The 57671-nt window shown below is 37.0% G+C and carries 60 protein-coding genes and 1 tRNA gene (1 of these 61 running past the window's edge); 19 read left to right on the top strand and 42 right to left on the bottom strand.

The annotated features are described in order from the left end of the window. Together ACFSQJ_RS18030 and ACFSQJ_RS18025 are read right to left on the bottom strand one after the other, a co-directional pair. Window positions 1-52: the 5' portion of a hypothetical protein gene (locus tag ACFSQJ_RS18030; protein WP_377768293.1), read on the bottom strand. The gene continues 416 nt to the left of window position 1, outside the view; 52 of the gene's 468 nt are visible here — the first part of the coding sequence; the start codon lies at window positions 50-52; its stop codon lies beyond the left edge, outside the window. A gap of 60 nt (window positions 53-112) precedes the next feature. Next, window positions 113-186: transfer RNA gene (locus tag ACFSQJ_RS18025), tRNA-Ala, on the bottom strand. Between the two features lie 371 nt (window positions 187-557). Here ACFSQJ_RS18025 and ACFSQJ_RS18020 point away from each other — a divergent pair. Continuing rightward, entirely contained in the window at window positions 558-1490 is a 933-nt protein-coding gene (locus ACFSQJ_RS18020; protein ID WP_377768292.1) for an IS1595 family transposase, read from the top strand. A gap of 3 nt (window positions 1491-1493) precedes the next feature. Here the strand turns inward: ACFSQJ_RS18020 and ACFSQJ_RS18015 are convergent, their stop codons facing one another. Together ACFSQJ_RS18015 and ACFSQJ_RS18010 are read right to left on the bottom strand one after the other, a co-directional pair. Beyond that, a complete protein-coding gene (locus ACFSQJ_RS18015; RefSeq protein ID WP_377768291.1) occupies window positions 1494-1889 on the bottom strand; it encodes a hypothetical protein in 396 nt (131 codons plus the stop codon). Window positions 1890-1895: 6 nt separating this feature from the next. Beyond that, on the bottom strand, window positions 1896-2747 hold the full coding sequence (locus tag ACFSQJ_RS18010; RefSeq protein WP_377768290.1) for a hypothetical protein: 852 nt from the start codon (window positions 2745-2747) through the stop codon (window positions 1896-1898). 127 nt (window positions 2748-2874) lie between these two features. Here ACFSQJ_RS18010 and ACFSQJ_RS18005 point away from each other — a divergent pair, with 127 nt between their 5' ends. The 3 genes from ACFSQJ_RS18005 to ACFSQJ_RS17995 all read left to right on the top strand — a co-directional run bounded on the left by ACFSQJ_RS18005 (window position 2875) and on the right by ACFSQJ_RS17995 (window position 4200). Continuing rightward, entirely contained in the window at window positions 2875-3003 is a 129-nt protein-coding gene (locus ACFSQJ_RS18005) for a hypothetical protein (protein ID WP_377768289.1), read from the top strand. Between the two features lie 340 nt (window positions 3004-3343). After that, window positions 3344-3676: a single-stranded DNA-binding protein gene (locus ACFSQJ_RS18000; RefSeq protein WP_377768288.1), complete on the top strand. Its 333-nt coding sequence runs from the start codon at window positions 3344-3346 to the stop codon at window positions 3674-3676. Window positions 3677-3807: 131 nt separating this feature from the next. Beyond that, window positions 3808-4200: a hypothetical protein gene (locus tag ACFSQJ_RS17995; RefSeq protein WP_377768287.1), complete on the top strand. Its 393-nt coding sequence runs from the start codon at window positions 3808-3810 to the stop codon at window positions 4198-4200. Window positions 4201-4425: 225 nt separating this feature from the next. Here the strand turns inward: ACFSQJ_RS17995 and ACFSQJ_RS17990 are convergent, their stop codons facing one another. The 3 genes from ACFSQJ_RS17990 to ACFSQJ_RS17980 form a co-directional block, all read right to left on the bottom strand. Further along, the gene (locus tag ACFSQJ_RS17990; RefSeq protein ID WP_377768286.1) at window positions 4426-4947 is read right to left on the bottom strand and encodes a ferritin; all 522 of its coding nucleotides are present in this window, start codon (window positions 4945-4947) and stop codon (window positions 4426-4428) included. Between the two features lie 93 nt (window positions 4948-5040). Next, entirely contained in the window at window positions 5041-6606 is a 1566-nt protein-coding gene (locus ACFSQJ_RS17985) for a M20/M25/M40 family metallo-hydrolase (protein ID WP_377768285.1), read from the bottom strand. A 54-nt stretch (window positions 6607-6660) separates the two neighbouring features. After that, window positions 6661-7563 (bottom strand): histone deacetylase family protein, encoded by a 903-nt coding sequence (locus ACFSQJ_RS17980; RefSeq protein WP_377768284.1) that lies wholly within the window; start codon window positions 7561-7563, stop codon window positions 6661-6663. A 104-nt stretch (window positions 7564-7667) separates the two neighbouring features. Here ACFSQJ_RS17980 and ACFSQJ_RS17975 point away from each other — a divergent pair, with 104 nt between their 5' ends. Then, on the top strand, window positions 7668-8621 hold the full coding sequence (locus ACFSQJ_RS17975; RefSeq protein WP_377768283.1) for an L-threonylcarbamoyladenylate synthase: 954 nt from the start codon (window positions 7668-7670) through the stop codon (window positions 8619-8621). Here the strand turns inward: ACFSQJ_RS17975 and ACFSQJ_RS17970 are convergent. From ACFSQJ_RS17970 to ACFSQJ_RS17945, 6 genes are all read right to left on the bottom strand, one after another. After that, a complete protein-coding gene (locus tag ACFSQJ_RS17970) occupies window positions 8618-10744 on the bottom strand; it encodes a Tex family protein (RefSeq protein WP_377768282.1) in 2127 nt (708 codons plus the stop codon). The genes ACFSQJ_RS17975 and ACFSQJ_RS17970 overlap by 4 nt on opposite strands. Window positions 10745-10774: 30 nt before the next feature. Continuing rightward, window positions 10775-11596 (bottom strand): hypothetical protein, encoded by an 822-nt coding sequence (locus ACFSQJ_RS17965; protein ID WP_377768281.1) that lies wholly within the window; start codon window positions 11594-11596, stop codon window positions 10775-10777. Between the two features lie 2 nt (window positions 11597-11598). Beyond that, window positions 11599-12486, bottom strand: a complete 888-nt coding sequence (locus ACFSQJ_RS17960) for a DUF488 domain-containing protein (protein WP_377768280.1) — start codon at window positions 12484-12486, stop codon at window positions 11599-11601. A gap of 14 nt (window positions 12487-12500) precedes the next feature. Beyond that, window positions 12501-14573, bottom strand: coding sequence for a methionine--tRNA ligase (gene metG, locus ACFSQJ_RS17955; protein WP_377768279.1), 2073 nt, complete (start codon window positions 14571-14573; stop codon window positions 12501-12503). A gap of 140 nt (window positions 14574-14713) precedes the next feature. Continuing rightward, window positions 14714-16426 (bottom strand): DUF1501 domain-containing protein, encoded by a 1713-nt coding sequence (locus ACFSQJ_RS17950; RefSeq protein ID WP_377768278.1) that lies wholly within the window; start codon window positions 16424-16426, stop codon window positions 14714-14716. 12 nt (window positions 16427-16438) lie between these two features. Next, complete coding sequence (locus ACFSQJ_RS17945) at window positions 16439-17923, bottom strand: DUF1800 domain-containing protein (protein ID WP_377768277.1); 1485 nt, start codon at window positions 17921-17923, stop codon at window positions 16439-16441. A gap of 167 nt (window positions 17924-18090) precedes the next feature. On the opposite strand from ACFSQJ_RS17945, the gene ACFSQJ_RS17940 reads away from it, so the two are divergent. From ACFSQJ_RS17940 to ACFSQJ_RS17910, 7 genes are all read left to right on the top strand, one after another. Next, complete coding sequence (locus ACFSQJ_RS17940; RefSeq protein ID WP_377768276.1) at window positions 18091-18450, top strand: YraN family protein; 360 nt, start codon at window positions 18091-18093, stop codon at window positions 18448-18450. A 55-nt stretch (window positions 18451-18505) separates the two neighbouring features. After that, complete coding sequence (locus tag ACFSQJ_RS17935; RefSeq protein WP_377768275.1) at window positions 18506-19165, top strand: aspartate kinase; 660 nt, start codon at window positions 18506-18508, stop codon at window positions 19163-19165. Window positions 19166-19215: 50 nt separating this feature from the next. After that, on the top strand, window positions 19216-21192 hold the full coding sequence (locus ACFSQJ_RS17930; RefSeq protein ID WP_377768274.1) for a DUF3352 domain-containing protein: 1977 nt from the start codon (window positions 19216-19218) through the stop codon (window positions 21190-21192). A 155-nt stretch (window positions 21193-21347) separates the two neighbouring features. After that, on the top strand, window positions 21348-22376 hold the full coding sequence (locus ACFSQJ_RS17925; protein WP_377768273.1) for a hypothetical protein: 1029 nt from the start codon (window positions 21348-21350) through the stop codon (window positions 22374-22376). A 47-nt stretch (window positions 22377-22423) separates the two neighbouring features. After that, window positions 22424-23230, top strand: a complete 807-nt coding sequence (locus ACFSQJ_RS17920) for a helix-turn-helix domain-containing protein (protein WP_377768272.1) — start codon at window positions 22424-22426, stop codon at window positions 23228-23230. A 108-nt stretch (window positions 23231-23338) separates the two neighbouring features. Then, complete coding sequence (locus tag ACFSQJ_RS17915) at window positions 23339-24175, top strand: hypothetical protein (RefSeq protein WP_377768271.1); 837 nt, start codon at window positions 23339-23341, stop codon at window positions 24173-24175. Between the two features lie 53 nt (window positions 24176-24228). Beyond that, window positions 24229-24843: a flavin reductase family protein gene (locus tag ACFSQJ_RS17910; protein ID WP_377768270.1), complete on the top strand. Its 615-nt coding sequence runs from the start codon at window positions 24229-24231 to the stop codon at window positions 24841-24843. Window positions 24844-24898: 55 nt separating this feature from the next. Here ACFSQJ_RS17910 and ACFSQJ_RS17905 read toward each other — a convergent pair whose 3' ends face one another. From ACFSQJ_RS17905 to ACFSQJ_RS17870, 8 genes are all read right to left on the bottom strand, one after another. Then, window positions 24899-25966, bottom strand: coding sequence for a hypothetical protein (locus ACFSQJ_RS17905; protein ID WP_377768269.1), 1068 nt, complete (start codon window positions 25964-25966; stop codon window positions 24899-24901). Between the two features lie 53 nt (window positions 25967-26019). Further along, the gene (gene mfd / locus ACFSQJ_RS17900; RefSeq protein ID WP_377768268.1) at window positions 26020-29505 is read right to left on the bottom strand and encodes a transcription-repair coupling factor; all 3486 of its coding nucleotides are present in this window, start codon (window positions 29503-29505) and stop codon (window positions 26020-26022) included. Between the two features lie 56 nt (window positions 29506-29561). Next, window positions 29562-30362, bottom strand: a complete 801-nt coding sequence (locus ACFSQJ_RS17895; RefSeq protein ID WP_377768267.1) for a tryptophan-rich sensory protein — start codon at window positions 30360-30362, stop codon at window positions 29562-29564. 52 nt (window positions 30363-30414) lie between these two features. Beyond that, a complete protein-coding gene (pdeM, locus tag ACFSQJ_RS17890) occupies window positions 30415-31047 on the bottom strand; it encodes a ligase-associated DNA damage response endonuclease PdeM (protein ID WP_377768266.1) in 633 nt (210 codons plus the stop codon). A gap of 99 nt (window positions 31048-31146) precedes the next feature. Beyond that, on the bottom strand, window positions 31147-31497 hold the full coding sequence (locus ACFSQJ_RS17885) for an endonuclease domain-containing protein (RefSeq protein WP_377768265.1): 351 nt from the start codon (window positions 31495-31497) through the stop codon (window positions 31147-31149). 65 nt (window positions 31498-31562) lie between these two features. Beyond that, entirely contained in the window at window positions 31563-34025 is a 2463-nt protein-coding gene (locus ACFSQJ_RS17880; RefSeq protein WP_377768264.1) for a ligase-associated DNA damage response DEXH box helicase, read from the bottom strand. A gap of 5 nt (window positions 34026-34030) precedes the next feature. Continuing rightward, window positions 34031-35665, bottom strand: coding sequence for an ATP-dependent DNA ligase (locus ACFSQJ_RS17875; RefSeq protein WP_377768263.1), 1635 nt, complete (start codon window positions 35663-35665; stop codon window positions 34031-34033). Then, entirely contained in the window at window positions 35665-36690 is a 1026-nt protein-coding gene (locus tag ACFSQJ_RS17870) for a ligase-associated DNA damage response exonuclease (RefSeq protein ID WP_377768262.1), read from the bottom strand. The genes ACFSQJ_RS17875 and ACFSQJ_RS17870 overlap by 1 nt, the downstream gene beginning before the upstream one ends. A gap of 87 nt (window positions 36691-36777) precedes the next feature. On the opposite strand from ACFSQJ_RS17870, the gene ACFSQJ_RS17865 reads away from it, so the two are divergent. Then, entirely contained in the window at window positions 36778-37200 is a 423-nt protein-coding gene (locus ACFSQJ_RS17865) for a TerB family tellurite resistance protein (RefSeq protein WP_377768261.1), read from the top strand. A gap of 3 nt (window positions 37201-37203) precedes the next feature. Here the strand turns inward: ACFSQJ_RS17865 and fbp are convergent, their stop codons facing one another. Next, complete coding sequence (gene fbp / locus ACFSQJ_RS17860) at window positions 37204-38211, bottom strand: class 1 fructose-bisphosphatase (RefSeq protein WP_377768260.1); 1008 nt, start codon at window positions 38209-38211, stop codon at window positions 37204-37206. 114 nt (window positions 38212-38325) lie between these two features. Between fbp and ACFSQJ_RS17855 the strand changes: the two genes are divergently transcribed. From ACFSQJ_RS17855 to ACFSQJ_RS17840, 4 genes are all read left to right on the top strand, one after another. Beyond that, the gene (locus ACFSQJ_RS17855; protein WP_377768259.1) at window positions 38326-38805 is read left to right on the top strand and encodes a GNAT family N-acetyltransferase; all 480 of its coding nucleotides are present in this window, start codon (window positions 38326-38328) and stop codon (window positions 38803-38805) included. Beyond that, entirely contained in the window at window positions 38802-40052 is a 1251-nt protein-coding gene (locus tag ACFSQJ_RS17850; protein WP_377768258.1) for an aspartate kinase, read from the top strand. Before ACFSQJ_RS17855 ends, ACFSQJ_RS17850 begins: the two co-directional genes overlap by 4 nt. 63 nt (window positions 40053-40115) lie before the next feature. Continuing rightward, complete coding sequence (locus ACFSQJ_RS17845; protein WP_377768257.1) at window positions 40116-41915, top strand: GNAT family N-acyltransferase; 1800 nt, start codon at window positions 40116-40118, stop codon at window positions 41913-41915. Between the two features lie 9 nt (window positions 41916-41924). Continuing rightward, entirely contained in the window at window positions 41925-42920 is a 996-nt protein-coding gene (locus tag ACFSQJ_RS17840; protein WP_377768256.1) for a carboxypeptidase-like regulatory domain-containing protein, read from the top strand. 12 nt (window positions 42921-42932) lie between these two features. Here ACFSQJ_RS17840 and ACFSQJ_RS17835 read toward each other — a convergent pair whose 3' ends face one another. From ACFSQJ_RS17835 to ACFSQJ_RS17755, 17 genes are all read right to left on the bottom strand, one after another. Next, window positions 42933-43553 carry a protein-tyrosine-phosphatase gene (locus tag ACFSQJ_RS17835; protein WP_377768255.1) on the bottom strand — a complete coding sequence of 207 codons (621 nt, stop codon included), beginning with the start codon at window positions 43551-43553 and terminating at the stop codon, window positions 42933-42935. A gap of 18 nt (window positions 43554-43571) precedes the next feature. Then, the gene (locus ACFSQJ_RS17830) at window positions 43572-44063 is read right to left on the bottom strand and encodes a GNAT family N-acetyltransferase (protein WP_377768254.1); all 492 of its coding nucleotides are present in this window, start codon (window positions 44061-44063) and stop codon (window positions 43572-43574) included. Between the two features lie 25 nt (window positions 44064-44088). After that, a complete protein-coding gene (locus tag ACFSQJ_RS17825) occupies window positions 44089-44577 on the bottom strand; it encodes a DUF6428 family protein (RefSeq protein ID WP_377768253.1) in 489 nt (162 codons plus the stop codon). Window positions 44578-44588: 11 nt separating this feature from the next. Next, entirely contained in the window at window positions 44589-44912 is a 324-nt protein-coding gene (locus ACFSQJ_RS17820; RefSeq protein ID WP_377768252.1) for an ArsR/SmtB family transcription factor, read from the bottom strand. A gap of 76 nt (window positions 44913-44988) precedes the next feature. Beyond that, the gene (locus ACFSQJ_RS17815) at window positions 44989-45375 is read right to left on the bottom strand and encodes a TM2 domain-containing protein (RefSeq protein WP_377768251.1); all 387 of its coding nucleotides are present in this window, start codon (window positions 45373-45375) and stop codon (window positions 44989-44991) included. 51 nt (window positions 45376-45426) lie between these two features. Further along, window positions 45427-45813 (bottom strand): VOC family protein, encoded by a 387-nt coding sequence (locus ACFSQJ_RS17810; RefSeq protein ID WP_377768250.1) that lies wholly within the window; start codon window positions 45811-45813, stop codon window positions 45427-45429. Between the two features lie 125 nt (window positions 45814-45938). Further along, complete coding sequence (locus tag ACFSQJ_RS17805) at window positions 45939-46394, bottom strand: DUF1801 domain-containing protein (RefSeq protein WP_377768249.1); 456 nt, start codon at window positions 46392-46394, stop codon at window positions 45939-45941. Window positions 46395-46403: 9 nt separating this feature from the next. Beyond that, on the bottom strand, window positions 46404-46910 hold the full coding sequence (locus ACFSQJ_RS17800; protein WP_377768248.1) for a DUF4199 domain-containing protein: 507 nt from the start codon (window positions 46908-46910) through the stop codon (window positions 46404-46406). Between the two features lie 101 nt (window positions 46911-47011). Then, window positions 47012-47428 (bottom strand): response regulator transcription factor, encoded by a 417-nt coding sequence (locus ACFSQJ_RS17795; RefSeq protein WP_377768247.1) that lies wholly within the window; start codon window positions 47426-47428, stop codon window positions 47012-47014. 8 nt (window positions 47429-47436) lie between these two features. Then, a complete protein-coding gene (locus tag ACFSQJ_RS17790; protein WP_377768246.1) occupies window positions 47437-48369 on the bottom strand; it encodes a 2-hydroxyacid dehydrogenase in 933 nt (310 codons plus the stop codon). 116 nt (window positions 48370-48485) lie between these two features. Next, window positions 48486-48851: a cupin domain-containing protein gene (locus ACFSQJ_RS17785; RefSeq protein WP_377768245.1), complete on the bottom strand. Its 366-nt coding sequence runs from the start codon at window positions 48849-48851 to the stop codon at window positions 48486-48488. A gap of 11 nt (window positions 48852-48862) precedes the next feature. Then, complete coding sequence (mgtE, locus tag ACFSQJ_RS17780) at window positions 48863-50215, bottom strand: magnesium transporter (RefSeq protein ID WP_377768244.1); 1353 nt, start codon at window positions 50213-50215, stop codon at window positions 48863-48865. After that, window positions 50202-51074, bottom strand: coding sequence for a 16S rRNA (adenine(1518)-N(6)/adenine(1519)-N(6))-dimethyltransferase RsmA (gene rsmA, locus ACFSQJ_RS17775; protein WP_377768243.1), 873 nt, complete (start codon window positions 51072-51074; stop codon window positions 50202-50204). Before rsmA ends, mgtE begins: the two co-directional genes overlap by 14 nt. A 48-nt stretch (window positions 51075-51122) precedes the next feature. Continuing rightward, entirely contained in the window at window positions 51123-51446 is a 324-nt protein-coding gene (locus ACFSQJ_RS17770) for a DUF4286 family protein (RefSeq protein ID WP_377768242.1), read from the bottom strand. Window positions 51447-51517: 71 nt separating this feature from the next. After that, window positions 51518-53302, bottom strand: a complete 1785-nt coding sequence (locus tag ACFSQJ_RS17765) for a tetratricopeptide repeat protein (protein ID WP_377768241.1) — start codon at window positions 53300-53302, stop codon at window positions 51518-51520. A 51-nt stretch (window positions 53303-53353) separates the two neighbouring features. Further along, window positions 53354-53545 carry a hypothetical protein gene (locus ACFSQJ_RS17760; RefSeq protein WP_377768240.1) on the bottom strand — a complete coding sequence of 64 codons (192 nt, stop codon included), beginning with the start codon at window positions 53543-53545 and terminating at the stop codon, window positions 53354-53356. Between the two features lie 24 nt (window positions 53546-53569). Further along, window positions 53570-53971 (bottom strand): MerR family DNA-binding protein, encoded by a 402-nt coding sequence (locus ACFSQJ_RS17755; RefSeq protein WP_377768239.1) that lies wholly within the window; start codon window positions 53969-53971, stop codon window positions 53570-53572. Window positions 53972-54060: 89 nt separating this feature from the next. Here ACFSQJ_RS17755 and ACFSQJ_RS17750 point away from each other — a divergent pair, with 89 nt between their 5' ends. Together ACFSQJ_RS17750 and ACFSQJ_RS17745 are read left to right on the top strand one after the other, a co-directional pair. Then, the gene (locus ACFSQJ_RS17750; protein ID WP_377768238.1) at window positions 54061-54399 is read left to right on the top strand and encodes a hypothetical protein; all 339 of its coding nucleotides are present in this window, start codon (window positions 54061-54063) and stop codon (window positions 54397-54399) included. Window positions 54400-54444: 45 nt separating this feature from the next. After that, on the top strand, window positions 54445-55395 hold the full coding sequence (locus tag ACFSQJ_RS17745; RefSeq protein ID WP_377768237.1) for an alpha/beta fold hydrolase: 951 nt from the start codon (window positions 54445-54447) through the stop codon (window positions 55393-55395). 268 nt (window positions 55396-55663) lie between these two features. Here ACFSQJ_RS17745 and ACFSQJ_RS17740 read toward each other — a convergent pair whose 3' ends face one another. The 3 genes from ACFSQJ_RS17740 to ACFSQJ_RS17730 form a co-directional block, all read right to left on the bottom strand. After that, the gene (locus ACFSQJ_RS17740) at window positions 55664-56119 is read right to left on the bottom strand and encodes a hypothetical protein (protein WP_377768236.1); all 456 of its coding nucleotides are present in this window, start codon (window positions 56117-56119) and stop codon (window positions 55664-55666) included. Between the two features lie 159 nt (window positions 56120-56278). Further along, window positions 56279-56785, bottom strand: coding sequence for a DUF416 family protein (locus ACFSQJ_RS17735; RefSeq protein WP_377768235.1), 507 nt, complete (start codon window positions 56783-56785; stop codon window positions 56279-56281). A 6-nt stretch (window positions 56786-56791) separates the two neighbouring features. Further along, complete coding sequence (locus ACFSQJ_RS17730; protein WP_377768234.1) at window positions 56792-57529, bottom strand: hypothetical protein; 738 nt, start codon at window positions 57527-57529, stop codon at window positions 56792-56794. Between the last annotated feature and the right edge of the window lie 142 nt (window positions 57530-57671).

Below are 57671 nucleotides of genomic sequence, written 5' to 3'. Positions count from 1 at the left end.
ACCTGTCTAAGAGAGCTTTTTTATCAGCGAGTAATCGTTTTTTAAGTTCCATAACGTATAATATTAATTTGCAAAATCCGTTATTTTATGGTACTTTTGAACCATAAAATAGAGACGGTGGTGGGACTCAAACCCACAAAAAACAGCTTGCAACACTGACACCTTAACCAGTTCAGACACACCGTCCCTTAATAATTTATTGAAAATCCAAAAGCCTTTTAGTTGTCCAGACGAGAAGGCTTTTTTCATTCTACACTACAAAGATACAAAAAATAATAATACACAAAATTAGAGAATAGAACATAGAAAAATACATAAATCTAAAATGTTCATTTCATCGTATATGGCCTGTTGATTATAGCTATTTAGAAGGTATAATTCCGTAATAACACGTGTTATTACGGAATTATAAATCATTTTTGATATATAAAATGCGATACAAATTGTTAATAACTCATGTTTTATGTTACTTTATGTATCATTTTTTGATGTATTTATTGTAAAATATTAGGTATTTAATGGGACAAGTCGTATCTTTGAGTATCTAAATAAAACCAATGCAATTCAAGTCATTACCTCAATTATTAGATTTCTTCAAGGATGAAGCCACAGGAATAGCTTATTATGAAACTATCCGTTGGGGCGGTGAACCTCATTGTCCTCATTGTGGTTGCGAGAAACCATACAAAACTAATAGAGGTTGGAAGTGTAGGGATAAAGAATGTCATAAGAAATTCACGGTTAGGGTAGGTACTATATTCGAAAACTCTAAAATTCCTTTTCGCATTTGGTTTGCTGCGATATGGTTGGCAACAGAACATAAGAAAGGTATTTCTAGTGTTCAGCTTGCGATTGATTTAGGAATTACACAAAAGACAGCATGGTTTGTTCTTCATAGAATTAGAGAAATGCTAAGAGAAAAAGCACCGCAAATGTTGGGTGAAAATAAAATGGTAGAGATTGATGCGAGTTATGTTGGTGGTAAGGAGTCTAACAAACATTTACGTAAAAGACGCTCTCAGAACGATAAAAACTTAACTAATGAGGGTGAGCCTTATAAAGCTAAGAAAGCCATCATAGGAATCATTGAGCGTGATGGTAAGGTAGCTTTAAAGCACGTATCGGGTGAGACTACCAACATTATGGTAGATTTTGTCAAAACTCACGTGCCTGCCGATAGCACCATCTATTCAGATGAAGCGGCAGCATACAAGCAGTTGAAGAAAACCTATAAGCACGATAACGTTAAGCATTCATTGAATATTTATGTAGAGGGTCAAGTACATACCAATACAATAGAGAACTTTTGGAGTGTTTTAAAGCGTGGTCTTTATGGTGTTTACCACCAAGTAAGTGATAAGCATATTAGCCGTTATTTAGATGAGTATGCAGCGAGATTCAATAATCGTTCTAAAACATCAAACCAAAGGTTTCATCAGTTTTTGGAAGGGTCGGAGAGTGTTTTAAGCTATAAAGGTCTTGTGAAATAAAAGTTAAAGGAAATCAATTATTTTTCCAATAAGTCTAACGCCAAATCTAAGATTGTCAGGAGCTCTTCCAACTCCTAGTTTGGAGATTATTTGATTCATTTGAGATTTAAATTTAGAAAAAACGGAATTATTTAAGCTTAAATAATATATTCTACCTGTGTCAGAGCTATATTTCACTGAAAAAAATTCTGTATTGTAATGCTCTAGCGCATTAAGTCTTTCCATTATAGAGTATTGGAAATCAAAATGAAGCTTGTTCTCCTCATGTTCTACCTCTACTTCGTCAGGTATATCTGATGGAGATAGGCTATCAGCTTGAATAACTATCTTTTGATTTAAATCCTTTGGTCTTGCTAAAGGATTTGGAAAATTTGCTAATTGATTAAGAGTTAACTCCATAATAAATTAATTCTTTAAAGCGATTTCAATATACTTACTAAAAAACACTAACGAATCTTTAACTTGAGAAAAGGCAGTTTTATTGCTGTCGTACATAATTATATGAGAGGTCGTTTGGGGGTCTTTGCCAAATAAAGGAATACCTCCTAGATGCACAGGTGTGCGCCCTAAAATTTTGAGAGCACTGAATTTTTGTATCTTAGATTTATTCATATATTTTTTAACCCGACTCTTATCAGACGCGGAAAGTTGGTTTAAGTTACTAATTTTTTTTAAGTCTATGGTGTTAATATTATCTAATTTAACCCATTCGGTTTGCCTTAGATTGTGTATGTAAACAGCAAAGCTATTCGGTTTAGCATCGCTACTATGAATCTTAAAAACAGTTACCCGATAGTCTTCGTTAGGTATTCCATGTCGTGTTAAAACACTTAAATATCTGACCCATGGTAACGGTGTTCTAGCTAATCTAGTTTTAAGCTTACTACAATCATAATAATATCTAAACCTTATTAGTGTATGCCATAAATAGCCAAAAAAAAGAACAATCCCATATCTGATTTCAAAAACTGTTATTCTATGATTTTTTTTGTCACCATTTAAATGTTGAGTAAAATATCTGCCTAAGAACCCTCTTATTATGTCTCGTTTATTATTTCTTTCCTTTATTGAAACATAATAGTTCCAAATAACAAAAACAAGGAGCGATACAATAATAATATTAGCTTTATTATCGTTCAAAAAACCCTTAAACATACACCAAACGCCAACTTCCTTTTCATCTAAGCACTTTAAATTTAGGTTTTTTAGAATAATTACTAAAGCAGAAATAATTACAGGCGGTATACTCCTTTTCATATTTTGAAAGGGGGAAAGTTTGGTTAGATTTTAGAATTTTTGGCTTAATCCAAACTTTAAATATAATATTTTATCTAAAAAAAAAACAATTAGCGCCTTATAAAGTAAAAATCCCTAGATTTATCTTATGACAAGTAAAGATTACCCCATAAAAAAGAAAAAAGAACGTTCTAAAGAGTACGAAAAGAAGCTCAAAATTGACGGAACGTTAGACGGAGTACTGAAAGCGTCAGTACCCAAGAAAAAGAGTGAATAGTTGCCAATGTTAGAAGAATTGGAAAACGCTTGCAATGCTCATTGAAAAGGGATAAGGTCTTACGCTCTGGTTCTCTGAATTAGCGGAGAATTAACCAAGATTCCCGATTCCCGAAAAAATTACTTCACGGTTTATCCCACAAAAACTATTTAATCCTGTCCCATAATGTATATAGATGCCTATGTGGAGGGAATTATATACTGATACAAACGACTACAAACGTTTACAAACGAAAATAAATGCTTCCAAACCGAATCTTCTTTCTTGCCCGTTTTAGGTTTGCAGTGTCAAGTCAAGGTGGCTTGATAGTATTAACTGTTAAACCATAAAAATTAGAAAGATGAACGCATTAAAGAACAAAGTACAGTTGATTGGTAATCTAGGGCAAGACCCAGAAATTGTAAACATGGAAAATGGTAACAAATTGGCCAAATTCTCTATCGCAACCAGTGAAATCTATAAAAATGCTCAAGGAGAAAAAGTGGAAGATGTGCAGTGGCACAATATAGTTGCTTGGGGTAAAACTGCAGAAATAGTAGAAAATTATTTAGCCAAAGGGAAACAAGTAGCCGTAGAAGGAAAACTAATACACCGTTCTTATGAAACCAAAGAAGGTGAAAAGCGCTATATCACCGAAGTAAGATGCAATGAGCTTTTGATGTTGGGTAAATAAACTCAAGTATATACTATCGAGAAAAGAGGGCATTTTGCCCTCTTTCTTTTTATGGGTTAATTTTTAACAATAAATTAAATAAATCAATGCAACTTAATGGCATGTAGTTCGTCTTAATAAAAAACAATTTTGTGAAACAGTTACAACTCATAGCATTTGCTTTGCTGATACTTCCTTTAGGAGTATTAGGTCAAACAAAGCGTCTTATGAGTACTGAAGCGTTTTACGCTTCACTGGCCGAAAAAGATGCCAAATACGAACTTAGCTATACTTTTTTAAGCGCGGAGGACGAACGTGATTTTTGGAAAGACCAAGAATCTTTTGAAAACGCCTTGGCGGATAAAAATATATTGGCCTATCAGTTTTACTTAAAGCACAAAATAAAATTCTATAAAGACCATCAGGCAGCTTGTTCATTAAAATGTGGGCATAGTACACTTTTCTTGAAACATGCAACTACTTACATTAACCGCTATACGAGTGGTGACTACCTTGAAGGGCTAAGCTTTGTAAAGGATAAATAATTAAGCTACTTTTTTGAGTAAATCATAGCAAGGACATCGCTTACAGCGCTTGTTTTCTCCCTTTTTGAACTTTTTGCAGCATTTGGTTTTGCAATTGCTGGGCACAAGCTCTTTGAGCAGTGCTTTTTTCTTAGCGGATTTCTTTTTCTTTTTGCCCATTTCTAAAACAGAATGGTACAAAAATATGCTATTTTAAATTAATCTAAATAAGCTTAAGTGTTAAAATTATTCCCCCATTGTTTCCGAGGCAGCACTTTCAACTGTCAATTGTTGTATGTCTCGGTCGAAAAGATAGAGGCCTCCCTTATCATCACCAATCAAGTTTATTTTGTCAAGTACAGTTCTTGCTAAAGCTTCTTCTTCTAATTGCTCGGCTACATACCATTGTAGAAAATTATGGGTTGCATAGTCTTTTTCCTCAAGGGTCACATGAACCAATTCATTAATACTTTGCGAAACAAAAACTTCGTGATCATATAATTTCTGTAGCATTTTGGTTAAAGTTCCGAACTCGGTTTCTGGCTCTTTTAAATCAGATATTTTAGCATGACCACCACGTTCGTTAACATACTTCACCAATTTTAGCATATGCATACGTTCTTCATCCGAATGCCCGTACATGAAGCCTGCAACACCCTCAAGACCCTTTACTTCTGCCCAAGATGCCATAGAAAGGTAGGTTTGTGAAGATTCTGCTTCTATTCGTATTTGCTCGTTAAGTGCCTTTTCTAATTTCTTCGATAACATGTGTACTAATTTTTTGTAAAGTTACGAAAACATGTTAGCTAGACGGGGTATTTACCCTTATCTAATTCAAAATTTGAAAAGAGTTTAAATAAGCTAATCTAGCTTTCCGCCATCACGTTGTGGTGAACGTGGGGTAGGCCAAGTGCGCTGTTCTCCCGTTCTTGAATTTAAGGGCAGTACCGATTTTGTTCTTGAGGTTTTCTCGGGAGCTTCGCTCGCCATATACGCCAAAATAGCGGTCAAAATCGCATTGTTTCTAACATCATCAAATACAATTTTATCATAGGTGTCGAGGTTGGTGTGCCAGGTATAGTTCCAATAGCTCCAACTTAACGAGCTCAATGAAAATGCTGGAGCACCGGCCGCTACAAAAGAGGCGTAATCAGAACCGCCACCACCTGGTACTCCAGGGAAGGTAGTTTCAATTTCATCGGTAATTTCTTTCGGTACAGCCTCTAACCATTTGCCCAAATAATCATAAGCATTCAAGAAACCTTGTCCGGAAAGCCTCACCACTCTTCCAGTACCGTTATCTTGATTAAAAAGGGCTTGTACACCTTCAACAATATCGGGGTGGTCTTCCACAAACGCCCTTGACCCGTTTAGGCCTTGTTCTTCGCTTCCCCAAAGGCCAACAAGAATGGTGCGTTTGGGGTTGGGATAAACTTTCTTAAGAATTCGTATGGCTTCCATCATGGTAATTGTACCAGTGCCATTATCGGTTGCTCCAGTGGCTCCGTCCCAAGAATCAAAATGGGCGGATAGAATTACATATTCATTGGGCAGTTCACTACCCTTTATTTCTGCGATGGTATTAAAAGTAGGTACCGTACCCAATTCTTTTGATTCTGCAATAACTTTGATTATTGGTTTGTCACCATTTTCCACCATACGATACAGCATTCCATAATCTTCTAAAGAGAGGTCGATTACCGGTATTTTTTTGGTATTCGCGCTAAAGATTTTGTTTGCGCCAAAAGCTCTGGACCATCGTGACTGCATTATGCCGATGGCGCCTGCTTTTTCAAGAGCTGCATTAATCGTTCTTGAGCTATATCCTGTTTTTCGAATACGTTCGCGCCAAGCCTTGGTATGGGCGTCACGTTCGTTTTTCATTTTTTCGAATGAAGCTTCGGTAGCAAATTCTTCCCAGTTATAGTCTGGTCTACCAGTCAACTGATGCATAGACACCATAACTATCTTGCCCTTGACATTGGGCAGCCATTTTGAAAATGCCAAAGAATCGGCCACATCAGGAATTAGAACCACTTCTGAAGTAATTCCTTTTTTATCGGTACTTGGGCTCCAGGCCAATTGCATACCGCTTAAACTAACTACTCTTGGAGATACTAAATCTACATGGGTGATGCCACGTTCCCATCCCCGCCATTTTCCCCATTCTTCATTTTTGGCCGAAATGCCCCAAGTGTTGTATTTGGCGACTGCCCAATCATTCGCTTTCTTCATTTGCGGAGTACCAACCAGACGGGGGCCGATAACATCCAATAACTCATGGGCAAGATTTTCCAATTGTGAATTTTCATTAGCCTCATTAACAATTTGTGAAGCGATTTCTTTTGCTTTGTCCGATGGTTGGGCAGAAATAGTTAAGCTTATTGCAAAAAAAGGAAGGGCTAGAAGTAGATTTAGTTTTTTCATGATGGTTGATTTGACCAACAAGATAAGGATTTAAGCTAACCTAAATATCGGGTCTTAAAAGAAGATTTCTTGGGCCAAACGAAAGGTATTGGCATGGGCATCGACAATTACTTTAATATCTGGTGAATACCCGCCACCCATACTACATTGAACAGGGATTTTAAGGTCTTTGCAGGTTTGAAGCACAAAACAGTCGCGCTCCAAACAGCCCTCCAAGGTCATACCTAAGGTCCCTAGTTTATCCGAAGCCAAAATATCTACTCCACAGAGGTAAAAAATAAAATCGGGTCGTTCTTTAGCAATTAGCTTAGGCAAGGTATCCTTTAAAATGGTTAGGTAGGTTTTATCATCTGTTCCTTTTTCTAAAGGGATATCCAAATCTGAAACTTCTTTTTTAAAAGGATAGTTAGATGCTCCGTGCATGGAAAAAGTAAAGACCGATGCATCATTGTGAAATATTTCCGCTGTGCCGTTACCTTGATGCACATCCAAATCTACAATCAAGATTTTTTCAGCTAATTTTTTTGACTGAAGATATCGCGCTCCAATGGCTTGATCGTTCAACATACAAAATGCTTCACCACGATTTGTATAGGCATGATGTGTGCCACCGGCAATATTCATGGCAATGCCATTTTCGAGGGCAAATTCACAACATTTTAGGGTTCCATCAGCGATGATACGTTCTCTTGATACGAGTTCTTCAGAAAGTGGAAAACCAATCTTTCTAGCGGCACTTGGTTTAATTGCTAAGCTTAGTAGATTTTCGTAATAAGATGTTGTATGGATTGCTAGAATATGCTCATCTTTAGGAAAAGTTGGCTCAAAAAAATTAGCTTCATCACAAGTGCCTTCATAAAGTAGTTGTTGCGGAAGCAGATCATACTTTATCATCGGAAACCGATGCCCTTCAGGTAAGGGGTGTTTGTAAATAGGATGAAAGGCTATTTTGAGCATATTGAGGACAAAGATCTAGCTTCAAAGTTTCATAACAAAGAGTAGGGCTTATTTTCTAACGTCATACAGATGAAACCATATGGCTGCATTATATTTGCTGCGGAATGAAAAGTGTTATCACAGAAGATATTGCCTATTGCCAAGAGCTGTTAAGAAACAATGAGATTGTTGCCATACCGACCGAAACGGTTTATGGTTTGGCAGGTAATATTTATGAAGAAGAGGCGATAAAAAAGATTTTTGAAATGAAGGGGAGGCCTTTATTCAACCCGCTTATTGTTCACATTCATGATATATCACAAATGGATACTTTGGTCAAGGAAGTGCCTGAAGCTGCAAGAGCCCTAATGAACACTTTTTGGCCCGGACCTTTAACACTTATCTTACCCAAAAAAGAGGGAGTCAGCGATTTGATTACTGCCGGAAAATCTACTGTGGGTATTCGTATGCCAAAGCACCGAGTTACTAGAGCTCTGCTACAAGGTCTTGATTTTCCTTTGGCAGCGCCTAGTGCTAATCCCTTTACCAAAATTAGTTCTACATCTTCCCAACACGTAGCTTCTTATTTTGGCTCCAAAATACCAGCGATTTTGGAAGGTGGGCCTTGCGAAGTTGGCCTTGAGTCAACAATTGTAGGCTTTGAGGCTGGTATACCTACGGTATATCGAAAAGGCGGTATTGCTATTGCAGCGATTAAGGAATGTGTAGGCCAGGTCAAACTATTGACCAAAGAAGAAAAAGCCCCTGTTGCCCCTGGAATGCTACTGAAGCATTATGCGCCAAGTACAAAATTGATGATAAGTGATACTGTTGCTGAAACCATTGAGGAGCATGCTCATCTGAAAATTGGCGTACTTAGTTTTTTCAAGACTAATTATGAAAACTGCACTGTAAAAGTACTTTCAGAACAAAAAAGTTTGGATGAAGCTGCACAACATCTGTTTTCAGCTTTGCATGAGCTAGATCAAATGCATCTTGATGTAATTATCGCAGAACGTTTCCCAGAAGAGGGTCTTGGAATAAGCATTAACGACCGTTTGGAGCGTGCCGCTCACTAATTTTTATGTAGTGCCAATTGTATACGTTTTCTGGGTACATCCACTGACAATACTTTTACAATAATCTGCTGATGCAAATGAACATGTTCGTTTACATCTTTTACAAAAGTATCCGCAAGGTTAGAAACATGTATTAGTCCACTTTCCTTAATGCCGACATCAACAAAACACCCAAAATTGGTGATGTTGTTCACAATTCCAGGAAGCAATTGCCCTTCATTTAGGTCTGTAATGTTCTTAATATTTTGATTAAAAGTAAAAGCCTTGGCTTTTTCACGCGTATCCAAACCTGGTTTTTCCAATTCTTTGGTAATATCCTCTAGTGTTGGCAGCCCGACGGTATCTGTACAATATTCCTCTAGCGGAATGTTTTTTAACACGCTTCCGTTACCTATTAAATCTGAAACAGGTAGTTTTTGGTCCTTCGCCATTTGTTTTACCAAAGCATAGCTTTCAGGGTGGACTGCGGAATTGTCCAAAGGATTGGCTCCATTTTTAATACGTAAAAAAGCTGCTCCTTGCTCAAAAGCCTTACCGCCTAAACGTGGTACTTTTTTTATGGTATTTCTATCAGAAAAAGGGCCATGTTCATTTCTAAAAGAAACAATATTTTCAGCCAATTTTGGGACAATGCCGGATACATAACTTAAGAGCGGAACACTTGCCGTATTGATATTCACACCAACGGCATTTACGCAACTTTCTACCACGGTATCTAAAGAGTTCTGTAGTTTATTTTGGTCAACATCATGTTGATACTGGCCAACACCGATTGATTTAGCATCTATCTTTACCAATTCTGCCAGCGGGTCAGCCAAACGCCTGCCTATAGAAACGGCTCCCCGCACTGTAACATCATAATTCGGAAATTCTTCACGTGCGATTTTAGAGGCAGAGTAGATTGAGGCTCCCGCTTCACTGACCACAAAAACCTCGATGGAATTTTTAAAATGGATTCTTTTCACTAACTGCTCCGTTTCTCTTGATGCCGTTCCGTTGCCGATGGCAATCGCTTCAATTTTATGGGCATCTACCAAAGAACTCAGTTTTTTTATTGCTTCGATACTTTTGTTTTGTGGTGCGTGTGGATATATAGTCTCGTTATGTTTTAAATCGCCTTGGGCATCTAAACAAACTACCTTGCAACCCGTTCTAAAACCCGGGTCTATGGCCAGAATACGTTTTTCGCCCAAAGGCGCACCAAGCAATAGCTGTTTTAGGTTCTTTGAAAAGACTTGAATAGCTTCGGTATCCGCTTTTTCTTTCGCATTTTTGAGCAGTTCGTTGGATAAAGAAGGAAAAAGCAAACGCTTGTAAGCATCTGCAATTGCGAGTTCTATTTGAGCTATACACGAATTATCGGATTTTATGATACGTCGTTCTATATTTTCTAGTGCACGTTCATCATCAAGCTCAATTTTTACTCGTATAAAACCTTCTTTTTCGGCTCTCATTATTGCCAAGAATCGATGTGAAGGGCAACGGTTCAACGCTTCGCTCCAATCAAAATAATCACGGAATTTTTGTGCTTTTTCATTCTCTTTTTTGGTTTTAATAACCTTTGTAGTGAGCAGCGCATGGCGTTCCAATTGATTTCGAAGTTGATTTCGAATATCGGTACGTTCATTGATCCATTCTGCAATAATATGACGCGCACCTTCTAAAGCATCATCTTCGTTTTCAATAGTATCACTTAGATAGCTAGAAGCAATGAATTCTATCTCATCTGACTTTTGGCTCATGATGATTTTTGCTAATGGCTCCAGTCCATTTTTTCGAGCGGTTTCCGCCTTTGTTTTCTTGCTTTTTTTAAAAGGAAGGTAAAGGTCTTCTAGACTTGTGAGGTCTGTGGCGTTTGAAAATTTTAATTTTAATTCTGAAGTTAATAAACCTTGTTCTTCAACGGCTTTAATGATGGCAAGCTTTCGTTTTTCTAACGCCTCAAACTGTTTTTTGTATTTAACTATTTCCCCAATTTGGACCTCGTCCAAATTCCCAGTGCGCTCTTTACGGTAACGTGATATAAAGGGAATGGTGCAGTCTTCGTTTAAAAGTGCAACGGTATTGGCAATACTTTTTTCGGGGAGTTGGGTGTGTTTAAGGATATAGGGGATTAGGGACATTTTGATATATTTACTTAAGAATATATTTAGTTATAAAGCTAGACTTAATTGCTTTTCTTTTTTTGGGTAGAAAACACCTATTATAACAAAAGGGTTTGGAGCTCTTCTTCTATGCCATTGCATTGTCGTCCCTAGAAAAAGATAAATATCATTATGTAGAGAGAATTCGTCTAAATATTTTTTTCTAACTAATTCAACAGCTTTTTTCTCATCTCCATCGGTTATTTTTAAGCAGTTCCAATATAATTGAAAAATCTCCCAATCTTCAATCATCAAAGTGCTATACATTCCTTGATTGTCGACAAAAGTATATGAGAATTTATAAGGAACTTTTGGGATTAGTTTTTCAGGATCACTTTCTATTTTAGCAAAAAGGTCTGTTTGCTTTCTAAGCTCTTTCCATTCATCTTTCCATTCCCTATCATCCGATTCAACTACAAAGTCAGTAATCATAGCTGGCTTAAATGTGGCTAGTGATAAGTTTTTAGGCTTTTTAGAATCTTCTAATAATTTTGCTTTATTGTAATAAATATTATTAAGGCATATTTTTTTTCGTTCTCTCCAGTAATTTTTAGTGTCTAATGGAGAAGAAATGATTTTTATATTGTAATCGATTGGGGAATGACTTTCTGGTCTAAAGTCGTCATTTCTTTCCTTTACATTAATTTCTACCCAAGTGTACTTTTTAAAACCAACATCTTTTTTAATTTGATTTAGCCAACTGAGAGGAACGGGGTAAAGTCTTATCCAAGAGCCATCTTCTAAAAACCCTGCAGTACATACTAACTCATCATAACTTCTAGATGGAAGAGGATAAGTAGTAACAGTTATTAGAATTCTTTTTAATGGCATATTTATAAGTGCTCAATTTCGTAATTAAATTTTTCAAGGTTAGAAATTGCATTGGCTAAATGAGTTCTATGACATTGACATTTGTTCGCTTCAAAACATGTCAAGGCAATCCTCCTATTTTCTTGGAGAAGTTTAAAAATTTGCTCTTGATATTTGGTGGTTTTTGGAATATCTTTAGAAATGTATTCTTTAAATAAAATATCGTAATCTTTCTGTGTATTTAGTTCTTTTCTTTTATCAGGATTTATGCCAACTTCGGGAATGTGAATATATTCTATGCCAACCCCATTACATGCGTTTTCTAATTGCTTTTTACTAAAGCCATATTTCATACTTGCAGCATTTTTACGAACGTCACAAAGCAATTTTATATTATTACGAATTAGTTTATTTAAGTACCTCTCCAAGGAAATTCCTTCATAACCAATAGTAAAAAGGATTATTTCGTTTTCTTGTGATTTGTACGTTTCTAAATTTTTAAGTTCTTTGCTATTTAAGTATTTATGGGCTACTATGCTATTTATCGAGTAGTATGGAAAGTTTTTATATGTGAGTCTTATTAAATCATCACTAGATTTATTTTTATAAATAATTCTAAAGTCTGATACAATTTTCTGATGTTCTTTGTCAAGTTGAATTAAATAGTTGGTTTCGTCCAGTTTTTTCCAAGACTTGTTAGTTTCATCTACGATTCCATATTTTTTTAAAGTATTTAAATCTGCATTGGCTTGGAAAGAAAAGCTTCCAAATTTATATGGTACAAAATCGTAAGTGTTTTTTTTGGTTTTAAATCTGCTTAAAAGGAATAAAAGTTTGTGGACTTGAATTTTTTCAAGTTCATTATTAAAAACTTGTAGTATCGACAATATTACTTTTCTTCTATAATACATTAAAACAAATATAATTAACTTATCCCTTCGCCATTAGCAACACCTGCTTCATCAGGATTTACAAAAACTAGCTTGCCCTCAGCGTTTTCGGTCATTAAAATCATGCCCTCACTTTCCACACCACGTAATTTTCTTGGTGCTAGGTTTACCAAAACAGTAACTTGTTTCCCTACAATATCTTCAGGTGTAAAACTTTCTGCAATACCAGAAACAATGGTTCGCGTATCGATACCTGTATCTACTTTTAATACCAATAATTTATTTGCTTTGGGCATTTTTTCTGCCTCTAGAATAGTGCCTACACGCATATCCAATTTGGTGAAATCATCAAAAGTAATTGTGGCTTTTTGTGGAGCTACTTCCTTGTTCATGTGTTCATTTTGCTTTTTAGTGGCCTCTAATTTTTCTAGTTGGGCCTCAATCTCTTTATCCTCTATTTTACGGAACAATAATTCACTTTTATTGATCGTGTGACCGGTAGGGAGTAGCGTTTCTTTTGTAGCGACATCATTCCACGACATCTCGGCTCCGCTCGATGTGACTGCGAGTATAGAATTTAATTTGTCTGAGGTAAACGGTAAAAACGGCTCGCTTAAAACAGCCAAGGCGGCGGCTATTTGTAAAGCAACATACATTACACTTTTAGTACGTTCTTCATCGGTTTTAATGAGTTTCCAAGGTTCTTCATCTGCTAAATACTTATTACCAAGTCGCGCAAGATTCAAGAGTTCTTGACTAGCCTCCCTAAAACGATAGCGTTCCAACGAATCAATCAGTGTTTTTGGGAAAGCCTGAACAGATTTTAATGTTTCGGTATCAACTTCGTTAAAGGTGCTTGGTTGCGGCACTTGCCCATCATAGTATTTATGTGTAAGTACCGTAACACGATTAATAAAGTTTCCAAAAATGGCTACGAGTTCATTGTTATTTCTCGCTTGAAAATCTTTCCAAGTAAAATCATTGTCCTTGGTCTCGGGGGCATTAGCAGTCAAGGTATAACGAAGTACATCTTGCATATCTGGGAAGTCCACCAAATACTCATGTAACCAAACCGCCCAATTCTTTGAGGTAGATAGTTTATTCCCTTCTAAGTTCAAGAATTCATTGGCTGGCACGTTTTCCGGCAAAATATAATCGCCATGCGCTTTGAGCATACTTGGGAAAATAATACAGTGAAAAACGATATTATCCTTGCCGATAAAATGTAGCATTTTGGTGCTATTATCTTTCCAATACGGTTCCCAATCTTTGCCCTCTCTTTTTGCCCATTCTTTCGTAGAAGAAATGTAACCAATAGGTGCATCAAACCAAACATATAAGACCTTTCCTTCACCACCCTCGACAGGTACTGGAATGCCCCAGTCTAAATCACGCGTTACGGCTCGGGGTTTTAGTCCATCATCTATCCACGACTTGCATTGCCCATATACATTGGGTTTCCAATCGCTTTTATGGTCTTTTAAAATCCACTTCTTTAAAAAACCTTCATATTTATCAAGTGGAAGAAACCAATGTTTAGTGTTTTTTAAGGTGGGTACGGCACCAGAAATGGTGGATTTCGGATTTATTAAATCCGTAGCATTTAGTGAAGAGCCACAGTTTTCACATTGGTCGCCATAAGCGGCTTCAAAACTACATTTTGGGCAAGTACCTATAACAAAACGATCTGCTAAAAACTGATTGGCTTCCGCATCGTATAATTGCTCGGTTGTCTCTTCAATAAAATCACCTTGACGGTACAATTTTTCAAAAAACGCCGATGCAGTTTCATGATGCACCTTCGCAGAAGTACGTGAATAGTTGTTAAAAGAAATACCAAAGTCTTCAAAAGACTTTTTTATAATTCCGTGATACTTATCAATGATATCTTGTGGTGAAACCCCTTCTCTTTTAGCCTTCATCGGAATGGCAAAACCATGTTCGTCACTGCCGCAAATGAAAGCAACATCTTTCCCCTGAAGTCTTTGATAGCGTGCATAAATGTCGGCAGGAACATAAACACCGGCTAAATGGCCAATATGTATGGGGCCATTGGTGTAGGGCAAAGCGGCAGTAATGGTATATCTAGAAGGTGACTCTTGAGACATTAAATTAAATTTAGGCCTCAAAAATACTGATTTTACGGGGGTATTCTATACTAAAATTAAAAAGGAAACCCTCGAATCATGTAGCCCTAATTGGGGTGTGGGGATACACTATCGAGGGTTCTGGAAAATGCAAGTATAACTTATACGATCATTACTGACTTACTCATTTTTTCATCACCAACTTGTATTTGATAGATGTACTTTCCTGTAGAAAGGCTACCTCTCATACGTTCCCTAATATTGATTTCAGCTGAACCTTCGAGCATCATCTCATTAAAGACCGTACCAACGTTTTGCCCAATAATATTATACAATTGAATGTCTACATGGGCAGCAAACGGCATTTCTAAATAAATATGAGGCGCGTTATCTGTTGGATAATAAGGTTTGTGTACAATTCTGTTTGCCACTTCTGGATCGGTTGGATCCTCCGCAACTGGGTCATCACTAGGTGGTGTATCCGGTAATGTTGGGGGGTCATCACTCATGGCAATGTCTTCGAAAGTTTCGCCACTACAGTTGAAACCGAGATTTACGGCGGTATATTGAAAATCTAAATGTCGCTCTACTGCCTCGCGGGGCACACAGAGCCATTCCGCAAGAACGGTTCCATAAAGATTTCTAAAGTCCATCGTATAGTCAAGGTTACCTCTACCATCTCCTTCAACAAGGTCTGGATGGTCGCCGACGAAGGCACTACCATTTAATCCAGAACCAAAGAAAAGGGTGGGGGCGGCCTTTCCATGGTCGGTTCCGTTAGAACCATTTTCAAAAATTCTTCGTCCAAACTCAGAAAAAGTCATACTTAATACTTTTTCATCTTGTTGGGTAAATGCCAAATCTTCATAAAAATTATTTACCGCAACGGAAAGATTGGTCATTAAACGCTCATGCGCCAAAGGCTGATTACCGTGGGTATCAAAACCACCCATTGAAATCATGTAAACCTTAGTGCCTAAATTTCCTTTTATTAATCTTGCCAATAAAGCTAATTGTCTTGCAAAGCCGTTGTCTTGGTATTCGACTTGGTTTTGCCCTGCTTGCGCAGCTGCATAAATCTGTGCCGCATATCTTTCTGTGGTATTTGAAACACCTCTTAAGAATTTCACCTGATCACCATACATACAGCCATCAAAAAGCGCTTCGTCTAAGCTATAATATTCACCATCGTCCGCAATTCTTTCTAGCTGTTCTACATTATTGGTTACGAAGGCATAGTTGGTCTCTTCTCCTTGAAATACAAGGTTGGCTATATTACCAATTTGAATAGCTGCCGGTGCAGCAGGTGGGTTTAGTAAGTAATTGGGGAAGCATTCTTCAAAATGTCTGCCCATCCATCCTGTGTTTAGTCCAGAGAAACCTGTAGATGTTAAATCAGTATTTGCGAAAATATCTGATCCTGTAAAATGAGATTGGCTTTGGCCTTGGTAACCAACGCCGTGAACGGCTTTAAATTGACCATCGCCCCAAAGTGACTCTAGAGAGTTCATATAGCTGGGAACGCCAAAATCATCCGTTAGTTTTAAGACCTTACTTTCTGGGATATAAATATTTGGTCTTGCATTAGCATAAGTATCGTATTGCTGAATAGGAATAACGGTACTAAGCCCATCATTACCGCCAGAAAGACGTATTAAGATTAGAATATTATCTGTTTCAGCATCGCCCATCGCCATTGTTAGTGGTGAAGGAGCAGAGGCTGTAAGCATGTTACTGCCGAGGAACATAGAGCCAGAGCCGGCAATTCCTAAGGCTTGTAAAAACGAACGGCGACTCCAATTTTTGTGTTCGGTGTCGTGGCCTTCATGTTCAAGACCTTTATATGGGGTGTTATCGTGGTGTGTATCGCACATAACTGTAGGTGTTTATTTAAGTTGAAATTCAGGTTCTTTAACAAGGTGTAATAACAATAGATAGACTTGCGAATCTGCGTCGTCTAACATCATATTCCACGTTCCGGTCTCGTAGACATTGTTGTCTTCGTAGGGTTCCCTGAATGCCGCAATCGCAACAGCGTAATCAGCTTCTGTTAAAAGCCCTTTTGGTAAGAACTTGTCAATTATCGCTCTGGCGACAACGTCCGGGTCAGATTCTGTAGCTCCGGTTGGTCCCGTAGCTTGAATACCCAGTGTTCTGAATTGCTCTGTATCTGCCTGGTAAAAAAGCTGTACGAAAGTTTCCATACTTAACCACCTACCAATCATATAGTTGGTATTGATCCACTGCCTATCGCGTTGCCAGCCCGCTACGTCAACAGGATCAAAAAGTTCTTGACCTATCATTCTAGATGCATCTATTGCATTTATGACAAGGCCATCATTATAGGTGAAATTTGTTTCCTTGATAAAATTGAGATACAGATCGAAAGGACTCTTAATGATTACACCTATAGCGGTTTCATCAAAAAAGTGTTCACTTTTAAACAATTGGGTCAATACTGGTGCCAACTCAAAATTATTGGCTATGAATGTCGCAGCAAGACCTGATATTATTTGAGGGGCATTACTGCTCGCATCAGACGAATCTGGATGAACGAAGAATTCATATAACTTCATACAGATGAAGTTGGCTATTAAGTCCTCTTTTTGGGCGAATAAGATATCTATAACATCATCATAGCCCCAGTTTCCGGTTTGACCAAAAATGGTTTTGTTTTCCGTATTAAACTCCTCTGGGTCAAAGGTAATCTGTGTGCACCCAATTTCGCCTCTTTCTGTGTATCCGGTAAGGGCTTTTGAAGTTTCTACGATATCGTCTTCGGTATAACCATTGCCTTCACCCAAAGTAAATAGTTCGTAAAGCTCACGAGCGTAGTTTTCATTAGGTCTATTTCTTCTATTGAAAGCACCGTCTAAATAGCGTAGCATGGCACTTGTTAGACCGATTTCACTAACAAAAGTTCTGAAATTACCAATGGCATTTCGTTGTAAACAGTTTACGTAGTAGTATAAGAAGGAATTACAATCATAGATATCGTATTCTGTAACAAAATGATTGCTCCAGAAGAAACTCAATCTGTCCCTTAAATTATTATTAAGTAAGGCGTTACCGTAGGTAGTGGTAAATTCCTCTTTTTGAGCTCTGCGAAGCTGTCTTCTTAAATCATCGTCTTCAGGATAATTCGCATTTGTCCAATCCGCCCATTCTGGCGCAGGTATTGGCGCAACATTAATAGCTTCATTTATAAGTGTGTCTACCAAAGCGTCTGCTGATTGTCCTATAGCAGCGTTTACGGTTTGTACGGACGCACCAAATCCTAGTCTACGATACAAATGTTCAACCCTTGTTCTATCTAAAGGGGTGTTATATTGCGCTAAACTAGAAGTATTACAATTAATGAAATATTCCATAGCAAAATTTGGCGTTAAATAGGTTCATAGTTTATGGGGTTACTATGTGCTTAACGGTAGGTTGTGGTTCGATTGAGCACTAAATTTACAACGATAACGCAGATTTGGCGATTAACTGCCAAATTTTTCGATGAAATGCACTTAAATTTTCATATTTTTCAATAGAGATGGGGAAACATAACGAATTTGGAAAGCTTGGAGAGCAAAAGGCAGTCGATTTTCTTACCAAAAATGGTTATAAAATTAAGTATAGAAACTACAGATACTTAAAAGCGGAGGTCGATATTATCGCCCAAAAAGAAGGTATTTTGGCCATTATTGAGGTGAAATCCCGCAGTTCGGATTTTTTAGAAAATATTGCGGAAACAGTCAATCAGAAAAAGATAAAATTATTGGTTTCCGCCGCCGATTTTTATGTTAGTGAGAACAACCTTGATGGTGATGTACGGTTTGATATTATAACCATTCTTAAAAAAGGAAAGCGATTTGAGCTGGAACACTTAGAGGATGCGTTCTATTATTTTTAACCATTTGTTTTATTTGTAACAATATGTTATTTTTGTTTCTAAATCAGTTTTAGAAATGAAAACGATATCAGCTGTAGTCGAAAATTACATCAAGAAAAAGCCTTTCTTGCAAAGCGCTTTAGGCCAAGGTATTATTAACCTTACTTCTTTATCTCGCATTGTTAAACCAGAAATCGAAGCTGAGCTGGGCAAAGATGTTCGTAATGGTGCCATCGTGATGGCCTTAAAACGGCTTTCTGATGATTTAGAGTTTCGTGCAACGCACAAAATCGTAAAAGTGCTAAAGAATATTGGTGAGATAACCGTGAGGTCTAACCTTAGTGATTATACCTTTCTTTCTTCAGAAACCATTTTGGCGAAACAGGCGAAACTGCTTGAAGAAGTTCATAAAAACCAGGATATTTTTTATACCTCTTCTCGTGGGGTCAACGAAATCAATATTGTAATCAGCAATAGTTTAGACAAAACTGTAGATACTTTATTTCAACATGAGCGTTTGACCCAAAAAGCGGATAACCTTTCTTCGGTTACGGTAAAACTACCGTCGGAAAACGTTTCCGTACCGGGTATTTACTACTTTATTTTTCAGCGCTTGGCTTGGGAAGGTATCGTACTCTATGAAGTAATTTCAACGACTAACGAGTTTACCATTTTAGTGAACGATGAGCAAGTAGATGTTGCCTTTAAGACGATAAAAGATTTGAAGACTTTGTAATAAACTAAAGCACGGTCTTTTACGTTTTGATTTTGTACTTGTACTGAATCATGGTTAAAAAAAGAATCCTTTTTGGTTTTTTAGGTGTATTCGCGCTCTACGTAGTATATCTACTTTACATATTTGTACTCTCGCCCAAAACCAATTTACAGTCTGTTTACCTTATTCCCAAGGATGCTGTTTTTGTGATTGAATCTGAAAAACCCGTAGAGAGCTGGAAAAAAGTAAGCGAAAGTGACGCATGGCATCACCTTCAAAAGAACGGTTATTTTGCTGAACTCACGGAGAATATTCAGAAAGTAGATACTATTTTCAATAACAAGCGCAAGCTTTTTGAACTCTTCGATGGACGTTCGTTGTTCATCTCTATTCACATGATTTCCGAAAAGGATTATGGTATTTTTTATGTGCTAGATTTAAAACGAATAGCGAAGCTCAAACTACTAAAGACCTATTTAAATACATTACTTAATGAAAATTACACTTTAAGTAAACGTAATTATCACAACCATGAGATTCTAGAGATATACGACCGAAAAAGTAAGGAGACCATGCATTTGGCATTTATAAAAAACCAATTAGTGGCCTCTTATACGCATACCTTGGTTGAAGCATCTATCGACCAGTATCAAGAGCCGGTACTTGGCCGTGATCTAAATTTTATTGAAATAAACCAAAAAGTCGGTTATGAAGATTTATTCCGTTTATATCTGCAATATGATTATTTGGATGAGTATTATAAGCGTTTTTCAAACCAGCCAAGCGATTGGATCAACCGCGTAAGCGAAAATTTTAAATTCTCTGGTTTTAGTTTTGATTTGGATGAAAACAGTACGATTACTGCAAACGGATTTACGAACATCAGTTTCACCAATGAAAACTATTTAGAGGCCCTTCAAAAATCAGGTACTGCTAAAAGAACTATTGCCCAAATAGCGCCTAAACGTACTGCTTTATATATAAGTTATGGTTTTGACAGTTTTTCTGAATTCTATAAAAACTTTGAGTTAGTGCAAGAAGCAAATAGCTCTGAGGAGTATGAAAGTTATAAAGCAGGAATTCAAAAAGTAGAGAAATTCTTAAAGATTGATGTTAAAGAAAACTTCGTGGATTGGATTGGGGACGAGATTGCTCTACTTCAAATACAATCAGATATTTCAAAGGGCAAGAACGATTTAGCATTGGTATTAAAAGCTACGGACAGTGCTGCAGCAAAAACAAACCTAGACTTTGTACTCAATCAGATTAAAAAGAAAACACCGGTAAAGTTTAAGGCCATACCTTTTAAAAAGCATCAAATCAATTTTCTATCCATAAAAGGATTCTTTAAAATCCTGTTGGGTAATCGATTTAAAGAATTTGACAAACCTTATTTTTCGCAGATAGAAGATTATATAGTTTTTAGTAATAACCCTAATACGTTAAAGACCATAATTTCCAATTACGCAGAAAGGGAAACCTTGGCTTCTTCCGATAATTTTTTAACCTTCAACAAAAAATTCGAGGCTGAATCTAGCCTATTTGTATATAGTAACATTCCTGTATTGTATGATAATATGTATGCCCTAGCGGATAGAAGCACAAAAGCACAACTACGGAAAAATAAAGATTTCATTATTTGCTTTCCGCAAGTCGGGTTTCAATTAACCCCAGAAGATAATCTGTTTGAAAGTACGTTAATTGTCAACTATCAAGATGTGGAGAAAGTAAAAGTAAATTCTCAGTTTGAAGAAGTGCCAAAAAACGAAAAACAAACTTCAAAGACTAATGAAATCACAGATGCTGTTTTTAACCTATCGCCAATTTATCCAACCGATTTAAATGCGAAATCTTTTGCAAAGAAATACAGTAACGGTTCTATCCGTTTTGAGGTTGATTTAAAGGATGGTCTCAAAAATGGAAGATACCAAGAATACTACGCCAACGGCGAAAAGAAAATCACGGGCCGTTTTCGCAAAGACGAACAAGTTGGCACTTGGCGTTATTATGACCTAGAAGGAGAATTACTTCATAAAAAGCGATTTTAAACTGTAGTTCTAAGCGCAGTCGAAGTCAAATAAAAAACCTCGACTAATCCAGTGTTTCTAGTAAATGCCGTATAAATGTCGGGTCAAATCCAAGTAAATTCCTTGGGCATGTTTTATCTTGAGCGTAACATTGTTCTCAAGTAAAATTGTAAATCATGTTACTAAAACATATCTCCTTACTATTTTTTGTTTTGATGCTCTCATGCAATGATAAAGGGGGTACATATGTATGTCCACCATGTGATTTAGAATGTGATAAGTTAGTTTTTAAGGAAACGGGTAATTGTCCGCATTGTAAAATGACACTTATTAAAAAAACGGAACTAGAAACGTATTCAAACTTAGAGCCAAATGAGATTGAATTTGAAATGGGTTCAGGTTTGTTCTTAGTTGAAGGTGGTATTGAAAAGAGTAAAAGCATAACGATGCATTACCATATGCCTAAAAATTTTACCATTAATTCAAAGGTAATCTTTGTTTTGCCAGGAGCAGGTAGAAATGGAAAAGACTACAGAAATGCATGGATAGAACAATCAGAAAAATACGGTTTACTTGTTTTGTCACTAGAATATCCAGAAAATCACTACCTGGGATTTTGGAACTATAACTTAGCCGGAATGATTCATGACGTTGATGTTGAAAAGAAGACTTTTAAAATAAATAAAAATCCTAATGAATGGATATTTGGGGACTTCGACAGAATCTTTGACCTCATTAAGGTAAAACTTAATTTAAAGAAGGATAAATACGATATGTTTGGACATTCCGCAGGAGGACAAATTTTACATCGACTGTCACTGTTCAAACCTGATAATAATGCAGATAGAATTCTTGCATCAAATTCTGGGTGGTATACTGTCCCAACAGATTTAGATTCTTTTCCTTATGGTCTAAAAAATATTGAGTTGAGTACAAGTGAGATTGACTTCACTTCAAAGCTTACTATTTTCCTCGGAGAGAAGGATGATGAAAATGAAACTAGGGGGCATTTAAGACATTCTCCAGAGGTCGATAAACAAGGTTTAGATCGAATTTCAAGAGGTCGGTATTTCTATAGTTACAGTAAGACCCAAGCTGAAAAAACCAAAAAAGAATTCAATTGGAAGATTGAAATTGTGCCTAATGTTGGGCATGATTACGAAGAGATGAGTAAATGGGCAGCTGAATACTTGTACCGCCAATAGTATGTAACTGAATTGTACATTAAGTATTAATCAAAAAATTAAAGAAAATGCAACAACCACAACTAGGATTAAAAATTTCTGAATTACGAAAACAAAAGGGGCTCACTCAGGAAGAACTGGTAGAGCAATGCAATATTAATGTTAGAACATTGCAGCGTATCGAGAGTGGTGAAGTTTCGCCAAGAAGTTATACCATAAAGACTATTCTGTCTGCATTGGATTATGATTATGAAACCCTACTAGAGATAGACCGCTCTCAAGACTCAAAATTAAGTACAATACCACCAAAAGAAGCTAAATCAATCCATACCTTGTTAACAGTTGCTTTAGTGTCAGGCATTTTACTGATAATAACCGCGGTATTTGAGGGTATCGCCGATTACGTTCGTTTTGATGATGATGAACTCATTTATGGCAAATGGGGGCATTTTACAATAAAAATGCTAGTGCTTGTTTTTAATATCACCTTTATTTACGGTTTTCTTATTTCTGGAAAGCTTTTGAAAAATTATTTAATGAAAATTGCATCGGTCTTAATTATTATCGCGCTATTAGGTTTTTACACCTATGATATCATTTCTATATTTTATAATTCTTTCAATTTTGAAGTAGTAGTCTTAGCTGAAGCTATTGGCTTTGGAGCCTTGGGAATATTGTTCGGGATATCAATGTTAAAATCGGGCAAGCAATTAGGAACAATCGCCTTTGCAGCAGGTGGATTAGAGTTGCTTATGTCTTTTTGTTTGCTTACAGTGTTTTTATCTCCGGTAGCGCTGTTTTTGTTCTTCCCCGGTGTAATTCTCGAAGTGGTTTTACTTTACAAGGTAGTCACTTTGGTAAAAGAGCAGATATAGTTGTCTCTTAATCAGGTTTTAGAATCTATAATAAGTGAAAACCCCTTTAAACAGGGGTTTTTTAATTGGTAAATAGAAGTATTTTTGAATGAATACTAAACCAATCGTATGCTATTCTTTTTTGGAACCCGAGCTTCAAAAATAAAAGAGCGCAAGTTAAAGCGTACTACTTGCCCATACTGCCAAACTCAAGATTCATTTGTTGTAAGTACATTCAGCAAATATTTCCATTTTTTCTGGATTCCTATTATCCCCTTGTTTAAAACGAATATTGCAGAATGCACACACTGCAAAAAAAGTTATGACAAGGTCCACTTTACTCAAGAAATGCAGCGGAGTCTTGATAATGAGAATCGCTTAAACCCAGCAAAAAGGCCCTTATGGCAAGGTTGTGGGTGTTTGGTGTTGGTGGCTTTTTTTGCGGTAATGATGACTATTTCGTTATATGGAGTCTATATGCGTTCGAAAAATCCGGAAAAGTATAAAATCGAAGTAGACCCTAGGTTAGAATTTTTAAATGCCGATATCGATAAACTCTCTAGTTTTGTTCAGGCTAAGGACACGGTAACCTTAGCCTTAAAGCAATGCGTAGACGATGATATTGTAGGCGGAATAAGCACCGAAGACATTGCCTATTTTACCAAGCAAAGCGGTGATAAGCTACTTATTTTACTCGAGGTACGTGATATCAAAAAGATAAATACAAAGTATAGAAAAGAACTTATTGCTGTTATAGAAGACTGCATGCGATATACAAATCCAAAGGACAGCATTACGCAGTATTTTATTGGAATTGAAGGTAAGTGGAATACTGTTTTAATAAAGACTCCATTTGATGAAGATTTGGGAGGTCGTTTCGCTGATAAACAATTGTTACTGCCTTTTTATGGCGAGAAACCCATAGTCAAAGACGATAAAGAAATGGATTCTGTACTAGTAGAATAATATCTTGCCATATTAAAGGAGTAAATCTAAATACCTTTGTACAAATTGTTGTTATGGATAAGACTTTTTCCTTTGAAGATATCATGGACTTGCCCAGTCGTTTTCGAGCAAACTTAATCAATAAGGTTTCTGGTTATAAACCGGCCAATCTTATTGGTACAAAATCGAAGAGTGGTCAAACAAACTTGGCAGTTTTTAATAGTGTAATGCATATAGGTGCGAATCCCCCGTATCTGGGTTTTATCTTAAGACCAACCACTGTGGAACGCCATACCTATGAAAACATAAAAGAAACTGGTTTTTATACCATCAATCAAATTACGACTGCAATTCACGAAAAGGCGCACCAAACTTCTGCCAAGTTCGAACGTGAGGTTTCAGAGTTTGATGCGGTTGGCTTAACGGAGTTTTACCAAAACGATTTTCATGCACCTTTTGTGGCTGAAAGTCATATTAAAATCGGACTTTCTTTTCAAGAAGAACAACTTATCAAGTGCAATGATACCCGTTTGGTTATTGGTAAAATAGAATATTTGATTTTACCTGAAACTGCTATTTTAGAAGATGGCGACGTCACCCTTGAAGAATTGGATACCGCAGCTATTGCTGGATTATACAATTACTACAAGCCCGAGCATTTAGCCAAGTATGGGTATGTGAAGCCTTAAACTTGTTTTAGGCTTAGATATTAAAACAAGTATTGAGAGATTAAAGTAAGAAGTATCAGTTTCTAATATCGATTATTGCACCTCCTTGAGCTATCCCAAAATCACTTAACTCTATTAAATCAGTATTATTGAACTCAATGCTATATTGAAGAAGTAAATCTTTTCCATCTGCTCCTGTTAAAGATGCTATTATATTTTGATTATTAGCAAAATAACTTTTGACCCCATTATTAAAATTACTGGTTTCAATATTTGGCAATAAATTTTCATAATTACTATTTTCAATGTTTAGAGAAAATGGTTCTGTTGCATTTCCCCTTTGGGTCCCAAAAACCAGGGAGTAACCAAAAAATAAGTTGTCTGAATTAGTACTAGCCAATTGAATTAAGGCACCTTCCCTATTTTCTAGATCTAGGCTTGTAAAAGCCTTATTCAATATATCAATTTCTACGAAATCTTTAAATCTTGAGTTCTCAAACTCTTCTACAACTGATACATAAAGCTTTGAATTTTTAATTGTAGTTGAAATTGTTGTAAAAAACTCTCCAAGATTAATATCAAGATCTGTAATCTCAAAAGAGACTGGATTTATTTCTACAACTTTTGAAAATCCACTAGGAAATTCTATCTCACTATTTATAATTGCTATTAGGACACCTCTGTTGCTATCCCAATCCATAGAAACCAGACCTGGTGAATTCCCAAAAGCCTCTTTGTCTATTTCAAGAGTAGTCTTTATGACTTCCCCTGTGGTTTTATCAAATGAATGTATATAACCCTCAAAAGGATCAAAATTCTGTTCATAGATAAATACTTTTGAGCTAGAAGAGGTAACAGCATTGAAAATAATATTAAAACCAACTCCTACGATGTTACCTGCATCTTTAACTTTCCCACTGTTGTTACCTATTTCATATAAAAGTGCATTTCCGTCCGAACTTCCTCTTTTTAAAATCACGTAGCTAAAATCATCAGATACTGGATTTTGATTTTCTCCGTCCTGTGATGCTGAATCATCATCTATAATTTGTTCTTGATTTTCATCGCTATTAGAAGAGTTAGTGCATAAAGTGATAGAAAATAAAACTGATAAGAATAGAAATATCTTCAAAAGAGTTTTCATAATTTTTGTCTTTAAATATTAACTACTGGTATTTATTTAAAAATAGTGTTATATTAAATTGTAATGGTTTTATTCTGATAATTAATTGGCTCCAAAACCTTTAAGGCCTTCTCCACACTAGTAATCCTGTCAAAAGTCAGTAACAAGCGTAAGCCGTTTCGGGTTTGTTTTTCTCTTAACTGGCATTGCTGCGGGTGGCTTTGTACGTATTGTAACACCTTGGTAAAGGCAGCAGTTTGGTAAAAAGGCGATTGTTGGTCAGATAAAAAGTAACCAATAAATTTATTCTTCTTTAAAATCACCTTTTCAAGACCAATACTATTGGCCAACCATTTGATACGAACTGAATTAAACAAGTCCACAGCTTGTGTTGGCAGTTCCCCAAAACGATCTACGAGTTCCGTCTCAAATTTTTGGAGTCCTTCTTCATTTTCAATGGCGTTCAGCTGCGTATATAAATTAAGGCGTTCGGTGATGTTATTGATATAATCATCTGGGAAGAGCAGCTCAAAATCGGTATCGAGTTGCGTTTCTTTTACAAAAACTTTTGGCTTATCACCTTCTACTTCTTCGTAGAGTTCCTTAAACTCATTTTCTTTAAGTTCTTCGATGGCTTCAGCCAAGATTTTCTGGTAGGTTTCAAATCCAATTTCGTTGATAAATCCGCTTTGCTCACCACCTAATAAATCGCCAGCACCACGAATTTCCAAATCCTTCATAGCAATATTAAATCCACTGCCCAGCTCGGTAAACTGTTCTAAGGCCTCTATACGTTTGCGCGCATCGGTGGTCATTACCTCGTATGGGGGCGTAATAAAATAACAGAAGGCCTTTTTATTACTTCGACCTACACGACCACGCATTTGGTGTAAATCACTCAAGCCAAAATTATTGGCATTGTGTATAAAAATGGTGTTGGCATTGGTGACATCTAATCCGCTTTCAACTATAGTTGTGGAAACTAGAACATCAAACTCTCCATTCATAAAAGAGAGCATTAGGTTTTCCAATTTTTTACCTTCCATTTGGCCATGACCAATACCCACTTTAGCATCCGGCACGAGACGTTGAATCATACCTGCTACCTCTTTAATATTCTCTATGCGATTATGGATAAAAAACACCTGTCCGCCTCTTTGAATCTCGTAAGAAACTGCATCACGAATAATCTCTTCATTAAATCGAATCACACGGCTCTCGATAGGGTAGCGGTTGGGTGGAGGGGTCGTAATTACAGATAAATCCCTCGCAGCCATTAAACTAAACTGTAAAGTTCTTGGAATGGGCGTTGCGGTCAAGGTAAGAACATCAACATTCTCCTTAATCGACTTTAGCTTGTCTTTTACCGCAACCCCGAACTTCTGCTCTTCATCCACGATGAGCAATCCTAAATCCTTAAATTTTACATTTTTATTGACCAGTTGATGCGTGCCAATAATGATATCCACTTTGCCTTCAGCAAGACGCTCTAAAGTTTCTCGTTTTTCTTTAGCTGTTCTAAACCGGTTGAGGTAGTCAACTTCAACGGGCATCTCTTTTAGGCGTTCTTTAAAAGTACGCGCATGCTGAAAAGCTAAAATGGTTGTAGGAACTAAAACAGCCACTTGTTTCCCATTGTCTACTGCCTTAAATGCAGCGCGAATAGCCACTTCTGTCTTTCCAAAACCTACATCCCCACAAATAAGTCGGTCCATAGGGCGTTCGCTCTCCATATCCTTTTTTACATCGGCTGTGGATTTTTCTTGGTCTGGGGTATCCTCATAAATAAAGGAAGCCTCTAACTCATGTTGCAAGTAACTATCGGGGGCATATTGAAAGCCTTTTTCGAGCCTTCGTTTGGCGTAAATTTTAATAAGGTCAAAAGCAATTTTTTTGACACGACTTTTGGTCTTTTCCTTTACTTTTTTCCAAGCTCCAGAGCCCAGTTTGTAGATTTTTGGTGGCGCTCCGTCCTTACCATTAAATTTAGAAATTTTGTGTAGGGAGTGTATGCTCACATAAAGAATATCCCGCTCGCCGTACATCAATTTAATGGCCTCCTGCTTTTTACCTTCTACATCTATTTTTTGTAACCCGCCAAACTTACCGATACCATGGTCTATGTGAGTTACATAGTCCCCAATTTCTAGCTTGTTAAGTTCTTTGAGTGTAATGGCCTGTTTTTTGGCATAGCCATTCTTCAAGTGGAATTTATGGTAACGCTCAAAAATTTGATGATCGGTATAACAAACAATTTTTAAATCGTTGTCTATAAACCCTTGATATAAAGGGAATACTATGGTTTTATAATGTACCTCTCTCGACTCCGCTCGAGCTGACAGTTCATTTTCAGAATCGAAAATATCGTGAAAACGCTTGGCTTGTTGATCAGTAGCACAGAAAATATAATTGGTATAACCTGCGTCGTGATTATCGTTTAGGTTTTCAATAAGTAAATCGAATTTTTTATTGAAAGAGGGTTGTGGTTTGGTGTTGAATAGAATCTTATAGCTACTGTCATTTCGAGCGGAGTCGAGAAATCTTTGAGTATCTTTTGTCTGCATCTCGACTCCGCTCGATGTGACCGAAGAGGTTGAAGAACCAATTTCGACTAAGCTAAATTCTCGAAGTTGCTCTTTAAAAATAGCGGAATTCAAAAATAACTCCTCTGGTTCAGCATGTTTAATATCCTCACTTAATTTATTGAAACTCTCTTTTGCCTTTTCAAAATTGGAATCAATTCGGTCGTAGACCAAATCCAGATTTTTAGAAAAAATAACCGTTTTCGGAGAAATGTATTTTAGAAAACTTTCGCGGCTCTCGTGTACCAGTTTGTTGGCAACATTGGGTATAATACTTATTCGTTTTACTTTTTCTGTGGATAACTGGGTTTCTACATCAAAGGTTCGAATACTTTCTACTTCATCTCCAAAAAACTCGATTCGGTAGGGTTCGTCGTGCGAAAAAGAAAAGACATCTACAATACCGCCGCGCACCGAAAATTCGCCCGGCTCGGTAACAAAATCTACCCGTTTAAATTGATATTCGAAAAGCACCTCATTCAAAAACTCAAGTGATAGCGTGTCCTCGAGTTTTATTTTAAGGGTGTTTTTATCCAATTCTTTTCGTGTGACTACTTTTTCAAAAAGCGCATCAGGATAGGTGACAATGACCGCTGGCTTTTTTCTGGAATTAATTCTGTTTAAAACCTCCGCTCGTAGCAAGACGTTTGCATTATCGGTTTCTTCTATCTGGTAAGGTCTGCGATAACTTCCGGGATAAAACAACACGTCAGTATCGCCAATAAGTTGCTCTAGATCATTAAGATAATATGCGGCTTCTTCTTTGTCATTCAGCAATATTAAAAACGGATTTTCGCCAGCTTTGAACGCGTCAGAAATCACAAAGGAAAGCGATGATCCCGTTAGGCCTTTTAAAGAAATTTTTTGGTTTGAAGACTTCTCGACGCCACTCGAAGTAACATTTTTGGATATGACGTCCCGCAGTTTCCGTAGTTGTGGAGACTGTTCAAAAAGAGCTAAAATTGAAGATTTGGTCAATCTTTAAACTTTGCTGCAAATATAAGGTCAGTATAGCGAGGGCACAATGCCTTTTTTTAATTTTCTAACCTTCTTTCCAATAGTTTCTGAAACGGATTTGTTTTTCTGTTTAGAAACCCGTGTATTGCAATATTAACTAATAGAATAATGCTGCCTACAAGAGCAGTATATGCTATGATTTCATAGTTGGTTTTATGACGAATATAAATTGCGAAGAGCGCCCAAACTGCGACTAAAGCAAACTCTCGCATGTTGCGCTTCCAAATCATAATTAGATTCAAAACGGTAGCGACTAGCAACATTGTTATGGTCCAACTTTCTCCAGATAAAAAACCTCCGTCCCAACCTAATTTGGTTAAATAAGCAGAGATATTTGCAATAGTGGCCACTGAAATCCATCCACTATAAATACAAATGGGCCACCATACAAAAGCTATAATTGTAATTGGTGCATCCCACCTTTCCATGTTGGTGTTTAGAATAATTTTCACAAGTGAAAACAGAATACCAAGCATTATGAGCACGGAAAGTCCCGTAAGGTCATATACAAAGGCCAGCACCCAACAACTGTTAAGAACATTGGCTATTATAAACCAATAACCGGTTTGTTCAATAAAGTTGCTTGACTTGTTTCCAAAAAAGGCTCTTTTGACCTGAAAAATGCTATAAGCAAGCAAACCTAGAAAAATGATACCCCAAATGGCGAAAGCATAACTGGCCGGAGTAAACAAGTTGTCATATCGGTTGCTAATTTCCCCAATAGTGGTGTCGTTAAGTCTAAAAGCTTGCGAGATATAGTTTACTGCAATTACAAGTACTACCGAAACCAAGTTGGCCACTGCTAGTGTCTTTTTCATCTTTGTTATTTTTGGTGAAGCTAAGCATTATCGAGGATTTATAGTAAACCCTCTAGACTTTAATAACCTCATCTTCCGCAATCGCAAAAACTTCATCCTCTTTGGTAGGTTCTAGTACATAAGTTCCTGTAAATTCACCAAAAGCGGGTAAAATGAGCTGTTGTTTCTTTTTAAAAAAGCACGGTAATTTCAAACGTTGTCTGCCAAAACCTTGTAAACGTACCGCGGGGTGAATATGACCGCAGAAATTAAAATAACTATCTCGTTCTTCAGGATGATGGGTTAACAAAAACCCTTCTATTTCTAGCTCCTGAAATATTTTAATGCCCAAGGCTTCAAACTTTTCTGGAGCTATAATATCATGATTGCCTGCAACCAATAGAATCTCTGAAGGTGTTTTTTCGACCCAATTCTCAAAAAACTGCCATTCTTTGTTTAACGATGAATGAAATAAATCTCCCAAGAAACATATTTGAAACGGTTGAAAATAACTAACGATTTCATCTAGCAAAATGAAGTTTTTGTGTATTGCTTTTTGGGGCACAGCAGCGCCAAACTTTCTAAAATGTGCAACTTTACCCAAATGCACATCACTTATTAAAAGCATCGATTTTTCTACCCAAAAAATACCACCGTTAGGATGGAGGATGAATTCTTGGTTTTTTATTTGGATAGTCTGAGTCATATAGTTAAAAGTGGAGAAGTATGGCAAAGGTAAAATAACCACCTCTTTCTTCCGCTATGCGTAATTCATTCTCCTCCTTGAAAAAAGGAGGAGGGCTTTTCAGGAATTGAAATGTTCTAAGATCTCCTGCAAAACTGATGAGAGATTATCAAATGCCATTTTGTTTTCGAATCGTAATACGGTATAGCCTAGGTTTCGAAAAAATTCATCTCGGATTCCATCTTTTTCTTGAGCTATAGGATTGTTATGTGTTTCACCATCCAATTCGATGATTAAGCGTTCTGATGGGCAAAAGAAATCAACAATATAATTATCAATACTGTGTTGTCTTCTAAATTTTCTTCCTTCTAGCTGTTTTTTAGATAAGTGTTTCCAAAGAAAGGCTTCGGCAGATGTACTATTATTTCTTAGTAATTTTCTATTTTGTTCTAAATATTTATGGTTGTGCATAGTATTCAAATAGATGAAAAATTCCCCTCCTAATTCTAGGAGGGGTGCCCGTAGGGCGGGATGGTCTATTTCATCAAAATTTTGGTCATTCGCTTAATTCTATCAGCCAGTTTTTCATTAGATAGCTTTTCACGTAATCTATCAGTAATGATAGGAAAAGAAAAGGGGGTAGGTTTTGTGCATTCTTTCCATACGATTTCTTGTGAAGCAATGCGCTCCAATGCTAAACGTAAACGTCCCTCTTCCAATTGGTGTTCGAAAGTCTCGGTAAATGCTTGTTGATAGAGCAAGTTGTCAGCTTCAAAATCTTTAAAAACATCAAAGAGTAATTGAGAACTACTTTGCAAATGTTTCATTTTAATACCCTTGTCAGGATAGCCTGTAAAAACCATGCCGCTGATTACAGCAATGTCACGGAATTTTCGACGTGCCATTTCGTTACTGTTCAGGCTCTTTTGTAAATCAGAGAGCATATACTCGGTTGTTAAAAGATTATTATCCAAAACAGCTTGAATATTTATGGGTTTATCAGATAACAATTCAAAACCATAATCATTGTAAGCCAATGAGCAAGTTATGGGTGTAAGTAAGCTTATGCGATAAGCCAACAGACTGCTCATGGCTTCATGAACGCCACGCCCTTCAAAGGGGTAGAAAATATGATGATACCCATCTCTGGTTTTAAAAGTCTCAATTAAAAACTCATTTGGTTTCGGTACAATACTTTCTTCCCGTTGTTTACTGAACATGGGAAGTAGCGATTGAATCTCTTTAGATTGTTTTGAAAACTCCAACTCTGCAGTGTATAGTTCTTGTCGTAATAGTTCCGACATTTGAGCTGAGAAACTTAATCGACCGCCCATCCAGCTAGGAACTTTGCTCGTACGCTTGCTAGAATTACGAACGTGCGCCAGCATGCCCTTAATCCGAATAAATTCTAAGTTCCTACCTGCAAAAGTAAATACATCACCCGGAGATAGTTTAGAAATAAAGTACTCTTCAATAGTACCAATATACCCACCTTTTTGATAGCGAACTGAAATTGATGCATCACCTACAATTGTTCCTATTTGAAAGCGATGTCGCATTGCAATACCACGATTAGTTACCTTAAACCTACCATCTTGTTCTACTTCAACTTTTTGATACTCATCATAGGTTTTAAGGCTTTGACTCCCCATGACCAAGAAGTTTAAAAGCCATTGCCATTGGTCTTCCGTTACCGCTTGATAGCAAAATGTTTGTTTAATTTCTTCAAAAATTTCTTCAGGATAAAATCCATCGGAAATTGCCAAGGTCGTTAGATACTGCAGTAAAACATCAAAACTGTTCAAATACGGAATTCTATCTTCAACAGCAGCATTTTTTACCGCTTGTTGCATGGCAGAAGCTTCAATAAGTTCCATAGCATGAGTGGGTAAAAAGTGAATCACACTTTCCTTGCCGGGCTGGTGCCCACTGCGACCAGCTCGCTGTAAAAAACGGGCAACGCCTTTAGGCCCCCCAATCTGCACTACCGTTTCTACAGGGGCAAAATCAACCCCTAAATCTAAACTTGAGGTACAAACAACTGCTTTTAAACTTTCATTTCGGATGGCTTGCTCTACCCATAATCTTGTTTCTTTATTAACACTCCCGTGGTGCATGGCAAATTCACCTGCGTATTCTGGATGTTTCTCCAATATCTTTTGAAACCAAATTTCACATTGGCTTCGCGTATTGGTGAAAAGCAAGGTGGTTTTACTTTTATTGATGATGGGAATAACATCTTCCAATAAGCGTAATCCCAAATGTCCGCGCCATGGAAAGGTTTCCATTTCTTTAGGAATGATACTCTTTACTGTGATTTTTTTGTTCAGTTTGGCTTTAATCAAAACCGAATTATGATAAGCGGTTGTTTCTGGCCCAAGTAGTACTTGTCTTGCCTGTTCCAAATTTCCTATAGTAGCTGAGATTCCCCAAATTCGTAAGTCGGCACTAATGGTTTTTAGCCGCGATAGTGCCAGTTCCATTTGCACCCCTCGCTTGGTACCCAATAACTCATGCCACTCGTCAACTACAATAGCAGAACAATCCTTAAAGACCTGGTCGTATCCTTTTGATGAAAGCAAAAGTAGTAGGCTTTCGGGAGTAGTGATCAACAGATCTGGCATTTTAGTTTTTTGCCTCGCACGTTCTTTGGTTGAGGTATCCCCAGTTCGGATACCTACGGTCATTTGGGTTTCCAGATCTTGTGTTATTCGTTCGGCAGATTGTTTAATTTCATGTGAAAGTGCCCGTAAAGGGGTAATCCAAATCGCTTTTAAACCTTTTTTATGTTTGGTTTTATATTCAGGATTGTTTTTGATATAATTTAAAACAATTGGAAACCAAAGTGCATACGTTTTTCCGCTCCCAGTTGGGGCATTTAGTAGACCATGTTTGCCTTGTAAAAAAGCCGTCCAACTTTCTTTTTGAAACGCAAAAGGATTCCAATCTTGTTGGGTGAACCAGTTTTCGGCGATATTGAAAAGTTCTTTACGATTCACGGTTTTTATAGGGCTATCATTGATAGAATATCATTTATTGAATTTGCCTCTTCTATTTTTTTGTCTTTTCTCCATCGTAAGATTCTTGGAAACCTTGTGGCAACACCACTTTTATGACGTTTGGATAAAGCGACACCTTCAAAAGCAATTTCGAAAACGTGGTATGGGGTGACACTCCTTACAGGCCCAAAGCGTTCTAAAGTGTTTTTCTTTATCCAAGCATCAACTTCCTTAAATTCTTTATCCGTTAGCCCAGAATAAGCCTTTGCAAACGTGACTAATTCTTTTTCTCCTTCTTTATTTTCTTGCCAAAGCGCAAAAGTATAATCCGTAAATAAATTACTTCTGCGTCCATGACCACGCATAGCATAGGTGAGCACAGCATCTATGGTCAGCGGGTCTACTTTCCATTTCCACCAGTCTCCTTTTTTTCTTCCTACCTGATAAGGCGAATCTTTGCGTTTAAGCATTAAACCTTCACTTCGCATTTCACGAGATTTTGTTCGTTCTTCGGCAACCTCTTCCCAAGAATTAAAGTCAAGCCTTGGTGATAGTAGCAATGGTATATCATCAATTACTTGTTTCTCGACTCCGCTCGAAATGACAGATTCTGATTTAAGGAGTTTTTCGAGAATCTTTCTTCTTTCTAAAAATGATTGACTACGAATATCTTTCCCTTTCCACTCTAAAAGGTCATACGCTTTTAAGACTACAGGTGTTTTTGCCAATAAAGCTTTAGAGACAGTTTTTCGACCAATTCGAGTTTGTAAATAATTAAAAGTGCCGATTTCATCGTTTGGATAGGGAAGTAGTTCTCCATCTAATACTGTTCCGTTGGGAATAACACCTACGAACTTCTGAAATTCAGGGTACTTGTCGGTAACCAATTCTTCACCACGACTCCATACAAAAAGCTCATCTTTTCTTATGATGACTTGGCAACGAATACCATCCCATTTGTGTTCTATAGACCAATCTTTCACATCACCCAAAGCAGTTACTTCGTCCTCAACGGCATACGCCAAATAAAAAGGATAGGGTTTGGACAAGTAGTCGCTTTCCCTTTCTTCCAAAACCAAATCTTGAAAAGAAATTTTATCTGGATTCCAATTCCCCATAAGTTTATAGGCAAGTATGTCCTCATCTATTTCTGTAGCTTTTGAAAGTGCTCTGGTCATTAGTTTTTGACTAACCCCAATTCGAAATCCTCCGGTAATCAATTTAGTAAAAACAAAACGTTCATAGTAGTTGAGTTGACTCCAATTTTCAAAGAGGTATGCTTTTTTCTTTACTTCGGTCTTTGGTTTTAGCGCTATCATTTCCTTTAAAAAGGTAGTTAGACTTTTGTTGGAAGACTTTTTCCCTGCGGGAACCACTAAAGCAATGGTCTCGGCCAAATCTCCCACAATATGATAACTTTCTTCAAATAACCACAACGGAATATTGGCAAGTTCTGCCGACCATTCTCGTAGTAAAGTAGTATTCACAGGCCTAGGGGGTCTACGATGCGAAAGTATAGCAATGGTCCATACCTTGTCTTGGCTCTCAGCTTTTATAAAATAGTCAGCTAACGCTTGCACTTTGACTGTTGTCTTATTCGTGCTGTCTAGTTTTTTAATAAGCAGTGCAAAGTCTTTCATTAAGCACTAGGGGTTGAGGTTTCCGAAGTATTTAGTTCTGCTAATTCACCTTCGTATTGTGTTTGCTCGGTTCTCGCATCATAGCCTAATTCTCGTAAATATTTAGAAAAGATTTCTGTATAGCCGTGAGTACAGATAATTTTTTCAGCACCTGTGTCTTTTATGGCGGTTAGTAAATCTGGCCAGTCACAATGATCGCTTAAAACAAAACCTTTATCAATAGCGCGTCTTCTCCTTGCGCCTCTAAATGCCACCCACCCACTGGCCGAACCAGTAACAAAAGGTGTCATTTTACGAATCCATGTACTACCATGTGCAGATGGTGGTGCGATGACGATATTTCCCTTTATCTCCTCTTTCTTGGTATCTCTTGTTATTAACTCTGTTTCTGGAAAATCTGCCAAAGACCGTAAAACTTCAGTCATATTTTCTACAGCGCCGTGGGTGTAAATTTTACCAATGCTAGAATCCAAATGTTTTAGCAAACGTTGTGCTTTTCCTAAAGAATATCCAAATAACACAGAAGTCTGTCCATTGGCCTTATTTTCAGCCCACCAGTTATTGATATCGGCAAAGACTTCTTTTTGGGGTGTCCAAAGAAAAGAGGGTAATCCAAAAGTACATTCGGTAATGAAGGTATGGCATTCGATATTTTCATACGGTGTCGCGACGCCATCATCCTCCAATTTATAATCGCCCGTAAAGACCCAAACTTCACCTTTATATTCCACGCGTATTTGTGAGGAGCCAATAATATGCCCAGCAGGGTGTAGACTAAATTTGACTCCATTAATACTAAAGGTTTCTCCCCATTCTTTTCCGGTAATATGTACTTCACCCAAGCGATGTTTTACAATGGGTACATTACGGTGATGGGTAATGTAATGTTTATGCCCCCAGCGACTATGGTCTGCATGGCCGTGAGATATAATAGCTTTATCCACCGGTTTCCAAGGGTCAAGATAAACATCGGCAGTCTTGCAGTAAATACCGCGATTGGTGAATTGTAAAAGAGGTGTATTCATAGCGAAGTGAATTTACAAATTTCTTTTGGGGATAAATACCGTATTTTTTCTAGTTTAAAATTATATTTGCGCTACAAAAATTATCATATGCCCATTATTGATCTTTACGAGCACGGAGATAAAAGAAAAAACCTTGCACACTTCGCCACTCTGGCAAGTTTAGCTGCAGTTGATGGTGAAATCAACGAAAAAGAAAAAGCGATTTTAGATAAGTTCGCCTTTAAATTGGATATCACCGATGCAGAGTATAAAGAGGTTATGAAAAAGGATAATAAATATCCTATCGAAACTCCGCATAGTGGTGAGAAAAGACTAAAACGTCTTTTTGAATTCTTTCAAATGGCATTTTCAGACCGGACCGTAGGTGATGATCAATTGCGTTTTATTGAGCGTTATGCGATAGGTTTGGGGTATTCGCCAGACAAAGCCGTGGAAATCGTAAAAAAATCATTTGATATCTTCTGTGGTAAAATTGCATTTGAAGATTATCAGTACCTGATGGGTAAGTAGCTTCTAGTGATACTTGTCTAAAAATTCTTGAAGCTTTTCTACCATCTTTTTGCTTCCACAAAAGAAAGGAACGCGCTGATGAAGCTCGGTAGGTACAATATCCAAAATCCGATTTTTTCCACCGATTGCCATACCATTGGCTTGTTCTGCGATAAAGGCCATGGGGTTGCATTCATATAAGAGTCGAAGCTTTCCGTTTTGGGTAACACTACTTTTAGGGTACATATAAATACCTCCTTTGATCATGTTTCTATGAAAATCTGAAACTAGAGAGCCAATATAGCGTGAAGTATATGGTCGGTCACCATCTTCTTCTTGGCAATATTTAATATAATCTTTCACACCCTGCAGAAAATGCACGTAGTTACCTTCATTAACGGAATAGATTTTTCCGGTTTCAGGGAATTGCATATTTGGATGCGAAAGGTAAAATGTTCCAATAGCGGGGTTTAAGGTAAACCCATTAACACCATGACCGGTACTGTAAACCAACATGGTAGAGGTGCCATAGACTACATAACCCGCCGCAACCTGGTTTTTTCCGGGCTGAAGAAAGTCTTCAAGTTTTACTGGGGTGCCAACAGGTGTAACCCTTCTATAAATTGAAAAAATGGTACCAACGGATACATTGACATCAATATTTGAAGAACCATCTAAAGGGTCGATTAGAACAACATATTTGTTCTGATGATTTTCATCTTGACTGTTAATGGTAATAAAATCGTCTTCTTCTTCAGAGGCTATTCCGCAAACAATTTCTCGTTTTCTTAGGGCCTGAATAAATTTTTCATTGGCCAATACATCAAGCTTTTGTTGGTCTTCACCCTGTACGTTAGTATCTCCGGCCTCGCCTAAAATATCGATTAGACCCGCCTTGTTGACTTCATGGTTGACTACCTTGGCTGCTAATCGAATCGCATTGATTAACTTAGAGAGTTCTCCGGTAGAATATTGAAATTCTGATTGGTTTTCAATAATAAATTCGCCAAGGGTTTTATTTTTTTTCTCCATCAACAGATTTGTGTTTTTATCGGCAACAAATATCGCTCATTTTGTGATACTACAACGATTTCGTCGCACTATTGTTGTTTTGTATTATAACTAATTGTTTTATTTGTAACAATTATGGAATTTACAATCAGAGATTCGGTAAAAGAAGACATGCCACAGGTGATGGGGCTGATTAATGAATTGGCCAGATTTGAGCATGAAGCACATGCAGTTGACGTGACCAGTGACGATTTGCAACGCGATGGTTTTGGAGACAAGCCCTTGTTCCATTGTTTTGTTGCAGAGACCGATAACGAGCTGGTGGGAATTGCTTTGATCTATCCAAGGTATTCTACTTGGAAAGGTCCCGTGATACATTTAGAAGATTTAATAGTTACCGAAAAAATGAGAGGGAGTGGTTTGGGTACGGCTTTATTAGAGGCCGTGGTGAAATATGGCCACAAGCTTGGTGTTAAAAGAATTAGCTGGGAAGTTTTAGATTGGAACGAACCTGCCATAAAGTTTTATGAAAGTAAAGGCGCAAATGTTATGCGTGATTGGGATGTGGTGCAGTTAGACGAAGCAGGAATGCAAAGATTTATAGAGAATATATGAGGATTTTTAAGTTTGGGGGGGCTTCTGTAAAAGATGCCGACAGCGTTAAGAATGTTGTAAAGGTCTTAAAAGAAGTTGGCCATAAAGATACGCTTGTGGTGATTTCAGCTATGGGCAAGACTACGAATGCCATGGAAAAAGTGGTAAACGCTTACTTTGATGGTAAAAATGGCTTAGAAGAAGCCATAGATGATGTCAGGGATGGTCACAAGAAAATAATCAATGACCTTTTTGAAATAAAGAATCATGAAATCCATAATACGGTAAACGCTCTTATTGAAGAATTTAGGGGCTTTTTAATGTGGAACAAATCACCTAAATATGCTTTTGTGTATGATCAAGTTGTAGGCTATGGAGAATTGCTTTCTACCACAATTGTAAGTGCCTATTTGAATGAAGTGGGCCTCGCTAATCAATGGTTAGATGTGCGTGACTTAATAAAAACCGACAATAGCTATCGAGATGCGCAAATAAATTGGGAGCGAACCCAAAAAGAAGTGAACTCTGCGGTAAACAAGAATAAATTAAATATTACACAAGGTTTTTTAGGAAGTGATGAAAACAATTTCACAACTACCCTGGGTCGTGAAGGCTCCGATTATACCGCTGCGATTTTGGCCTATTGTTTAAAGGCCGAATCTGTTACCATTTGGAAAGATGTACCAGGTGTTCTAAATGCCGACCCTCGACACTTTGATGAAACACAGTTACTTAATGAAATATCATATCGAGAGGCTATTGAACTTGCTTTTTACGGAGCATCGGTAATACACCCAAAAACATTGCAGCCACTTCAGGGTAGAGAAATTCCGCTGCACGTCAAATCGTTTGTGAACCCTAAAGAGCCTGGAACCACTGTTGGGAAGGGGACGAAAATCTCACCCGAAGTACCCTGCTTTATTGTAAAGAAGAACCAAGTGTTGCTCAAACTATCTTCGTTGGATTTTTCTTTTATCGTTGAAGAAAACATGAGCGAAATATTCAAATTATTTCATGATTACAGACTAAAAGTAGATCTTATTCAAAATTCTGCCATTAGTTTTTCAGTATGTCTTGATAATAAGTTTGATGGTCTAAAAGAGATACTTTCTGTATTACAAGAAAAATTTAAGGTAAGCTGTCAAGAAGGCGTGTCGCTTTACACCATTCGTCATTTTGACGAAAACTCGGTTGAAAAAATCTTAAATGGGTATACGGTTTTGGTAGAGCAACGGGGCAAAGAAACCATTCAGTTGGTTGTAAAATAACAGGGCAATTCGCTCGCGATCCCTGTATTTTCCTATATTTACCATTACCTAAATTTTGTATTCATGGGGTTGGTATCTGCTAAAGAAGTTGCAAAAGTCATAAACCTAGACAAGTATGGTGTTTTTGGAACTTTTGTGGGCTGGTTACTTATGGCGGCAACTAAGATTACCTCGATAAACCGATTTTACGATAACAATAAACATATTGAGGGTTCAGCTTTTTTAGATGCCATTCTTGACCACTACGAAATCGATTTTGAAATACCTGAAGAAGATTTCAAAAGGTTGCCTAAAAACGGTTCATTCATTACCATATCCAACCATCCGCTGGGCGGTATCGATGGGGTGCTATTATTGCAGTTAATGCTCAAACAAAGGGCTGATTTTAAGATTATCGCCAACTTTTTGCTGAATAGGATTGAACCTATGAAACAGTTTATATTGCCGGTAAACCCTTTTGAAAACCATAAAGATGCAAAGAGTAGTATCGCGGGGTTCAAAAATGCCCTGATGCATCTTCGTGAAGGTAAGCCTCTAGGTATTTTTCCGGCAGGTGAGGTGTCTACCTATCGCGATGGTAAATTGGTAGTTGATAAACCCTGGGAAGAAGCAGCGCTTAAATTAATTCGAAAAGCTGAGGTACCTGTGGTGCCTATTTATTTTCATGCGAAAAATAGTCGTTTGTTTTACCGCCTTTCTAAGATAAGTGATGTGTTTAGAACAGCTAAGCTGCCATCTGAAGTTACCACCCAACGCAGAAGACCTATAAAAGTGAGAATAGGGCAGCCCATTTCTGTAAAAATGCAGAAAGAGGAAGAAACCTTGGAAGACTTCACAGAATTGCTCCGTAAAAAAACCTATTTGTTGGCCAATGCATTTGAAAAGGAACGCTTGTTGGATAAAGTACCGACAACATTAAAAATTCCGAAAGCGCCCAAAAAGATAGCTTCCGCAGTTCGTACGGAAGTTATTCAAGGTGAAATTGAAAAGCTTCGCGAAAAAGAATGCCGTTTGCTACAAAGTAAGAATTACGAGGTTTTCTTGGCCCAAGAACAAGACATGCCTTTTATTTTAAAAGAAATAGGTAGGCAGCGCGAAGTTACTTTTAGGGCAATAGGGGAGGGTACCAACAATGCTATAGATTTAGATAAGTTCGATTCGTATTACCATCACCTTTTTCTTTGGGATGATCAAGACAAGGCGATTGTGGGCGCCTATCGTATGGGGCTTGGGGCACAAATTTTCAAAGCACATGGTATCGACGGTTTTTATTTGCAGGATTTGTTTCGGTTTGAGCCAGAACTCTTTAGAATGATGTCAAAATCCATTGAGATGGGTAGGGCCTATATCGTAAAAGAGTACCAGCAAAAGCCAATGCCGTTGTTTTTGTTATGGAAGGGCATTGTGCATACCACCTTGCGCTACCCGGAACATAAATATTTAATAGGTGGGGTAAGTATTAGCAATCAGTTTTCAAATTTCTCAAAGTCTTTGATGATCGAGTTTATGAAATCGAACTATTGGGATCCTTATGTAGCCCAATATATTCACCCTAAAAAAGAGTTTAAGGTAAAGCTCAAAGATGCCGATAAAGAATTTGTGTTTGACGAGACCCAAGCAGACCTTAATAAGTTTGACCGTTTGATCGAAGAAGTTGAACCGGGCAGTCTGCGTCTCCCGGTGCTTATAAAAAAGTATATAAAGCAAAATGCCAAAGTGGTCGCTTTTAATGTTGACCCGCTGTTCAATAATTCCGTTGATGGGTTGATGTACATCAAAATTGCCGATTTGCCCGAGAGTACCGTAAAACCAGTTATGGAAGAGTTTCAGGCTGAACTGGAGCGCAAACATCAACAATCTTAGTCAATACCTATGAGAAAAATCGGATTTAGAATTTTGTTTCTGTTTGTAACTAGCACAGCTTTTTGTCAAGAGTATGTGATAAGCGGAGAAGTGCTTTCAGAAATTACAAAAGAACCTGTTGTTGGCGCAACTATTTTTTTTGATGGTACTTCAATAGGTACGATTACCGATGTGGACGGAAAATTTGTTTTAAAAACGGAAAAAAAATTCAATGCTCCGCTAATAATAAGATCTTTGGGTTATGAAAGTATCTCATTGCCAAAACTGGATACGTCTTTTTTTAGGGTTTTGCTAAAAGAAGCGCCAGTAGCATTGGAAGGCATAACATTAGAACCTGATGCTTGGCCAAGAGCTAAAAAGTTAATGGTTTTTAAAAGAGAATTTTTAGGGGTTAAAAATAAGCGGTGTAAGATTGTCAACGAATCGGATTTGCGGTTGTATTATAACAACTCAAAAAAGATACTCTATGCTTTTGCTGATAAACCTTTGGAAGTAGATAATCAAAAGCTAGGTTATAAAATCACCTATTATCTAGAAGATTTTCAGGCAGTCTTACACAAGCGATCTGTAGACAAAGATGATGTAAAAGAAGTGCTGTATGTAGGCTTTATGCAATTTGAAGATAAGTATAAAAAGGTGCTGCGAACTGTTAAAAAACGACGAAAAAAGACATATTTTGGATCAAAACTACATTTTTTAAGGGCATTTTATAGCAATAGGTTAAGAAAAGAAGATTTTCAGTTTTATACGAAGGGGCGTATCTCTTCATTTAGTAGTTTGTTCTCGGTAAAAACGGTGGAAGATATACTCTTTGTATATCCTGAAGAGAAACAGGTTGGTGTCTTATATGATGGTATCGAACAGTCGTTTGTTCAATTTGAGACAGACGAATTTATCATTGACTCTTACGGAAACCATAGCCCGCCCGATAAACTACTTTTTGGTGGTGAAATGGGTAAAAGTAGGGTGGGAGATATGTTGCCTATAAATTATGAGGTGAAATAGGTTTATCGAACTTTAAATCAAAGCATTTTTAAAAACATAATACAGTTCATTCGCAATCTGAAGACTTCGCTCTAAATATTTTTCCTCCTGTTGCGGTGTATTATCAAATTTTTTTGGGTCTTTAAAAGTTATTGGGAATCGTGCATCCGCGCCTTGAACGATAGGGCAAGCTTCATTGGCTGAATCACAGGTTAATATAGCTCCGAAATTTGATTTAGGATTAAAACCATCATCATAGGTTTTTGAAAACCCGATTACAGGGTGGGCATTTTCCGTGTACTTTATGCAGTATATGGGATTATCACCTTCAGAAATTCGCTGGATACGGAATCCTGAATTTTTTAAAGCCTCAGCAGCCATAGGGTATAGTGCAGTAGCTTCTGTTCCTCCAGAATAGCAATGTATGTTCTTTATGCCGAAATGATAGGCTATTGCCTGTGCCCAAACTTGCGAAAGGTGGCTTCTACGAGAATTGTGGGTACAAATAAAATTAAGCTGAATTGAAGCTTTGGTTTTAATTTTCTCCCTTATGTAAATGGCCAAAGGGTCAAGACTTTCTTTTCTTTGATTGGAAATGGTTTCTGGAAGCAGTGATTGTAGCGTTGATTCAATTTTAGGGAACAGCTTTTGCATTTTATCTCTCATTTTTAATCAAATACCAATGGTTTTGCTTCGTTTTTCGAATAATAAATTGTCTTTCCAGAAACCCTCTTTTGTTTTTCCAACTTTCTCACGTTTTCCAATATATCGAAAACCAACAGTTTCATGTAATTTAATACTGGCCGTATTTTCTGGAAAAATACCGGACTGTATAGTCCAATAACCTGCGGCTTCACTTTCTTCGATTAGTTTTAGCAAGAGTGTTTTGCCAACTCCAAGCGCTCTACAATTACTTGATACATAAACACTAACTTCTGCAACGCCCCCATACACACATCTACTTGATACTGGTGACAAGGCGGCCCAGCCTAAAATTTTATTTTCTTTTTCAGCTACTAATCGGCATTCATTAAGATGCGCGTTATCCCAACTGTCAAAATCTGGAACGGTAGTTTCAAAGGTTGCATAACCTGTCGAAATTCCTTCCAAATAAATCTTGGCCACTTCTTGCCAATCTCTAATTGTCATACTTCTGATTACCATGGAGTTGTCTATTTAAAAAAATGTCTCAACAACATCCATTACTTGGCGAGCAACAAGGTTCTGTAGCTACTTCTTTTTCTGTAGGTATTCCGCAGGTTTCTTTGGCCTTGCAATCGGTTTTTTCTACTGCAAGTTTAAAAACAAGCTTTTCGTTGTTCCAAATAGCCTCTTTTATGAAAAGTTGCGCGGTATGAAAGTTGTTATTGCTGTACTCTATTTTGAGTTCTGCATCTTTCACCATTGGTTTAATACTATCGACTTTGTCAAGAATAGCGAGTGCTTTTTCAGCAGTCATAAATGCTGTTTTATCCAACTCTTCAGGGCTTTCATAAAGCTGAACAATGGTCTCTTTCCAAAAATCAACTCCAGCAACACAATCTACACTATCAATAGTGGTATTCTTAATTTCGGTGATATGGTAGTTGGCCCCAACAAAAGTACCAGGCCTGTACTCAAAAAGGAGCGATTTCTCTTTATGATTGTTTAATAGTTCTAAAAATTCTTTTGTTTTCATATCAAATTGTTTTAACAGCAATTGCTTTTAGTTGTATTGAAAAAAGTGTTTAAGGTGCTTTGTATTTTACTCCATGTAGCTAAGTTGATGCAATAGCATACTTTTTTTCCCTCTATCTCACCCTTTATTAAATCGATGCTCTTTAATTCTTTCAGATGTTGTGAGATGGTTGGCTGTGCCAGACCTATTTCATCAACGATATCATTACAGATACAAGACTCTTGTTTGCTTATGTATTGCAGTATGGCAATGCGAGCAGGGTTGGCCAAAACCTTAAAAATGGTGGCCATTTGATTCTGGTTCTGATTGAAAATTTGCGTTTTGGTAATGCCCATTATATATTTATATATTGCAATATTACGATGATAAATTGAAATAAAAAAGCCAGAGTAGAATTCTCTGGCTATATTTTTAGAACCAAGGCTTTTTACCGACTTGGTAGGTATTGTAAAATTCTTCGTCTGATTTGGTCAGATAAATGATTCCTTCTATTAAACCTACAAGTCCCGGAATCCATACAAATAATAGGCCAACACCTACACAAGAAAGAACATAAGCTGCAATTGTAACTCCTAATAAAATAAATCCTTCTTTTTGGTATCCTAATAAGAACTTATGTACCCCTAGAGACCCTACAATTATAGCTAAAATTCCAACTAGAATTTTTTTGTTTTCCCCACCGCCTACAGCGTTATTTAATCCCTCTGAAAATTCATTGGCAGTCTTTTTCGCCCCTTCGGCAAAATCATTTGCAGCTTCTTCGGCCTTATCTCCTAAATCTTTGTTTTCTTCTGACATAATTTTAATTTGTTGGTTAAACGTGTTTAAAAGTAGCAAATAATTTAATACCTATAAAAATGCTTTATCAACAGGTTCCCATAGCTCTAACTTATTGCCGTCAGGATCTAAAATCCAACCAAACTTGCCATACTCGTATTCCTCTACCTCACCAACAATGGTAACCCCTTCCTTTTTTAGTTCGATCAAAAGTTCTTTTAAATTTTCGACCCTGAAATTCATCATAAACTGCTTTTCACATGGCTTAAAATAGTTGGTATCCTCATTCATCGGGCTCCATTGGGTTGAGCAATCGTTACCTTCCTTATCTTTCCACCAAAAGGTGCAACCATATCGGTCGGTATTCAAACCGAGATGATTTTTATACCACTCTTTTATTTTATCGGGATTTTTTGTTTTAAAGAAAAACCCACCTAAACCAGTTACTCTATTTTTCATTATGTATATTTTTTGTTAGTACTGTGTTTTCAGGATTTTTCCCCGTTATTAAATTACACCCCTAAAGTCCCCCTCAAGGGAACAATGCTAATATTTTAAATTCGCTACTCTTTTTATGGAAATTTTTATCCTTTTATATTCTTTTCGTAAAGTGTAATCCAATCTTTTATGGTCATCTTTTGGCAGAGTTCAGCTATCAAATCATAAGGAATATGTTCTATTTTTTTAAATCTGATGCAGCTTTTGCCCATATCCAATTTTGTTTTAACATGTTTTGAATATTCAGCTACGAACCAATCCGACAACTTACTATCGGCATAAATGCCGGAGTGATAAAGTGCTATAAAATTCTTTTGTGAAGCAATATTGATAAAGGGGAGTGGAAGCTTTGGGTCGCAATGATAGCCTGATGGGTAGATAGAATGTGGTACAACAAACCCGATCATTTTATAGTTGATGCATTCTTCAAACCCTTCTGGGAGATTACTTTTAACCGTTTCTCGCAATTTAGAAACTGCCGCTATTCGGTCTTCAGGTAGTTTTGAGATGTACTCATCTACTGTTTTGGCTTCAATAGTCATAGTTCTTGTTTATTTTCGTTGTAGTATTAATGAAGATATCAATGAAATAATAAACCCTATTATAAAAACGGTAAAAGCCATGAGCAGAAAAGAAAAAAGCGGATTTGAAAATAGTTCTTTTTGTGATTCAAGCTCAGCCAGTTTAACTTCAAATTCTTCAGCTGACATGGTATTGCGCATTTCTTCTACAGCGGTCGCATAATAGTCCGTCGTAAAATCGGGGTTTAAAAATTCAATATAGATAACATCTAATACACCAAATGCCAAGGCGGTAATTAGGCTTATTAACAAACCAATAATCAATGCTTTTTTAAAACTAATGGTGCCCTCATTTTCTTTGTCTCTGTAGTGTTTTATTCCAAAATAGACAAAGCCTAATGAAATTACCATTGAGGCATATCCTATAATTTCTTGGCCACCGTAGTCAAGATTTTTACCGATATACCATCCTAAAAGAAATAAGAGGCAAATGGTGATAGCGCCATAAATTCCGAAACGTAAAACAGTTTTTTTCATAATTTCTAAGTTTTAAATACGAGCTCAAAATTAGAATTAGGCCGCAGACACGCAGTCATACTAAAGTACTAAATAGCTGGTACTTAAGTATAAATTACCATTTATGAAGGCAAAATGTGTAGTTTTTTCGCTTTTTGTATGGCTTGGGTACGTCTTTTAGCATCTAGTTTTACCAACAAACTAGAGACATGTGTTTTAACGGTACTCTCACTAACGAAAAGTTTATTGCCAATTTCTTTATTGGAAAGCCCCTTGGATATTTCAACTAAAACTTCATACTCTCTTTTACTAATACCCAGTTTTTCAATTTGGTCAGTGTTTATTTTTAAAGTGGGAGTATTGATATTGTGCAGGCTTTTCTTATTGAGGTAGATGCCAATACCTAAAAACACCAATGCCACGATGGCAATGATGATTTCTATTGAGATGTCTCCTGAAGCATAAGAATACTTGCTTAACTGAAATAGAATCAATAAAGCTATTATAATACCCGAAAATGAAAGAATGGTTTTCTTCACAGCTAAATTTAGCAAAATTCAGCTTTGATTTTATCGACAATGGTTTGTGCCAGTTTTTCTTTGCTTTCAACTGTCCATCCGCCAACATGCGGTGTTAAAATAACGTTACCGGCTTTTCTTAGATATTTAAAGGGCTTGGGTCTTTTTGTAAACATGTTTTCAAAAGACTTTTTTTCATATTCCAACACATCAAGACCTGCCCCGAGAATTTTTCCTGATTTTAGTCCTTCTACCAGGTCTTTGGTAACAACACATTTGCCTCTAGCGGTATTTATGAGCCAAAAAGATTTGCTAAATGCATTTATGAATTCGGTGTTTACCATACCTATAGATAAGTCGTTTTGTGGAACATGCAAGCTGATAACATCTGATTTTTGTTGTAATTCTAGAATACCTACTTGTCTTGCATTTTCATCGCCTACCCCACCTTTAATGTCGTAACACAGTATTTCGACATCGAAACCTTTTAATTTTTGTGCGAAGGCTTTTCCCATATTGCCATAACCAATAATACCGATGGTTTTACCATCGAGCTCTACCCCACGATTTCCTTCTCGATCCCATTTACCCTTTCTAACTTCTCTGTGCGCCTTGGTAAGGTTGTTCATTAAAGATAATAGCATGCCCAAAGCATGTTCGCCGACTGCATTTCGATTACCTTCTGGTGCGTTGGCCAAAAACACGCCTTTCTCTTTTGCGTGACGGATGGCAATATTTTCTAACCCTGCACCAACTCGCCCTATGAATTTTAGATTTATCGCTTTGTTCAAAAACTCTTCATCAATGGTAAACCTACTTCTTATGACCAAGCCATCGTAAAGGTGGATTTTAGCTTCTATTTCTTCCTTGCTCGAAGTGTAATCTTCATGATTTTCAAAGCCCAGTTCAGCAAATTGCTCAATGAGTAAAGGATGATTTGTATCTACGTGAAGGATTTTCATATTTTCAGTAATCAGTAATCAGTAATCAGTAATCAGTAATCAGTAATCCGTTGTCAGTTGAACCTTGAACTTTTTGAGTTGACCCATTGCATTATTTAAATAATCAGCTCAAACCTCTAAATTTTAGGATAATGATTTTGCGTTAGTTCATGTGCAACGTCTCCGGTATGGGCCGTATTTTGTTTTTCGAACAATAGCAGTTGTACTTCTTCACCATCTTTGGTTGAAGGGCAGTGTTCAACACCTTTTGGTACAACAATGATTTCACCTTCTTTGACTTCTTCGGTTCTATCGCGAAATTTCATATAAAGTGTGCCTTTTAAAACCTGAAAGAGCTCATCTTCGTTTTCATGGGCATGCCAAACAAATTCGCCCTGTATTTTTGCCAGTATCACTTGCATGTCGTCTACGGTTGCAATTTGATGTGGATGCCATTGTTTAGAAAACAATGCATGCTTTTCTTTTAGGTTTATAGGTTTCATGACGATATATATTAAATTCCTAAGATTAGTTTGGCAATCATAAAGTAAATAAGAATTCCGAAAATATCATTGCTTGTAGTAATAAAAGGCCCAGTAGCAATGGCTGGGTCTATGCCTCTTTTATGCAAAAATAAGGGTGTAAAAGTACCAATGAAACCGGCAACCACTATAACAGCTATCAATGACACGGATATGGCAAGTGCCGTATAAAAATCACCTTTCCAAAACCAAGTAAAAATTAACAAAAGAGCGGATAAAATAACACCGTTTAACAGGGCTAAAAGCATTTCTTTTATGAGTCTGCTTCCAATACTTCCTTTAATATCATCATTGGCCAAACCTTGCACAATTATGGCACTGGATTGTACCCCTACATTTCCGGCCATAGCCGCAATCAATGGTGTAAACAGAAATAAAACCGTGTATTGTCTAAACATTTCTTCAAAACCTCCCATTATAACAGCTGCGGCAGCACCGCCAAAGAGACCTAATACCAGCCATGGTAGTCGCGCTCTGGTCAACTCCCAAATACTATCGTCGGCCTCAACATCTTGTGAGATACCCGCGGCCATTTGATAGTCTTTGTCTGCCTCTTCTCTGATGACATCAACAATATCGTCAATAGTAATTCTACCTACCAATCTTCCAATCTCATCGATTACCGGAATTGCCTCTAGATCATACTTAGACATAATCTTAGCAACTTCTTCAGGCTTTTCATTCACATTAACAGAATCTACTTTCGGAATGTAAACCGTTTTAATATGTGCTTTTGGGGAAGTTGTGAGCAAATCTTTAAGGGAAAGCCTGCCCTTTAGCTTGTCATCATCATCAACCACATAAATGGAATGCACTCTTGTAACGTTTTCTGCTTGGGCCCGCATCTCTTTTACGCAGGTGGTAACGGTCCAATTCTCTTTAACCTTAACCAATTCTTTTGCCATTAATCCTCCAGCGGTATTGTCATCGTATCTAAGAAGATCAACAATATCTTTGGCGTGCTCTCGATCTTCAATTTCAGAAATTACCTCTTGAACGATTTCTTTTGGCAGTTCACCAACAATATCCGCCGCATCATCTGTGTCCAGTTCCTCAATCTCCCCGGCAATTTCTTTAGGGGATAAATTGTTTAATATGGCTTCCCGTACGTCTTCATCAAGCTCCGTAAGAATGTCGGAAGTTTTTTCGCTATCGAGAAGTTTGATAAGATAAGTAGCTTCTTCTACTTCTAGTTCATTGACAATTTCAGCGACATCGGCATAATGAAATTCTTTCATTTTTGCCCGCAGATCGACATCGTTCTGATGTTCTATCAGTAACTGAATTTCTTCTAAAAGTTCATCTGTGAGTTTAAACGGTGTCATTTGCAATTCGCTTGGTCAATGAAATAAAATCATTAACGGCCATCTGTTCTGGGCGTCGGTCAAATATAGTATCTTCTTTGAGATTATCAGAAAGATTAAAAGACTTAAGGCTATTCCGTAAGGTCTTTCTGCGTTGGTTAAAAGCAGTTTTTACTACCTGATAAAAAAGTTTTTCGTCGCAATCGAGTTGAAAATCTTTTTTTCGAGTGAGTTTTAAAACGCCTGATTGCACTTTTGGTGGAGGATCAAAGACTTGTGGGTGAACGGTAAATAAATATTCTGCATCATAGAACGCCTGCACCAAAACGGAGAGAATACCATAGGTTTTATTACCCTCTTTTTCACAGATGCGTTGTGCGACTTCTTTTTGGAACATACCTGAAAATTCAGGCACTTGTTGCCGCATTTCAAGCATTTTAAAAACAATTTGGGTAGATATGTTATAGGGGAAATTTCCTGTTATGGCAAATTGCTCATCGCCATAGAGTTCTTTTAAATTGTATTTGAGAAAGTCCGCTTCAAGCACTTTAAAGCTGCTATTTTTTTGTACTACTTTAGGATGCTCTAACGGAAAGCTATGGTTAAGATAGACGATGGACTCGGAATCTAGGTCCATTGCAACCAAATTAATACCTCGCATCAATAAGAACTTGGTCAATACCCCAGTGCCTGGGCCTACCTCGATTACATTTGAATAACCGTCTAAAGAAAGGGTTTCTGCTATCTGTTGCGCTATTTTGTCGTCTTTTAAAAAATGTTGCCCTAAATGTTTTTTGGCTTTAACGGCACTACTGTCATGGTCGTTGGCAGCACGCTTATTTTTTTTGAACGAACCTTTTTTATTGTGCGATTTAGCCATGGGTATATTTTAGTGTACGATAGTAATTCAACCGAATCGTAGTGAACGTTACGAATGTAATTCTGTAATAATCTCCATTTCTGTTCTAAAGGCCACGAATTTGTTAGGGAAAAGTTTCATGCCTTCACTCCGCATGTTATCGGCATCTTCTTTGTAGTATGCCTGCAAGGTTTCCATATTCTTGCAGGTATACTGTACGGAATAGGTTATGCCTCCCATATCTTCATCAACAAGAACTCTGCACATTTTGGCCTTACTAAACTTTTTGGTGGCCAACATATCAGGAATATGCTTCGTTTTTATCCAAACGAGCCAATCATCATGCACACTCTCTTCAATGTTAATGGTTACATTGTATATGATTTCTTCCAAATTTTCTTGATTTTAATGACAATTTCAAACTTGGTTTGTTGTCCAACAACCGATAGGCTCAATAATAACCATTAATTGATTAAATCTCCTCTTAACTTTCGAAAATTTTTACGCGCTTGCGGAAAATAGTAGCTGTCTTGGTAATTGTAGATGATTTTCTCGTAATGTGGTTTCGCCTTATCCGGTTCGTTGAGTTTGTTTTCATACAATTGCGCTAAACGAAAATGGGCATCGTCCGCTAGGATCCCCGAGGTATAAAATTCTATGATCTTTTGGTAATTGAACCTTGCAGCATCATATTTTCTTTGTGATTCTAATAGTTCTGCTTGCTTTAAAAGTGCTTCATCTTCAATTTTTTCACCCTTATGGTTTTGCAGAATATCTTCTAGGTTGTCAATAGCCTGTTGTGTTTTATTTTGGTAGGCCAATAAATCTGCTCGCGCATATTTTTTTAGTGCCGTCTGCGTAGAGTCTTCTAAAGAATTATCAGAAATTAATAGGCTTAACTGCATGGCATCATTTGCGATTAATTGTGAGGTCGAACCTCTGAGCACTTTCAATTGGGTCAAAGCCCAATCAAAATCTCCTTTATAGAAACTGGTCTGTGCCACTTTAAAACGGGCGTCTTGCCCAAGAACATCATTCTTTAGACTTTTCTGTATTTGCGAAAAGTAAATTAAAGCTTCATTAAAACGCTGGTCATAGACCAAAATGTCTCCTAAGGCCATTTTTACATAGGCTTTGCCAAAACGGCTCAGCGGTAATTCCAAACCTTTTTTTAAGATAGCTATGGCAGGTTCTGGTCTTTCTTTTTTGAAGGTTAAAAAATTGGCATAGGCTATCTGTAGCTGTAGTGTTTTTCTCTGGTAGCCATAGGTTTCTATCAAAGACTCAAACTCTTTTTCTATAGCATTTAATTTTTTCTCATCTGCGTTCAACAGATCGATATCTATAAGGCTAAGTTGTGCATTAAGCTTTACCCCTGGATCCGTTGCTTTTTCTTTAATATACTCGAATACCGTTTTTGCAATTTCAATATCGTTTTCCTCTTTTGCAATCTCACCAAGGTTTTTAAGGCGGTCGAACGAAACTTCATCGGTACGCTTAAAAATGGCTTTCTCTTGGGCAAAGGCACTTTTGTACTGCTTTTGTTGCACAAAAAGCCAGCTTAAGAGTTCGTTCCAGAGAATATCAGGGTTCTTTTGCGCATTTTGCAATAGGGTTTTTCTTAGCAGGGCGTTGTTGGTGTTGTCGGGTTCTTCCGTAATAAAATCATCTATATTTCTAAGTACGTTGGAGCGGGAAGATTTTCCTTCATAAATAAGCTTTAAATACGATTGAAACATTTTTTCAATGTCACCTTTTTCCCCATAGATCCTGGCCAACTGAAAGTCGTAATTTAATTCTGGTTTTAAACGCATTGCCTTGGTGTATGCAGAAACGGCCTCGTCTAAAAGTGCATATTGTTGAAAACGATACCCGACACTATACCCGAAATTTGGGTTTTCCTCTAAAGAATTTATCGCTTTTTCATAGTATTCCGAAGCTTTTTCGGGGAGGTTTTGAAGGGTATAATTATACCCTAATTCAATATAAAAGGTGGGGAACACAAATTCTTCTTGTAGTTTGCTCAAAAGGAATTTTTCGGCTTCCTCATAACGTTCCAATTGCTGGTAACAGGCAATAAGACCTTCTGAATAGTCGGTTCGGCGAGGATTTTTCTTTACAAGTTTCTCGTAAAAGACAACGGCTTTTTCAAACTCGCCATCGCCAAAATATTGTTTTGCCAAAAAATCATCTTGCCCATTGATGGAAACAAGAGAAAAGAAGCAGAAAAAGCAAAATACATATCGCATTGCTCAAATATAACGCAGAAAACGTACGTAGCATGTTAAGTGATTCTGAAATTAGCTGATTAGCACCGCACCAGAGAACTTTTCTTTGCATGTAAAAACATGTACTGATTTTCGTCGTTGTGGACGCCACGAGGGAAGCGGACCTATGAATACCTTTAAAAAACAATAGAAAAGATATTGGTAATGCTGCACATCGGGTTGGTATATGAATTCGTAGCATGCCGAAGGGTGCTTTGATTTCATAGGAGCCATTTTTAGCCACAGTTTTTATTCCCTTTGAATACTAGAGCAGTTTTCATTTTTATAGGAGGATTGACAATTATTGTTCGCATCATTTACCTTATCGATGATGGTTTTTTTAAGAGCTTCTAACTGCTTGATTTTACTATCGATTTCATCAATTTTTTTGTTCACTTTCGTTAGCAAGGTTGCGCAATTTGCTGAATTGATTTCATACAATTCCAAAATTTCGCAAATTTCGTTTAAGGTAAAACCAAAACCTTTTGCCCTCTTTATTAAAATTAATCTATCAAGATTCTGCTGATTGTAGTTTTTGTAGTTATTCCATTCGGAATCGGTTCTACTAACTTTAATTAATCCTTTCTTTTCATAAAAGCGAATAGTATCTCTTGACAACCCTGTTCTATCGGAAATTTCCCCTATTAGCATATTTTTTTATTAAAAATAGCATTTTTTCTTGACCGTGGACTATACTCCATGGTTTAACTTTGGAATTCCTAAAGTATTAGCAACCTAAAATGAAGACCGTAAAAATTATTCATCTTGTATTGATTTCCATTTTGTTATTTACATTTTGGGCAGCGTTTGCGCTCTTGGTGGTTAACCCAATTTATAAGGCAGACCTTCCAGGTTATGTGCTTGGAGAGCTATGTATTTGGGAGTACATTGCCATGTTTGTAGCCATATTAGTCTCTTTTTTGATAACCAAATATTGGGGATATCCTGAAGTCAAGGTAATCGAAAGTCAAAAGAAGCTAGTTCTCAATATAAAGTACATCTATTTTCTTTTGGGCTATTTTTTTATTGCATGTACAATAGCAATTTGGCAGTTTTGGTTGTTTAGTCAAAAGTTTTAAATAAATCGTATAAATTGAAAAGAACAAAAAGCTAACTAACTGATAATGAAATTAATTCAAAAAATCTTCAAAATAGTTTTCGTGGGTCTTATAGTATTGACCTTAATCGTTGTGGCGCTTTATGGGCATTCTGATATGCCACTAGAAGATCTAAAAGAGAAATATGCACAATCATCATCTTCATTTGTTTCTGTAGATGGAATGAACGTCCACTTTCGTGATGAGGGGAGTATAAATGATACTATACCTTTAGTTTTGCTTCATGGCACTGGAGCAAGCCTCCATACTTTTAACGATTGGGCATATAAATTAAAACAGGGCTATCGCGTTATTCGAATGGATTTACCTGCATACGGTTTAACGGGTCCTTTTCCTAATGGAGATTATAGCATCGACAACTATGTACACTTCATCAAAAATTTTCTGACCGCTCTCGGAATTGAAAAATGTGTGCTCGGTGGAAATTCATTAGGTGGAAATATTGCTTGGAATTTTGCCACTCAACATCCTGCTATGGTACATAAACTTATTTTGATTGATGCCTCTGGTTACCCAACAAAACCAACAAGCGAACCCTTGGCTTTTAAAATACCAAGGATGCCCGTTCTTAAACATGCGTTTAAATACATAACACCATATTCGGTTGTAAAAACTAGTGTTGAGAATGTATATGCTGACAAAAGTAAAGTAACTGAAGAACTGGTAACCCGTTATTTCGAACTCACGCTTAGAGAAGGAAATCGACAGGCCTTCATTGACAGAATCAAGTCTAAAAACGATACTACTGCTTATCGAAAAATCAAGTACATAAAACATCCCTCCTTAGTACTTTGGGGAGCTGAAGATTATTTAATTCCAATAGAAAATGCGCTTCGTTTTCATGAAGATTTGCCGAATGACACACTCGTGATTCTAAAAAATGTGGGGCATGTACCGATGGAGGAAAGCCCGAGTGAAAGTTTAGCGGTGGTTATTTATTTTTTAGAGAGGAATTAATTCCAATTCTGAGTAAGAAAATAAAAGCTACTTTTTTCGTCATGGTAATTTTTGTTGTTTCATAAGTGACTCTAATTAGTTTTAAGTTTTAGTCAACCTATTTTAGTAAAGACGATATCTTAAATTGTGGCTAACACAGTACATGATTTCGTTGCGGACATTTCCAACGGAAAATGTCCGCCAGACTTTAAAGATAATTGATTGCAAGGATTTCCATTTTGGGAAATCCGCCCGCAATTAATTATACACCGTGTAGTAAAGCGTTTTATTAATTCGTCAGATATTTTTTCAGTTTGTTAAATAGAATTTTCTCTTGTAATCTATAAACAAACCAAAACCATATAGTGAAAGCTAGAACTAATAGGAATATCAAAACAGGAAATTCTTGTCCGATAATTAAATTTCCTATTGTAACAATAGCTAGAATAATCAAGATTAAATACAATTCAATTCGTACTTCTGTTCTTAGCACTACTTTGGTTTTATTTTCACCTATTTTTTTTAATTCCGCGTAACCCTTAATTCCGTCTGCAGCTTTTGGAAATCCTCTAACAATAAGTGTTCCTAAAGACCAATTGGCAATGAACTTAAATTTATTGTATTCTATCCACACGGTTCTAAAGTTTTTATTGTTGTCCAAACGTATTTTTTCATTTAGTTGGTCAATAGTTCCGTTAAAGACTAACTCGTCTTTAAGTAAAATGGGTGACAAATATTCATTCATTAATTCGATTTTCCAGTTTTTGCCTAAATGCACTACACCGGTTAGGCTATGATTTGTGGCGGCGTTGGAAAGCGCAAGATTTCCAGCCGTGGCAAATCCAGCCGTTGATTGTTTCTAAGGTTCAATTTAACGAATTGCAGCTATAAATTATAGCCCTTGCTAGGCAACGTATTTTATTTTTTCCAGCTGCCATTCCATTTCGTTTTGCAAGTCTGAGTGCTTTTCAATTTCCAAATCGGAAAGTTTTGGATTTAGCTCCCCAACTTTAAAATAAGTAGAATCATAGCTAAAACTCCCTATGTCAATTATTCGTTCTGTTTTTTTGTCCAAAATAAAGTTCAATGTCTCTGAAATTGCTGTGCAAGAATTTAAAGCTAACGATCCACTAACTTGTCCAAAATCGTCCATGTCTGGGGTGTTTTTTTCAACTTCTCCGACCATCTTCTTTATTAAATCTGCCCTAGTTTGCTGAGTATTTGCACACTTTTTTGCTAAATCCAAAGCCTCAGAAATAATGTCTGAATCTCCCCATTTTGTTTCGTCCGTAAAGGTGTGATAATCTGGCAGGAGTTTTTCGCAAATTTCAAGAGCGAACTCCATTTTTTGCTTTTCAGAAGTTTTATAAAGGGTGGTTTTAAATCGTTCTTTGTACTCAGTCCATTTCATGCTTATTTATTGCAATAAATTCAATTCCGTTCCGGTCAGGAATTCTATCGCTTTTATTGCCGCCTCTTTAGTCAGAATTCCTCCTAAGGCCAGATCTACAAATTTACCTTTGATTACTTCGCCCCAGTTTTTCTTATTTAACTTTTTGGTCAGCTCCTTTAATTCCTCGATTTCATTGAAGATTATTTCCTGTCCGAATCCTTGTTTTGTAAGCATTCCCTCAAGTTTATCTAATTTTTCAAATACTTTATCTTGACTTTTGTATGAAAAATAGTCCGATTCTTTTTGAGTTTGACTTTCTGACAAATACCAATCGAATAGCTCTTTAAATGGTTTTAAAAAATAGAAATTGAAACCATCTTGTTGTTCATTATAATTAGGTCCTCTACTGTACCACCTCCATGATAAATCGATATAGTGCGCTGAAACTTTCCTTGGCTCTTTGAATTTTTTATCAATCAGAAAATATCCTAACGCACCTTGGATGTCTGGCGTTGTTAAAGTTTCTATGATATCCCTTTTGGTTCTTTCAGGTGTTTGGTCATTTAAGGGCTCGAGTTTTTGATGCAAATTGTTGTAATCTTCAGTTATCCTTTCCAAAATGTTTTTGGAAATATCTTGACTGTATAAAAAATTCATAAGTTGAGTCAACTTGTTTTTCACATCATTATGCTGAGCATACTCCACATCTAAAAAATAGTCATGTGCTTTACTTTCTAATTCGTGAATATTCAGTTGTCTCATATGTTGCCTAACGGTTCGGCTCGTATGTTTGTTATTGATGATGAAGATACTATAATTATCAAAATATTTTCTAAGCTAAAGCTTTAGCTTAGAAAGCAATTAACAAGCTTAAATAGGAGGGACATCGAGGTCTCGGCTAGAT

The organism is Croceitalea marina (genome assembly GCF_042684265.1).
Taxonomy (GTDB): Bacteria; Bacteroidota; Bacteroidia; order Flavobacteriales; family Flavobacteriaceae; genus Croceitalea; species Croceitalea marina.
Note: the sequence above shows the minus strand (reverse complement) of the source record. Positions and strands in the feature narration are given on the sequence as shown.

Coding starts and splice junctions, on each gene's coding strand:
- ACFSQJ_RS18020 (WP_377768292.1), top strand. CDS start 558: ATGCAATTCAAGTCATTACCTCAATTATTAGATTTCTTCAAGGATGAA.
- ACFSQJ_RS18015 (WP_377768291.1), bottom strand. CDS start 1,889: ATGGAGTTAACTCTTAATCAATTAGCAAATTTTCCAAATCCTTTAGCA.
- ACFSQJ_RS18010 (WP_377768290.1), bottom strand. CDS start 2,747: ATGAAAAGGAGTATACCGCCTGTAATTATTTCTGCTTTAGTAATTATT.
- ACFSQJ_RS18005 (WP_377768289.1), top strand. CDS start 2,875: ATGACAAGTAAAGATTACCCCATAAAAAAGAAAAAAGAACGTTCTAAA.
- ACFSQJ_RS18000 (WP_377768288.1), top strand. CDS start 3,344: ATGAACGCATTAAAGAACAAAGTACAGTTGATTGGTAATCTAGGGCAA.
- ACFSQJ_RS17990 (WP_377768286.1), bottom strand. CDS start 4,947: ATGTTATCGAAGAAATTAGAAAAGGCACTTAACGAGCAAATACGAATA.
- ACFSQJ_RS17985 (WP_377768285.1), bottom strand. CDS start 6,606: ATGAAAAAACTAAATCTACTTCTAGCCCTTCCTTTTTTTGCAATAAGC.
- ACFSQJ_RS17980 (WP_377768284.1), bottom strand. CDS start 7,563: ATGCTCAAAATAGCCTTTCATCCTATTTACAAACACCCCTTACCTGAA.
- ACFSQJ_RS17975 (WP_377768283.1), top strand. CDS start 7,668: ATGAAAAGTGTTATCACAGAAGATATTGCCTATTGCCAAGAGCTGTTA.
- ACFSQJ_RS17970 (WP_377768282.1), bottom strand. CDS start 10,744: ATGTCCCTAATCCCCTATATCCTTAAACACACCCAACTCCCCGAAAAA.
- ACFSQJ_RS17965 (WP_377768281.1), bottom strand. CDS start 11,596: ATGCCATTAAAAAGAATTCTAATAACTGTTACTACTTATCCTCTTCCA.
- ACFSQJ_RS17960 (WP_377768280.1), bottom strand. CDS start 12,486: ATGTATTATAGAAGAAAAGTAATATTGTCGATACTACAAGTTTTTAAT.
- metG (WP_377768279.1), bottom strand. CDS start 14,573: ATGTCTCAAGAGTCACCTTCTAGATATACCATTACTGCCGCTTTGCCC.
- ACFSQJ_RS17950 (WP_377768278.1), bottom strand. CDS start 16,426: ATGTGCGATACACACCACGATAACACCCCATATAAAGGTCTTGAACAT.
- ACFSQJ_RS17945 (WP_377768277.1), bottom strand. CDS start 17,923: ATGGAATATTTCATTAATTGTAATACTTCTAGTTTAGCGCAATATAAC.
- ACFSQJ_RS17940 (WP_377768276.1), top strand. CDS start 18,091: ATGGGGAAACATAACGAATTTGGAAAGCTTGGAGAGCAAAAGGCAGTC.
- ACFSQJ_RS17935 (WP_377768275.1), top strand. CDS start 18,506: ATGAAAACGATATCAGCTGTAGTCGAAAATTACATCAAGAAAAAGCCT.
- ACFSQJ_RS17930 (WP_377768274.1), top strand. CDS start 19,216: ATGGTTAAAAAAAGAATCCTTTTTGGTTTTTTAGGTGTATTCGCGCTC.
- ACFSQJ_RS17925 (WP_377768273.1), top strand. CDS start 21,348: ATGTTACTAAAACATATCTCCTTACTATTTTTTGTTTTGATGCTCTCA.
- ACFSQJ_RS17920 (WP_377768272.1), top strand. CDS start 22,424: ATGCAACAACCACAACTAGGATTAAAAATTTCTGAATTACGAAAACAA.
- ACFSQJ_RS17915 (WP_377768271.1), top strand. CDS start 23,339: ATGCTATTCTTTTTTGGAACCCGAGCTTCAAAAATAAAAGAGCGCAAG.
- ACFSQJ_RS17910 (WP_377768270.1), top strand. CDS start 24,229: ATGGATAAGACTTTTTCCTTTGAAGATATCATGGACTTGCCCAGTCGT.
- ACFSQJ_RS17905 (WP_377768269.1), bottom strand. CDS start 25,966: ATGAAAACTCTTTTGAAGATATTTCTATTCTTATCAGTTTTATTTTCT.
- ACFSQJ_RS17895 (WP_377768267.1), bottom strand. CDS start 30,362: ATGAAAAAGACACTAGCAGTGGCCAACTTGGTTTCGGTAGTACTTGTA.
- pdeM (WP_377768266.1), bottom strand. CDS start 31,047: ATGACTCAGACTATCCAAATAAAAAACCAAGAATTCATCCTCCATCCT.
- ACFSQJ_RS17885 (WP_377768265.1), bottom strand. CDS start 31,497: ATGCACAACCATAAATATTTAGAACAAAATAGAAAATTACTAAGAAAT.
- ACFSQJ_RS17875 (WP_377768263.1), bottom strand. CDS start 35,665: ATGAAAGACTTTGCACTGCTTATTAAAAAACTAGACAGCACGAATAAG.
- ACFSQJ_RS17870 (WP_377768262.1), bottom strand. CDS start 36,690: ATGAATACACCTCTTTTACAATTCACCAATCGCGGTATTTACTGCAAG.
- ACFSQJ_RS17865 (WP_377768261.1), top strand. CDS start 36,778: ATGCCCATTATTGATCTTTACGAGCACGGAGATAAAAGAAAAAACCTT.
- fbp (WP_377768260.1), bottom strand. CDS start 38,211: ATGGAGAAAAAAAATAAAACCCTTGGCGAATTTATTATTGAAAACCAA.
- ACFSQJ_RS17855 (WP_377768259.1), top strand. CDS start 38,326: ATGGAATTTACAATCAGAGATTCGGTAAAAGAAGACATGCCACAGGTG.
- ACFSQJ_RS17850 (WP_377768258.1), top strand. CDS start 38,802: ATGAGGATTTTTAAGTTTGGGGGGGCTTCTGTAAAAGATGCCGACAGC.
- ACFSQJ_RS17845 (WP_377768257.1), top strand. CDS start 40,116: ATGGGGTTGGTATCTGCTAAAGAAGTTGCAAAAGTCATAAACCTAGAC.
- ACFSQJ_RS17840 (WP_377768256.1), top strand. CDS start 41,925: ATGAGAAAAATCGGATTTAGAATTTTGTTTCTGTTTGTAACTAGCACA.
- ACFSQJ_RS17835 (WP_377768255.1), bottom strand. CDS start 43,553: ATGCAAAAGCTGTTCCCTAAAATTGAATCAACGCTACAATCACTGCTT.
- ACFSQJ_RS17830 (WP_377768254.1), bottom strand. CDS start 44,063: ATGGTAATCAGAAGTATGACAATTAGAGATTGGCAAGAAGTGGCCAAG.
- ACFSQJ_RS17825 (WP_377768253.1), bottom strand. CDS start 44,577: ATGAAAACAAAAGAATTTTTAGAACTATTAAACAATCATAAAGAGAAA.
- ACFSQJ_RS17820 (WP_377768252.1), bottom strand. CDS start 44,912: ATGGGCATTACCAAAACGCAAATTTTCAATCAGAACCAGAATCAAATG.
- ACFSQJ_RS17815 (WP_377768251.1), bottom strand. CDS start 45,375: ATGTCAGAAGAAAACAAAGATTTAGGAGATAAGGCCGAAGAAGCTGCA.
- ACFSQJ_RS17810 (WP_377768250.1), bottom strand. CDS start 45,813: ATGAAAAATAGAGTAACTGGTTTAGGTGGGTTTTTCTTTAAAACAAAA.
- ACFSQJ_RS17805 (WP_377768249.1), bottom strand. CDS start 46,394: ATGACTATTGAAGCCAAAACAGTAGATGAGTACATCTCAAAACTACCT.
- ACFSQJ_RS17800 (WP_377768248.1), bottom strand. CDS start 46,910: ATGAAAAAAACTGTTTTACGTTTCGGAATTTATGGCGCTATCACCATT.
- ACFSQJ_RS17790 (WP_377768246.1), bottom strand. CDS start 48,369: ATGAAAATCCTTCACGTAGATACAAATCATCCTTTACTCATTGAGCAA.
- ACFSQJ_RS17785 (WP_377768245.1), bottom strand. CDS start 48,851: ATGAAACCTATAAACCTAAAAGAAAAGCATGCATTGTTTTCTAAACAA.
- mgtE (WP_377768244.1), bottom strand. CDS start 50,215: ATGACACCGTTTAAACTCACAGATGAACTTTTAGAAGAAATTCAGTTA.
- rsmA (WP_377768243.1), bottom strand. CDS start 51,074: ATGGCTAAATCGCACAATAAAAAAGGTTCGTTCAAAAAAAATAAGCGT.
- ACFSQJ_RS17765 (WP_377768241.1), bottom strand. CDS start 53,302: ATGCGATATGTATTTTGCTTTTTCTGCTTCTTTTCTCTTGTTTCCATC.
- ACFSQJ_RS17760 (WP_377768240.1), bottom strand. CDS start 53,545: ATGAAATCAAAGCACCCTTCGGCATGCTACGAATTCATATACCAACCC.
- ACFSQJ_RS17755 (WP_377768239.1), bottom strand. CDS start 53,971: ATGCTAATAGGGGAAATTTCCGATAGAACAGGGTTGTCAAGAGATACT.
- ACFSQJ_RS17750 (WP_377768238.1), top strand. CDS start 54,061: ATGAAGACCGTAAAAATTATTCATCTTGTATTGATTTCCATTTTGTTA.
- ACFSQJ_RS17745 (WP_377768237.1), top strand. CDS start 54,445: ATGAAATTAATTCAAAAAATCTTCAAAATAGTTTTCGTGGGTCTTATA.
- ACFSQJ_RS17740 (WP_377768236.1), bottom strand. CDS start 56,119: ATGAATGAATATTTGTCACCCATTTTACTTAAAGACGAGTTAGTCTTT.
- ACFSQJ_RS17735 (WP_377768235.1), bottom strand. CDS start 56,785: ATGAAATGGACTGAGTACAAAGAACGATTTAAAACCACCCTTTATAAA.
- ACFSQJ_RS17730 (WP_377768234.1), bottom strand. CDS start 57,529: ATGAGACAACTGAATATTCACGAATTAGAAAGTAAAGCACATGACTAT.